Below are 57,671 nucleotides of genomic sequence, written 5' to 3'. Positions count from 1 at the left end.
CTAATTTCTAAAGAACTTGTAAAACCAGATTTTAATATTTCTGAATCACTTGCTATATCAGTTTTTCTCGTATGGGTGGGTATTTTATACTATCAGGAAGGAAATTTTTGGACGCCTGTGTATAAGATGTTACGATTGCCATCCCAACAGGTATCGTGGCAAAGACGATTGGGAGAAATTTTTTTAAAAACAGTTAAGAAATATAGACTACTAGATTTCAAAGATGAGCTACGTTATATCATGCCAATTTTAGCTCATGGATGTGTTCCTAATTTTTATCTTCATGACTACTTTTCAAATGTTATTTTTAGAATATATGAAGATAGGCAGGAATTAGAGTTATCCATAACTTTGGATGAAGTAAGGCATATAGTATCTGCTTGGAGAAAAGAATATCAATTATATATGGCAAAAGAAAAGAAGCTAAAAGAGTTAGATGAAAAAGAAAAAGAATTACAAATTGCATTTGATGTGTTAAAAAATAAAAATAGATTGCTAAGGCTTAGAGAATTGCTAAAGGGACTTAAGAGAGTTCCAGAACTAAAAGTGCTTTTATCAAAGCCAGAGGGCTGGTTGGATGAATCAAGGAAAGAAAAGGAAAAATTAAATACCCAATTAAATGAGATTCGCAATGTCTTGGAGAAAAAAGAAATTTTTGAAAAAGAATACAAAGAAGTAGAAAAGCGAGTAAGAGACATTGCTTACTCTTTTTTGAGTTATTGGAGTGATGATTTAGCAGAGGTTATATTACAACTTTCCATTGATGAAATTGAAAACAATTTCACAACTTACTGGAATTTTAAAAAAAGATACGGAGGCTTATTTGGAGTGTTAATGAGATTTATCATGCCAGCTGGATATTATAAGATGCTGAATAGTGGGAACAGGTTGAAAGCTAACTTAGAAAAATTGCCATTGAAAGAGAATTTATTGGAAAATTATTCTTTTGAAATAATAAGGTACATAAAAGAATTACAGGAATTATTACGCAGACGCAAAAATTTAATGAAGGAGATTGAGGAAGAAGCCGCAGCAACGACTTATGAAGAGATTTCCAAGGAAATTTTAGAGGACATAGAAAAAAGGTTAATTGAAATTGAGAGGGAAATCAATTTTTATGAACAGAATTTGAAAATAGTAGGAAAAGGTGATGTGGAAGAAGGACTAAAAATATTAGAAGAACAGAGAAGATTGCACTTAGAAATAAAAGAAGTTAAAAAAGAAATCGCAAGTAAGTATTCTTTAAAAATTTTATGGCAGAATTTATCATTAATTTGGAAGTACGCAGATGAAGAGAAAGTAAAAAATCTGCTTACTGAAGTACAGGATAAAAAGAAAGAATATACTGATGGACTGGGGAAGTTGAATAATCCCTTGTATTTTTTGAATGAATCTACGCGCCTTTTTATATTTCAAGGAGGGGAGATTGCTGAGGACTTTGTTTTCCAATCTTTAGTATATGTGGGGATGTTAGAGCGAGGAGAGGAAGCAGAGGATGTTCGTTTGCCTAAGAGGATTAAAAATGAAATGAAGAGATGGTGGGAAGAAGAAGGGAAAGAGAAGTTAACTGTAGAAAGAGAAAAAAACAGACGGACAAGGGATGAAAAGGATTTAATATTGCGCAAGCCTTTTATAAAACTGGATACTGTTGAAAGAGTTATAAAAGTAGAGATGCCAAAGCAAATTTTAAGTAATGGAAACCATCTAGTATTTAGAATTAAAGAGGATAATATGGAAGTTAAGGATATAAAAGTAACGATTAAAAAATTTGGCAATGAATATCAAACAGAAATAATATCGGAGGTTTTAGAAAAGCCAAGAGAATTTTACCATTTTGAGCTTAAACAGAAAGATAAAGTAGTTGAATGGGATATAACGGGAATCTGGCATAATAGATGTTTGCTTTTTTCAGTAGAAAAGAAGTTATTAGAAAGTTTATATCTTCCGGAAGAGGGAGTTTACATAGTTACCGCTTATGGAAGCAAGATAAGTCCTTCTTTAGCAGTTAGAGAAAGGGGAAGGCTAATAGGTGAATGGTCTGATTATGAATATATTTATGTTGATTTGAGTGATATTGAGATGTTTTCCATAGAAGTAGAAGGGGAGGAGTTCGTTTTTAGAAAACCTTCCAGTTTAAGGCCTCAATTAATTGGTGGAGATATAGTAGAAGAGGCAAGTGCTTGGGGGAAATCGGTTTATAATGGAAAATTACCACACCTAGTATTTTCAATAAATTCAATAGAAGATATAGAGTTTTATGGCATAAAGATGGAAGTTTCAGGAAGCAGTATTTTTAAGCCTCTAAAGGAAATTAGTAATATTATAAAAGGAGAGGATATTGTAGTTATTCCTTTAGATCTGCTTGCTTCAGGACTTTATGGAATGTATAAGGTGGCATTAGTTTATAAACAAGATATTATTTGGAGTGAAGAATTTGCACTTGTGCCAGATTTACAGTTGGAATTTGATAGGTATTTGTATCCGCCCGCTGAGAAAGGGAAAAGAAATTTTGGGAAAATTATATTGACTTCAAAATATGAGTTTGAAGTTAGGGAAGGTGAAGTTATAGAGAGTAGTTTTCATAAAAATATTGTAAAATTTGATACGAAATGTGATAGTGTTGAAATTATATTGACATATTTTTTAGAAGAAAAAGAGTTTAATATCAAACTTACAATAAATATTCCCAAAATTTACTGGCGACTAAGGGATGGTATTGAATGGTCGAGTGAGATAGAAGAGATTTGGTATGAAGATATAGGAGAACTGGAGGTTAAATTGCCTCACTTTTTACAGGGGATAGGAGCAAAACTTGTATTATCTTCAAATGGTTCAGCTATTATGCCCAAAAAAGCAAAAGATAATATTGTATTTAATTTGAGGCAGCTCAGCGATATCCTCTATGACATCAGAGAAAAAGACAAAAATCCAGTTTGGGATTTGATTTTATCCTTTGAGAATAACGACATGTTTTTATTGACAAGAATAAGAGTTCACTGGGAAGTTGTAAATCTTAGAATAGAACAAAAAAGAGAAAATGATAAAAGAAGGGTATTTATTCAATGGGAGGAGTTGGGCAAAGTTTCTGGTAGGGTTGTAAGGTTGTGGTATCTAGACGATGAAGCCATAGAGAAAGTTGAAATGAAAATTTCTGATGGTGAAAATGAAATAGAATTTATTGAGGATTTAGAGAGATTGCCATTAGGGAAATATAGATTGGAATTTAATATAGAAGATCCATGGTTTGATGAAGAAATTTCTTTGCCAAAAGAAGGGGAGAGAAATTGCTTTGATATTATAATCGGAGATAGAGAAGAGATCATAGAAGTATTGCAACAAAAAGGCCTAGATATTATTGAGTATGAAGTGGACGGCAGGAAAGTATTACTTGAAAGATATTACTGGATCCAGGATATTAAAGTGCTTATGAGTTTTGTAGAAGGGATAGAATTTGAAGGTTATGTATGTACTTTTAATGATAATGGTGAAGTTATTGAGCTTAAGTATAACCCCTGTAAGTTTTATTTTGGAATGAATCCAGATTATTTCAATAGATTACCTTATTTGATAGATAAAGACAATGATGGTTTTACGTACTGCAGAAGATGTAAGGTTATTTTTTCTGAAACTGATGGACATAGGGAATGCGGCGAAGAAGTTATACTGCCAGAGTATATATTTGTTAGAATAAGGAGAGGAGAAAATGGCAAGGTTAGATCCGATTAAAACCACAAATACTGTTGTTAGTAGATATTTAGACTATCTTGCTACTACTTTTTCTTTTAATGATGATAACTTAAAGGAACAGTTTAAAAAAGAGCTTGAAGAATTTGAGGGATTTGTAAAAGGTCCAATTTTAGAAGCTACTCCTCCTTTTGAAAGTGGTAGATCTATAAATAATTTGATAGAAGAAGGTATTTTATCTCGGGACTTTTATAGGCTTTCTACTGGTGAATTGCCTTTAGAGCGTAATTTATATGTGCATCAGGAAATTGCAATTAGAAAACTTGTCAGTAACAGGAGAAATTTGATTATTGCGACAGGTACAGGTAGTGGAAAGACAGAGTCTTTTTTGATTCCTATTTTAAATTATTTGTTCAGGCAAAAAGAAGAAGGGAAGTTAACTCCAGGAGTTAGAGCTTTGCTTTTATATCCAATGAATGCCCTGGCGAATGACCAACTTAAAAGATTACGTGGGTTATTAAAGAACTATCCTTATATTACTTTTGGCAGTTATACGGGTGAAACGGAGTATGAAGAGAAGAAGGCTGTAGAAAGATTTAAGAAGATGAATCCGGGCGATGAACCGCTGTCCAATGAGATACTGTCAAGAGAAAGAATGCACAAATCTCCTCCCCATATTCTCCTTACAAATTATGCTATGCTTGAGTACTTATTGCTGCGGCCTGAAGATAATGTATTTTTCGATGGGGAATATGCAAAAGATTGGAAATTTATTGTTATTGATGAAATACATATTTATACAGGTGCAAAAGGGATTGAGCTTGCTATTCTTTTAAGAAGGTTAAAAGATAGGATAGTAAAAAGTAGGAAAGGGATTTTACAATGTATAGGTACGAGTGCTACTTTGGTTGGAAATACCGATAAAGATTTCAAAAAGGTTACAGAATTTGCTCAGAAGCTTTTTGATGAAAAATTTGAGTGGGTTGAAAATGATCCTATGCGTCATGATGTGGTAATAGGCAAAAAGAAAAGTTTGGTAATTTCGAAGGAAAGCTGGGGAAAACCTAAAAGCCTTTTATATCAAAAATGGGCTGATATTATTGATGAAGGAGAAAAAGATAAGATTTCTTTATTAGTAAAAGAAGGAAAGAATTTTGGCATACCTACCGACGTTTTAAAAAATGCACTAAATAATTGTAACGGCAAGTGGGAAAAATTTCTGTATTTGATTCTTCAAAAGGATGAAAGACTTATAACTTTGCAAAATATGCTGGAAAATAGACCGTGCTATTTATCACAAGCTGCAGAAGAATTGTTTGGGGCGGAAGAAAATAGAGAGCAATATTTGGCTGCACTGGTGCATTTGGCTAATAATGCTAGAATGGGAATTAATGAACAGCCTTTACTGCCAGCTAGGTATCATTTGTTTGTAAGAGCTCTAGAAGGAGGATTTATTTCTTTATTTCCGAATAAGCGTATTTTCTTAAAAAGGAGGGAATGGGTGTCAGACAATAAGGGAAAGCATTATAGGGTTTTTGAGATTGCTACTTGTTCTAGATGTAATTCTATATATTTGGTTGGAGAATTAAAATTAAAAGATGGAAAGAAATTTTTATACCAACCTGGCAGCCGTTATTATGAGAATGAAGCAAATTTAGAATATTTTTTACTTCTCGAAGATAAGGATCCAGTACCAGATAATGAAGATGAAATTGTTCTTGCAGGAGGAGAAAGTGAAATTGCGCCTAAAGAGGAAGAATGGATTCTCTGTGGAAAATGTGGTGCTATTAGGCCTGCTGATGAAATAGGAAGTCTTTGTAATTGTGGTGATGAATATAAGGTTCGTGTGATAAAAAGTTCTAGCAAAAATGGCATGTTGCATAAATGTCCTGCTTGTGGTTCTATTAATACTACAGGATCTATTGCCAGACGTTTTCTTTTGGGGCATGATGCTGCAACAAGTGTTTTAGCGACAGCTTTATATCAGCAAATACCTGATAGAAAAGAAGAAAAAGTAAAAGAAGCAGATGATGAATGGAGTACAATTGATAGTAATGAAATATTTTCTGTAATAACAAATAATCGGAGGATGCTAATTTTTTCTGATAGTAGACAGGATGCTGCATTTTTCGCTACTTATCTACAATCTTCATATGATCAAATTTTCCAGAGGCGTTTAATTATAATGACTTTGGAAAAGTATAAAGAAAAAGTAATTAAAAATGAATGGCGCGTAGAGGATCTAGTAGAATATGTAAAGAAAATGCTAAAAGAATTAAATATTTTTCCTGAACTGAGTTTACAGCAACTAGAAGAAAAGGCATGGAAATGGGTATTGTATGAGTTTTTGGGGAGAGGTGGAGAAACAAATTTAGAGTCTTTGGGACTTTTAGGTTTTGAACCTGTATTACCTGAAAATTGGCGTCCTCCCAAAGCATTAACTGAAGGATATATGAATTTGACAGAAAGAGAAGCTACAGAACTTATTATGGTTCTGTTAGATAGTATGCGGAAGAATGGGGCTGTGTTATTTCCCGATAGTGTGAGTCCGCAAGATGAATTTTTTAAGCCTTTAAATAGAGAGTTTTATTTTAAGATGGAAGCAAAAGAGCCTAATAAATATAATTGGATTCCCTCTTCCAGAGGGAAAAGCAATTCGCGTTTAGATTTTATTAGGCGTCTTGCTGCTTCTAAAGGACAAGAAGTAGATGTTGAAAGATTAAAGACTTTTTTGGCAGAAATATGGAATAATTTAGTTATTTCACGCAATTCACCATTTAGAAAGCATTTTTCAGGAAACCCTATGGAAGGATTTCAGCTAAATTTAAATTATTGGAGAATAGTTCCAGGAATTATTGATAAATCTGTAAAGTGGTATAAGTGCAGTAAGTGCAACAGGCTTTCACTTCACAATGTAGGAGGAATTTGCCCCAATTATCGCTGTGATGGGCATTTAGTGGAATGTAATCCTGATGATGAGTTAAAAGACCATCATTACAGGAAGCTTTATTTAGATATTTTACCTTTGACATTAAAGACGAGTGAACACACTGCTCAGCTTACTACTGAAGAAGCAGGAAATGTCCAAAAGAGGTTTTATGAAGGAGAAATAAATGTTCTGAGCTGTTCTACTACTTTTGAATTAGGGGTAGATGTTGGGGAACTGGAAACAGTGTTTATGCGAAATGTTCCTCCTACTCCTGCCAATTATATTCAGAGGGCGGGGCGAGCAGGTAGAAGGACAAGTTCAACTGCTTTTGTACTTACTTTTGCGCAGAGGCGTTCTCACGATTTTACTTATTTTGTTAATCCTTTAGATATTGTAAATGGTAAAATCCAAACTCCGCATATTGAAATAACAAATGAGAAAATTGTAAAAAGACATGTTTATGCAGTAGCTTTGGCTTTATTCTGGAGGAATAATCCAGAATATTTTGGGAAAGTTAAAGAATTTTTCAGGAATAATGATTCAACTTCTGAAATTATAAGAAGTTTTCTTAGCGGGCGACCAGATGAATTAAAAGAAAGCCTTATGAGAATTGTGCCAGTAAATATGCATAAAGAGATTGGCATTGAAGATTGGAGCTGGGTGGAAGGATTGACAGGAAAAGAAGGAGTTTTAAGAAAAGCAGAGAACAGACTCAAGAAGGATATAGAAGAATTAGAAATAATAGAAAAACAATACAGCCAAGAGAAGAAGTATAATAAGGCTGATTTTATAAGGCGCGTGATTAATACTTTAGAGGGGCGCTATGTAATAGATTTTCTTTCTCAATCCAATGTTATACCAAAATATGGATTTCCTGTTGATGTAGTAGAGCTAGAGATACACCATCACGGGGAAGAAGCTAAGGGATTGGAACTTACAAGAGACTTAAAGATAGCTTTGTCTGAGTATGCCCCCGAAAGCCAAGTAGTAGCTGGTGGTAAGTTGTGGACAAGTCAATATATTAAAAAATTACCTGATAGAGAACCTATAAAATATAATTACGCGATTTGTGATTATTGTGGGCGTTATTACAGTGATATAGCAGAGAAGGAGACAAAATTTGATTTTTGCCCTTCATGTGGTAATAAAATTCGGCGCAGTGGCACATTTATAACGCCTGAATTTGGATTTATGGCTGGTCCTCCTCAAAAGCCGGGTTTAATAAGGCCAGAAAAAACTTATACTACGCGTAAATATTTCGCACAAGAAGAAAAGGTAGAAAAAGTATTGTCCATAAATTTAAGTGGAATAGCTATAGAGATAGAAGCCGGTAATGGGAAGTTGGCTGTTGTAAATAATGGTAAAGGAGCCGGGTTTGTCGTTTGTGAAAGCTGTGGATATGCAAAAGTTTATGATGGGAAGCCTATAGTTGAGCATAAGACGAGAATGGGCAAAGATTGTAAAGGAACTTTTTCCCGTTATTCCCTGGGGTATGAATTTTCAACTGACATACTTTCTTTAAAATTTATAGGATATAGTGACGAAAGAGAGGGATTCTGGGAATCGCTGCTTTATGGGTTGATAGAGGGAGCATGTAAAGCTCTAGAAATTGATAGGCAGGACGTTGATGGTACGTTATATTCTTATGCAGGGGATCCAAGAAGACCTGCTATAGTATTGTTTGATGATGTACCCGGTGGAGCAGGACAGGTTAAAAGAATTGCAGAAGAAGAAAATTTCATAAAAGTTCTTAAAAAAACATTAGAAGTAGTTTCAAGTTGCGAATGCGGAGGCAAGGAAGGAGATGCAAGCTGTTATAGTTGTTTAAGAAATTATACAAATCAGTACTGTCATGATATATTGAAGAGGAAGTATGTAATAGAGTTTGTTTCTGAGCTTTTGAAGGGTATGATGTAAAAGAGTTATAATATGAAAGTATTATTTTACAGTCGTTCTATTAAAAATTTTTAATGCTCATGCTAGTTTTTGAGAAATAGAAAGGTAAAATGAAGATAAGGTAAAAAAACATGTGATTTATGAAATATAATGATACTAAGAAGGAGCAAAATGCCATGGATGATGAAAATCTAAAGGAGGTGAAAATAATGATATCAAATCTTGAAAAAACCATATTACAAGAGATGAAAGAGCGTGAGAAAAAGGGTATTGAAAAAGGGATAAAAAAAGGAATAGAAAAAGGAATAGAAAAAGGCATGGAGAGGGGAATAGGAGTAACTGTTATTAAGTTATTAGAGAAGAAATTTGGAAATGTTTCTGAAGAATATATAAAGAAAATAGATGGTGCAAACAGGGAAACGTTGATGGATATTGTTGATAATATATTTGAGATAAATAAAATAGAGGATTTAGATAAGTTCTTGAAATAAGGGCACTATGAAAGGTAGTGTCTTTATTTTTTGGTAACAGAAGAGCAGATAAAATCCTGCTCCTTATCTAAAGTTTACAAATTCTTCCACAAAATAATCAATCGCATCAAGTTTTCTCTTTATATATAAACTAATTTTAGTTCTTTTACACAAATCAACCAATAAATGAAATAAATATTCATCTCTTACAAATATTTTCTTTGGTTTACCCACATTTAAAATATATGAAATTACCATATCCAGAACATATTGTACTTCATTATCTTCTGGAGAAAGAATATGTTGATCTATTATCATCCCTGATTTAGAATCAGCAAGAATACAAATCCTCCCTGCAATTGGTCTATCATATTCTTTATCTCTAATTGTGATATTTAAATATGCTATATCAACTTCTATTTCGGCAGAAGTAGTTGGCTGCTTTGTTATTCTTGATAAAAGAAGCTCATCTTTTAATACAGGAATTAAATATTTTCTTTGGGGCAACAAAAGGGGTGCTGCTAAAGTAACCCATTGATTTTTTTGCTCATCGTATTTATGAACTAAAGTTTCTCCCTCTTCAAAGTTAACTACAATATCTTCTTTAATGTAATTTTTTAGTGCTTGTAATAAATATTTCATTATTGCTGACAGTTTTAATACTTCTTCTTTATTCAAAATATAAGGAGCATATCCTTTCTTGAAAGACCTAAAATAGATCCAGTTATTCCTACCTCTAAACTTTAATCCCAGGTCTTTTACAATTTGCAATTCTTCTTTAAATAACTCTTCTCTATCCCCAAAATAGCATATAATTACATTATCTTCTTGAAATCTCTGAATTTGCTGTGGTGGCATATCAGTAGTCTCAATAATTTTGTAAAAATTGTCCAAAGCATCAAACCCAAAATAAAAACCTATACCGTAAAATTCTCCTCCTCTTCCCATTACACTGCAATAGACTGGTTCTTCATTTTCTGGCAAAATTAATGTTATTATATCTACATCCCAAAAATATTTCCAAGGATTTAATTCCTTTATTTTAACAGCTACCTCATATAATTCTTTCCACTCTTCTAAGGTCACTTTTTCTTTCATCACTATTTACCCTTTCCTTATAAATTTTTTTATGTACTTTTACATTGGAAGGCTTTTTAACCTCTTGGATTTTCTCTTCAATTTTCTTAAACCTTTCTTAGTTTCATTATATTATACCATCTGGTATACATGCAACAGAATGTAACTTTGGCGCAAGTTGGATTAAGATGGGAAAATGTTTTTGTGGAATAATGTAAGAGATAAGATAGGATTTAGTGATAAAACGGTTAGAAAAATTTTTGATGTATGTTATAATAAAAGCAAAAAGTTGAGAGGAATGTTATGAATTATATAGAAATTTATATAAAACTGCAGGTAAGATAGTTAATGTGAAAAAACTTGTAAAATTGTAAATTAGGAAGGTGTCTACCAAGATGAAAAAAGCTGTACTTATTTGTAAAGTTATAACTCCTATGTTTATGTATGGAATAAATAAAAAGAGACCGGAGCTTAGGACTTCGGAAATCAAAGGGATGATGCGTTTTTGGTGGAGAGCCATAAAAGCGTGTAACGATGTACAAACATTGAAAAAAGAAGAATCAGAAATTTTTGGAGATGTGAACAAAATAAGTTCAGTAAAAGTAAAAGTTTTTCCTCAACCTCCGGAAGAATATATTAGAGAGAATAATGAATTAATAAATGAAGATGCTGGTGTAAAATATTTATTTTATTCTGCTTTGCTGTCTGAAAACAAGGGGAAATATATAAAAGAAGGATTTACTTTTCATATAGTTTTGGAAGCGCAAAAAGAAAGATATCTAAAAGAGGCGCTGGCTTCTTTGTGGAGCGGTATTTATTTAGGAGGATTTGGTGGGCGGTCAAGAAGAGGGGGAGGAAATATTACGGCAACAGAAATAGAGGGGTTAATTCCGGAGATTGAATTTATACCAAGGGGTAGAAATTCCGGAGAGGTAGCAGAATGGCTGATAGAGAATTTTAAAAAAGCAAAAAAAATTATTAACGAATCCCAAAAAAGAGATTTTGCCTTTAGTCATAGTAATTTAAGCATCTCGCGTTTTATTATAAGTGATAAGTCGTTTGATAGGTGGGAAAAAGCTCTTGCTGATATTGGAAACAAATTTAGTGAGTTTAGAAAAGAACCTGAAGCTAAAATACTTGGAAGAGCCGTTTTTGGATTACCTGTTTCTCACAAAAAAAGGCCTGTTAAAGGTATAAAAAGAATTGATACTGTGGAAAAAGCTTTTGACCGAAGAATGTCTCCTTTAATATTTAAAATACTTAACGTGGAAAATAAGTATTATTGGGCAGTCATACGTTTGGCAGGCGAGTTTTTACCTGAAGGAACCATATTAAAATCTGGGGAAACCACACAAAAGCCTGATTACTCTCTTATTGAGAAATTTTGGGGAAAACTAAAGGTTCAAAATAAAGAGTATGTACTTTCTTTGCCTGAGACATTGAATGATGTGTTAGACAAAATAAAGAGTAGAGTTGAACCTGAAAAAATTTACTTGTATGGTTCAAGGGCAAGAGGAGATTTTGGTAAAAAATCTGACATTGATATAGCTGTAGAAACGGATAAAAGCATAGAAAATATTGATTTAATTGGGCTTTTTGATATTGTGAATTTAAATAAAGTGGGTAGCGATTTGAGAGAGAAAATATTAAAAGAAGGGATATTGCTTTATGAGAGAAAAAGTTAGGAAGTTCTTTGAAGATTTTGAAAAAGCCTTTGTAAATCTAAAAAACGCTGTAGAAAAGGCAAGAGATGATTTAGACGTAGATGGAACTATTAAAAGATTTGAAATTTGTTATGAACTGTCGTGGAAGTTAATGAAAGAGTATCTTGCTGATGTGGGTGTAATTGTAAAAAACCCTCGTAATACTTTTAAAGAGGCTTTTAATAACGACCTTATTGAGGATATAGAGACGTGGATGCAGATAATAGAAGACAGGAATTTACTTGTTCATACGTATACCCTTGAGGAATCGAGAGAGGTATTTAATAGGATAAAAGAAAAATATATTATCGAGCTAGAAAAATTTTATTTAGCAATACAAAAAAAGATACAGCGAGAAGATACGTAGTGATTAAAGTTTACATAAGAGGTGAGTTTCTAATGTATGAAAATATTTCAGAAGGTTTTGGTATGTCATCTCTTTTTCTGTTTACAATAGGACCTGTTCAACAATTTATTTCGCAGGCGAGAAAAACACAAGATTTGTATGCTGGGAGCTTCTTATTATCATATCTTACTTTTATCGGCTTAGAAGAAATAATAGAAAAATATGGTGTTAGTAATGTGATTTATCCGGATTTGGAGAATCAGCCTTTTTTAGAGTGGCATAATTTAAAAGTTTATGGAAGCAAAGATGGAGCTGTCTTTAATATCGATTTACCTACTATTCCTAATAGATTTGTAGCTTTAATTCCGGAAATCGAAGAAAAAAACATTGCTGAGTTAGCAGAAGGTATAAAGAGAAAAATAAAAAATGAATGGAATAATATGGTTAAAAAGATTTTACACGAGTTTAGCTTGATAGATAATTTGTATTCTTCAAAAGGCAAGACAAACTTCCAAGAATTAGTAACTAATCAGACAAAAGATTTTCCTGAAATTTATTGGGTGGCAATACCTTTAAAAAAAGATGGAAAAGAAATTTATATAGAAGATTTTTATGAGTTTTTTGAAAAAAGTTTGATTGATGAAGAAGTAAAAAAATATGGAGAAAAAAATGTCAAAAGTTTGCTTTATCACTTTGCTTACTCAGCTCTGGAAAGGGCGATGGGAGTAAGAAAAAATGTGAGGGAATTTGAACAAACAGAGGAATATGGATATAAATGTAAGGTTTGTGGAGTGAAGGAAGGGGTCATTAAAGCTGGAATTGGGGGTTTAGAGGTAGGGAAATACATATCAAAAAAAGAGAACATTTGTATCAGATGTTTTACAAAAAGAGCCATTGACAAATATCTAAGTAAAGAAATAAGTGAAATATTTAAGGATTACACTTTTCCATCTACTGCCGAGATAGCTGCTTTGAGTTTTAAGAAGAGAATGCTAAATTCAGAGAAAGGCAAGAGGATATATGAAGCGTATTTAGACAAATTAAAGGAAGTTATTAAGGAAGAGAGAGTATTTAAAACGGTTCTGGTTAAGCCTCTGAAAAATTTGGAGAAATATTTTACTGACAATCTTTTCAATATTGAAGGTGAGTGGCTCTTTGAAGAGAATTTAACTGTAAAGAATTTTGAAGAAGAATTAGGAGTAAAGGTGAATGATAGAGAAGTAGAAATTTTGAAGCGGAGGTTGAAGGAGCTTACAGGGTTACAGGAAGTAGGTGAACCTAATCCTTATTATGGGATTATTTTATTTGATGGGGATAATATGGGTAAGTGGTTATCGGGGCATTTCCTTCCTCATATGATGCACGCCATGAAATATGAAAAAATAAAGATAAACAAAGAGATAAGAAAAGAGTTTGAGATGAGCTTAAAAAATGGCATCCTTTCTCCTATCTCTCATTTCCTTATTTCCCAAGCACTTAAGAACTATAGTATAAAATTTGTAAGGAAAATAGTTGAAGAGGAGCATTTAGGAAAAGTAGTTTATGCAGGCGGAGATGATATTTTGGCATTTGTAAATGTGGAAGAGTTGTTTGATGTTATGAGGAAATTGAGAGCATCTTTTTCTGGAAATGTAAGAGTTGAAAATGATGAAATAGAAGTAGATTGGGAAAATACAAGTGGTTTTGTGAGGTATAATGGGGAGGATGTCTTTACACTGGGAGAAAAAGCAACGGCCTCTTGTGGGGTGGTAATAGCCCATTACAAAGATCCTCTCCAGAAAGTATTGGGGAAATTAAGGGCTGTAGAAAAGAAAGCAAAAGAGCATAATGGTAAGGATAGTTTTGCCATTTCTCTCTTAAGGCGTTCAGGAGAAGAAAGAATAGCTGTGAGTAAGTGGAGGATAAACGGGGGTGATATACTAGAAAAATTAAAAGAATTATCTATTGTTTTTTCAGGGAATGATGAAATATCTGTCTCAGATAAGGTTATATATGTTTTAAAAGAGGAATTTAAGCAGTTAAAGGATACGGATAATCTAGTTCCTTTTGACCTTGCGAGGGAAGAAATTAAAAGAGTTATTAGGAGGTCTATAGGTGAAAAAGATGATAAAGAGAAGAAAGAAAAAGTGGAAAGAGTAGTTAATTCTTTTATAGAAGTTTTTGAAAGTTATGGTGGGGATATAGATAATTTTTTGAATTTGATTTCCATTTCTGCCTTTGTAGGAAAGGGTGTGAAGTGATGCTTATTAAACTAAAACCTTTTGATACATTATTTTTCAGGAATTCTAGACCTTTTACAAAAGGAGAAGATACATGGACGGATTTTGTTTTTCCGCCATATCCTTCAACTGTTTACGGTGCTATAAGAAGCTATCTGATTTTTAAAATGGGTAGTTTGCGAGATTTTAGAGAAGGTAAGTTTAGAGATATTTTAGGCGTTCCCGGCGAACCTGCTAAATTCACAATAAAAGGACCTTTTTTGATGAAAGAAGACAAGCTTGTTTTTAAAATGCCATATGATTTGGTCAAATTAAAAGATGAAGATGGAAAAGTATTTTTACTTGATTTCACAGAGAAGCCATCGTTGCTTGTGAGTGATTTCCCCTTTGATTATGGGCTTTTGTGGAAAAGGGAGGAAAATGTAGATGATGCTGCAGGATGGATGGAGGAGCTTAATTTTGAGGATTATTTAAAAGGGGAAAAACAAGAGTTTGGTGTCGAAAAAGATGAGATATTTTACAAAATAGAAGATAAAGTAGGGATAAGTATTAATAAAGCTAAAGGGACATCGGAAGAAGGGCATTTATACAGATTTTCTATGGTGAGACTTATGGAAGATACTGGCATGGTAATAAAAATTGAGGGCATAGAAGAGTTTGATGATGAAGGGGTCTTACAGTTGGGAGGTGAAAGAAAGGCAGTTGCTTTTGAGAAGATGGTAAAAAATTCTTTTGAAGATTTAGAAAATTTAGCTCTTACTTTAGAAACTGGTATATTTAAGATTTACTTAGCCACGCCTGCAATTTTTAAAAAGGGCTGGTTGCCTGATTGGATAGATGAAAAAACTTTGGAAGGAGAATTTAAGGGGATAAGGGTAAAACTTTTAACTTGTGCAATTGGAAAATATATCACGATTGGCGGCTGGGATATGGCAGAAGGAGAATCTAAGCCTTTAAAAAAAGCCGTTCCTGCGGGCAGTGTATATTATTTTAAAATTTTGAATGAGGTTGATAAAGAAAAGGTAAAAGAGACTTTTCACTTTAAAAATATCTCAGACGAAAAAGCAGAAGAAGGTTTTGGGCTATCTATTATGGGGGAGGTTAAGAGATTATGAGGAAAGTAATAACAATGGTGGGGACCTCAATTTTTGATAATTATAGGGAAGAAAACACTGGTGATACTTTCTTTAAAAGATATGTAGAAGATTTGAAAGACAAGGGGGGATCGGAGTATAATAAAGAAATAAGAAGAATAGCAGATATAAAAAAGAAAATAACAGAGTGGATAAATAAGAAAAAATTAGAAGAAAAAGAAAATATTTCAGCTAAAGTAAAAAGTTTGGTTAAGTTAAAAGAAGAATTGGAAGAAGAATTGGAGATATATCTTTTGTGCTCTGATACGCTAGAGAACTTATAAGTGAGAATTATATACACAATTGAAAAATGGAAGACGAGTTATGGAAGTGAGGAATGGAGCGTCTATATCGGAGATATTGCAATAGGTAGTGAGGTACATAATGCTGAAAGCGAATATATAAAACAGTTTGCTAATAATTTGTCTAAAATCGAAAACTTAAGTAGTTACGAAATTTACCGAATAGATAAAATTGTGCTAAAGGAGGAATATTAATTATGTTTTTAAAATTCCAACCTTTCTTTTTAATTGTGGAAACACCACTTCATCCAGGAAGTGGTAGTGAATTAGGGCTTGTAGATTTGCCTATACAAAGGGAAAGACATACTAATTTTCCTAAAATTGAGGGGTCGGGGTTAAAAGGGAGTATCAGGGAGGCATTTGAAAATTCAGAAAAAGCAATAGTGATGCCAAACAAAGGGGAACAGGCGAAGAAGATAAAAGTAAAAGATTACGTGCCACTGATTTTTGGGCCTGAAAGTGGAAATGAACATGCAGCTGCGCTTGCTTTTATGGATGCAAAAATTTTATTCTTTCCTGTAAAGTCATTGAGAGGGATTTTTGCTTGGATTACATGTCCTCAAGTAATAGAGAGGTTTAAAGAGGATATGAGAATGATCAAGTTTAATAATGATGTAGAGAGTTTTAAAGCAAAAGAAGGAACTATTCCAAAGGATTCGAATTTAATAGTTTCTTCGAGAATTGTATTAGAGGAATATACATTTGAGGTTGTGCCAGATGATGAAACAACAAAAATTGCTAAATGGTTTGCTGAAAAAATATTTCCTTCAAAAGAACCTGATATATATAAATACTGGAGAGAGAAATTTATGAAAGATCTTGTGATCCTTTCAGACGATGAGTTTAAAGAGTTTGTTTCTACGTCTACCGAGGTCATTGCAAGAACAGTTATTGATGATAATAAGGGTACAGCTAAAAATTTATGGTATGAGGAATACCTACCTCAAGATACGATTTTATATTCAATAGCTATGGCAACTGCAATAATGGAGGATGAACAAAGGAAGGGGGCTTTTGCTGACGAAACTTCTGAAAAAGAAGCCGAGAAAGTTATCAGTTATTTTAAAGAAGGACTCCATGAGGTTATACAAATTGGAGGGAATAAGACTATCGGTAAAGGTATCACAAGGATTCAGCTTCTAGAGGGGGTTAGAACATGAGTAATGGGCTATCTAACATGCGCAAATTGGAAAGAGGTAGAGCAGAATTTGCGTATGAATGTGTTAGACAAGCTATAGAAAAAGTATTTAAAGGTGAGGATAAAAAAGAAAGGAGAAAAGAATATAGATCATATGCTCGAAAAATTCCTACAATGATATTGACAAATGGACTTGGACAGGCGCTTGCTTTTTTAAAAGCAAAGGCAGGATCTGATGAGGAAGAAAGCGAAGCAGAAAAAGGGAAAAGTGAAGTATACCGATTGTTATATAAACAAATTACCGACTACATGAAAAGTGAGACTACATTGCGAATTTCTATGCCTCCACAAAAAGAAGACTTAGTGGAATGGGTAATTTCCTGTGATTCAGTAGAATATAGATATATAACTCAAGAAATATTGGCTTTCTTGACGTGGCTTTCAAGATTTGCGGAGGGAATGATAGAAAAATGACAAAATCTAGAGAAAAACGTAAGGATGAAAGGTACATTTTTTATAACCCTGCTGACACAAGAAGTTTGTTATTCAAGGAAATTGAAAAATATTCTACGTTTAAATGGAATGCTCATACAGGAAAAGAAGAGGAAAAGTCATTTGAATACAGCTCTTCATCATATGTTAAGAACCCAGTGCTTATTTTTAGTAAATTAATTCCCTATTCCTTTGATGAAAACGGTCTTGTGAGAAAAGATAATAAGGTTGAGTATTTAAAATTGGTAATCAATGAAATGAATAAAGTGGCAGATGAAGTATCTTATATAAGTACTCGGCTTGAGAGTGTGATAAACAGTTTTAAAAATAACGGATATAAAGTTAAAAGTTTCAAAGGAAAACCTTTATGGAGATTCGTAGTTGGTTTAGGAGCATCACATCCTCAAGAGACTTCTATGACGCTTCATCACATCTATGGTGTGCCTTATATTCCAGCAAGTGCAATTAAGGGAATTATTAAGCAGTGGGCTGTTTTAAAATTTGCTGAAGAGTATGCAAAAATTAAGAAAGGCGAAGAGCTTGATTTTGACATTGCAATAGAAGAGATTTCAGAAAAATTAAGAGAAGGGGAAAATTTATCCATAACAATAGATAATGTGTCTTTTTATGATTTGATTAGAATTTTTGGTACACAGGAAAGGGAAGGCGAAATAATTTTCTTTGATGCATATCCTTGTGATAAGATAACATTGAAAATTGATGTGATGAATCCCCATTATAAGAATTATTATTTTAGTACACAACCTCCTGCTGATTGGGATCAGCCACGACCTTTGCCTTTTTTAACTGTAGAAAATACTAAATTTGCGTTTTATGTTGCGGGGAAAGATGAAACTTTAACTTTAAAAGCTGTAAAATGCGCCAAAGATGCATTAAAGGAACATGGAGTTGGTGCGAAAACTTCTCTTGGGTATGGGATATTTACTGATTTCTAAATTTGATTCATGCAGAGATCTATTTACAGAGGAATATTCTCTTTTTTTAAAGGCACATGGGTGATTGCTTTTACGTTTGTGCTATTAATCATTGCTGTTATAGTGCTGGTTGTAGACTATTTTCTAAACTCCTTGTAATTTTATACTAAGACTGCTCTTTTAAAAGTTTTATAATTATGTGTCGTCTAAAAAATTTTCTTAATTTCATTGCATTATATCTGATACCGTCTTACGACAGAATATCTTTATTCTTCCAATAAGGTAGAAATTTTTAGTATTTACATTAGTTTTTGAAAAGCAAAATACGAAAATAATGATAGGGTGAAAAATTATTATTCAAAACTTATCATTTGAAAAAGGAAGAGAAAATAGTGATAAAAATTCATGGAGGTAGAGAGAATGAAAGTGCTTGTTACGGCTTTTGATCCCTTTGGAGGGGAGAGTGTCAATCCTTCTTATGAGGTGTTAAAGAATTTGAAAGATAACATAGAAGGAGCGGGAATAATAAAACTTCAGGTTCCCACTGCTTTTTATGTTTCTGTGGAAAAAGCAATAGAAAAGATAAAGGAAGTTAATCCTGATGCGGTTTTAAGCATTGGGCAGGCGGGTGGACGATATGATATAAGTGTTGAGAGGGTAGCTATCAATATTGATGATGCTAGGATTCCTGATAATATAGGGCAGCAGCCAATTGACACCCCAATTGACCCTGAAGGAGAGCCAGCTTATTTTGCCACTATTCCAATAAAGGAAATAGTAGAAGCGATAAAAAAAGAAAATATACCGGCATCTGTTTCTAACTCCGCGGGTACCTATGTGTGCAATCATCTAATGTACGGAATTCTAAATTACATCCATAAAAACAAATTGAACATTAAAGCAGGGTTTATTCATATACCTTATTTACCAGAACAAGTTCTAGAAAAGCCCAATACTCCTTTTATGTCTTTGAATGACATGGTAAAAGCTATAGAAACAGCAATAAAAGTGATTGTAAAAGCAATCTCATAAAAATTTTGTTTTACGGCTAAGACCTGTTAAAATAGAGTTAAATAAAAAAGAAAGAATGAGGGGAGAGGAATGGGGGCTCTTGTCCTTCTCGTGGGGCTTCCGGGTGCTGGCAAGTCAACTTTTGCAGCAGAGCTCAAGAAAAAACGTCCTGATATAGTTGTAGTAAGTTCTGATGAAGTTCGAAAAAATTTTTTTGGAGTTACGTTTGACCCAAGGGTGGAAAAACAGGTGTGGTCTATAGTGCATTCGGCTGTTATAGGTAATTTAAAGCTTGGAAAGACAGTAGTCTTAGATGCGACAAATCTTACGAGAAGCGCAAGGTACAAATGGATAAGGTGGGCTGGATGGTTTAAAAAGCCTGTTATGGCTGTTTTTATCAATCCTCCTCTGGAAGTAGTTTTCAAGCAAAATGCCATGAGAGAAAAGGAGTGGGTGGTGCCCGAGGAGGAAATGAGAAAGAAGGTAATGATTTTAAAGGTTCCTCAGATGGAGGAAGGTTTTTGTTCTGTTGTAAATATTGAAAAAATAGATGAAGAATCGGTAAAAAGGGTTATTGAAGAACTGGAAAAAGTAAAAGTTGAGACATTTGAAAAGAGAAAAATTGTTCAAGTTAAGCAGTAAATTAAAATTATTTTTTGCCGAAAATAATTAAGGATAATACATTACTGGGGAGTGAGAAAATGAAGGGGACAATCGTCGGAACATGGATAAAAACTCTGAGGAACCTTTATGGAAATGATGTAGTGGATGAAGCTTTAAAAAGTGTAGGTTGGGAGGTAGACAGGGTAATTACGCCATTGGAAGACATTGAGGATGATGAAGTTAAAAGGATTTTTGCAAAAGTAAGTGAGATTACAGGCAAAAGTGTTAACGAGATATGGAGAGAGGTAGGAAGGCAGAACATAAAAACTTTCAGCGAATGGTTTCCCTCCTATTTTGCAGGGAGAAGGCTAGTGAATTTTTTAATGATGATGGATGAGGTACACCTGCAGCTTACCAAGATGATAAAAGGAGCCACTCCTCCAAGGCTTATTGCAAAGCCTGTTGCAAAAGACGCCATTGAAATGGAGTACGTTTCTAAAAGAAAGATGTACGATTACTTTTTAGGGCTTATAGAGGGTAGTTCTAAATTCTTCAAGGAAGAAATTTCAGTGGAAGAGGTCGAAAGAGGCGAAAAAGATGGCTTTTCAAGGCTGAAAGTGAGGATAAAATTTAAAAACCCCGTTTTTGAGTATAAGAAAAATGTCTGGGGGAAGATACTTGGTTTTGGCTTTATAAGGAGCAACTCTTTTAAACTTGCTTTATGGAGCTTTATCATAGGCTTTTTGGTGGTAGGGTTTGTATCTTCATGGGACCTTCTAAAAGGTTTTTCTGGCGGATTTGTAATAGGAGTATTTACGTACATATTTTCTTATGTTTTGAATATGCCTGCTAAGAATCTTCATGAATTTGTAAAAATCATGGGAAGCAGAAATTTAGAAGAGGAGTTTAAACTAGAAAGCGGTGACGTTTTTGAAGCTATTGCAGAGGAGTTAAACAGCGTAAAAGATACTATTAAGAAGGACATGCTGTTTTTAAAAGGCGGCACAGACGACATGCACAATTTTGTTCACAGGTTTAATGAGATTGCAGAGAACATGAAAAAGGTGTCTGAAGATATATCTTCTGTGGTGAATGATGTCGCTTCTTCTACAGTTCATCAGGCAGAAGAGATAGAAAGGGCTGTCGGAATACTGGATGAAAATATAAAAAAGATAAATGAGATTGCAGGAACTAGCAAAAAGAGCAATGAAAAACTGGAAAATTCTATAGGAAATATAAAAAGGGCAAATACCGATGTAACGGACGTTGCCAAGGAATTATCACAGGTAGAAGTGGATTTTTCTAGTATATACGAAATGGGCAAGGTGCTTTCAGATAGCGCTAAAGATATCATGGCAATAGTTACTACTGTAGAGGAGATTTCAGATCAGACTAATTTGCTGGCGCTAAATGCGGCTATTGAGGCGGCAAGGGCAGGAGAGGCAGGAAGAGGCTTTGCTGTAGTAGCAGAAGAAGTGAGGAATTTAGCTGAAAATTCGAAAAACGCGGTAAAGACCATAACAGAAAGCTTAGTCAATTTTACAGGTCAAGTGGAGAATCTAGCAGAAAAAATAAGGGCCCAGTTTGAAAGGCTTAAAAATAGCATTTCCACTCTGGAAAAAGTGGTAGAGAAAAATACAATGGCTACAGAAGAGGTTGCAGGGATATCGAGTGTGATAGTCGAATCTGCAAACAGGCTTTATGAAGAGGCAGGAAAACTTTCGGAAGTCTTTAGGCATCTTGAAAATCTAGCAGCCATTTCAGAAGAGAATTCGGCTTCTTCTGAGGAAATGAGTGCCAATGTTACAGAGTATTCAAACAGAATAAAGGAATTTATAGATCAGATAAAGCAGATGGAGACACTTGTCATAAACTTTAAAAAGGAGCTTGATAAGTATAAAGTCTAAAGAAGGTGATGTTTGTGAAAATAGGAGTTGTAAGTGATACTCACGGGGATTATGAGTCCTGGGAGAAGGCGTCTAGGTTTTTGAAAGATTGTGATATTATACTGCATGCTGGGGATGTGCTTTACCATGGACCCAGAAATCCCCTGCCCAAGGGGTACAACCCTAAAAAGCTGGCAGAGGCGATAAATTCCTGCGAGATTCCTATCCTCATAGCAGAGGGAAACTGTGATGCCTATGTAGACCAGATGGTTATTGATGTGCCTATTACCCCCTATGTTTTTGCTGTAATTGAAGGGAAAAGGATTATGGTAAATCACGGGCATCTGCTGACTGATGAGGAGATAGAAAAGCTTATTCTAAGATACAGTTTAGACTACTTTATTGTAGGCCATACTCACATTCCTGTTGTGAAAAAGATAGGCAAATGTACTCTGATAAATCCCGGTTCGACTTCTCTCAGCAAGAGAGAGGATAATGTAAATTCTATTGGTTTTATTGAAATTGGGAAAGATAAAGTTTATGTGATTAATTTGGAAAATGGAGAAAAGATTATTGAGTAAAATTAAAAGAAGAAGGTGTAAAAGGTGAAATATTTAAATATTGGCGGAGAAATAAAGGCTTCCTCCATAGCTTTAGGGTGCATGAGAATAAGTGATAAACCTATAAAGCAGGTAGAAGAACTGATTGATACGGCTTTAGAGGGAGGCATAAACTTTTTTGACCACGCTGATATATATGGAGGAGGAAAGTCAGAAGAAGTATTTGGCAAAGTTTTAAAAAAGAAAAAAGGCTTAAGGGAAAAAATTATTATACAGACGAAATGCGGAATAAGAAACGGCTATTACGATTTTTCAAAGGAACACATATTAAAATCTGTAGAGGGAAGTTTGAAAAGGCTTGGAACTGACTACATAGATATTTTATTATTACATAGGCCTGATACTTTGATGGAACCCGAAGAGATTGCAGAGGCATTTTCGATATTACATAGCAGTGGAAAAGTTAGGAATTTTGGTGTAAGCAATTTTAACCCTATGCAGGTTGAGCTTTTGAGTAAATATTTAAATCAAAAACTTATTGTAAATCAGTTGCAGTTTAGTATTGCTCATACTGGGATGATTGATTTTGGCTTCAATGTAAATATGAAGGTAGAGCAAGCGATAAATAGGGATGGAAGTGTCCTGGAGTATTGCAGATTGAAAGGAATTACTATACAAGCATGGTCTCCTTTCCAGTATGGATTTTTTGAAGGGACTTTCTTGGGAAATGAAAAGTTTAAGGAATTGAATGAAAAGATCGATGAAATAGCTGTACAAAAGGGAGTACCCAGTATTGCTATACCTATTGCGTGGATTTTAAGACATCCTGCAAAAATACAGGCTATTGTTGGTACAACGAACCCAGCTCGATTAAAAGATATCTGTAAGGCAGCAGATATTGAACTTACAAGAGGGGAATGGTATGCCTTATATAGGTCTGCTGGCAATAAGTTGCCTTAACTTGAAAAGCCCTGTCAAGGGCTTTTTTTGTTGATCGTTAGGAAAAAAATTATTATTTAATAAAAACTATTGACAATTTTATAGCGAGTATTATATAATAAAATTAGGTAATTTTCTAAAAATGAGGAAAGAGGTGTAACAAACATGAGTAAACTTACGATGGCTGAACAGTTTACTTTAAGGGCAATGACGGGAAGAGTAGTAGGAGAGGCGTTGGCAAATTTTTATGAGGTAAAAGGCGGATTAGGCATTGTGACTAATAAAACTTTTATATGTGCCAGTCTTGTAGGTGCGGTGGAAGCTACATTTTTAAGCCTTAGGAGGGGCCTTGCAAAAATATCTACTGCTATGATGGAAAAACCTGAGGAAGCCAAAGAAGCCGTTAAACTTCTCAAGGATATGGAAATGGTTATGCTTGGATACGGTGGTGAATTGGGAGGAGAGGAAAATTACGCCTTAACAAAGGCCTTTTTAAAGGCAGCGGCAGAAGAAGGGCTTACAAGTGACCTTTTCTTCCATGTTAGGATTTGGCTTCCAGCATTTGTTCAAAGAGCGATGGAGGAGGACGAAAAGATTGCTTCTTATCTAAAAGGGAAAAAGCTAGGCACCTTTACTTTTGACCTGGACAGAGGAGTATTTTTATTCTACAATGTAAAAGTGGATGAAGAAGGAAAGGTTACCTTGAAGTTGATAAGCGAAGTGCCAATAAGCTTAGAGCATCTGGACCTTTTAAAAAGAAGTTTGTAATGGGTTTTTATAAGGGAGATTAGGCGTTTTTTCAGGCTCTTACTGAGCCTATTTTTTTATGATTTATTTCCGGGATTGTGATATAATGAGATTACAGGAAATAGGGAGGTGAAAATATGGCCGTTGAGATTATTCAGGGGTACACTTTAGTAAAAGATGGGATAAATAAGTGGAGAATTCCTAAGTTCGGGAAGATGAGGGTTGATGCTGTAGTTTATGTAAACGACACCTTGAAGGAGCTTTTAAAAGACGACCAGTCTTTAAGACAGCTTGTAAATGCTGCAAGCCTCCCTGGAGTAGTGGAACCGGTGATTGGGATGCCGGATATTCACGAAGGTTTTGGACTTCCGATAGGGGGAGTCATGGCTATAGAAGAAAAAGGGGTGATTTCGGCTGGAGCAGTAGGGTATGATATAAATTGCGGTGTGAGACTTATAAGGTCTGACCTTGAGGCAGACTATTTTACAAAAGATATACTTTATAAGTTGATAGAGAGGATTGAACATTACGTTCCGACAGGGATAGGCAAAAAAGGAAGGCATAAGGGTATTACCCGGGTAATTTTTGACGATGTTGTGCACAATGGAGTAGAGGCAGTGATTAAGGCAGGTTTTGGCAAAATGTCTGATTTGGAGTATATTGAAGAGGGAGGAAAACTTGAAGGAGCCGATATTTCGGCGGTATCAGAAGAAGCTCAGGAAAGAGGAGAAGAACAGCTTGGAACTCTTGGAGGAGGCAACCATTTTATAGAAATTCAAAAGGTAGAGGATATCTTAGATGAAAGGCTGGCAGAGAAATTTGGACTTTTTAAAGGACAGCTTGCTGTGATGATTCACACGGGGAGCAGAGGGTTTGGACATCAGATCGCTACGGATTATACAAAGATTCTGTGGGAAGCGGCTAAGAGGTATGGGGTTGAGGTACCGGAAAAAGGGCTTGCAGCAGCTCCTATAAAGTCAAAGGAAGGGCAGAATTACTATAAAGCAATGGCGGCTGCGGTGAATTTTGCTTTTTCAAACAGGCAGATAATCATGTTTGATGTGATAAGGGCTTTTGAGGATGTTTTAAAAAAATCGGAAGAAGAAATGGGATTTAAACTTGTGTATGACGTTGCTCACAATATCGCCAAGTGGGAAATACATGGGGGAAAAAGGGTACTTGTTCACAGGAAAGGAGCTACAAGGGCTTTGCCGGCAGGACATCCGCAAAATCCGCCTTCCTATAGAGATACAGGACATCCTGCTCTAATTCCTGGCAGTATGGGTACAGGTTCCTATGTGGTAGTGGGAACAGAAAAAGCGGCAGAGACATTTTATTCTGTAAATCACGGAGCAGGACGAAGACTTTCTAGAAATCAGGCTAAGAAGATAAGCAAAGAGGAATTTGAAAGGTCTATGGGAGATGTGGTTTATAATGTCCGCTCTTATAAAGACATTGTAGATGAATCTCCTCTTGCGTATAAAGATGTGGAAGCAGTAGTTTCTGTCCTTGAAGAAAGAGGCATTACTATACCTGTTGCAAAGCTTATTCCTCTTGCAGTTGTGAAAGGGGCTGATTAAGACTAATTTTTGTGGGATGATGGGGGTGAGTATACCTTTAATGAAGAGGTGTATGTGGTGGTTCAAAAGGATTTAAAGGGAGTAGAAGAAATATTTAAGAGAAATTTGCCGTATTTAAAAGAAAAATATAACATAAAATTGGCATATGTTTTTGGTTCTTATGCTAAGGGAACTAATGAAAAAAACAGTGACCTTGATATTGCAGTGCTTTTGGATGGAGATTATGCACCGTTTAAAAAATTGGAACTTATTGGCGACCTAGTGGAGATATTTAAAAGAGACGACGTAGATTTAGTGATATTAAATGAGGCAAACTCAGTATTAAGGCATCAGGTTATAAAGTATGGGAAGGTCATCTTTGAAGAAAGTAAAGACGTTAGAGTTGATTTTGAGGTGAAAACTTTAAGAGAATATATGGACATGGAATATTTTAGAAAAGTACAAATGGACATTGTTAAAGAGTGGATTAAAGAAAATGTGAGGGAGAAGGATGACCAAAAATATAATGGAATTGATAAATTCTAAAATAAATGAGTTACAAAAAAACTTAATATTGTTGAAAAAAATAGCTCAGGAAGCGAATGAGAAAAACATAAAGGAAGATATGTTGAAATATTGGGGGATAGAGAGAGGAATTCAGATATGTATAGAGAATGTAATTGATATCGCTAATATAATAATTTCTTCTCTGGGATTGGAAAAGCCTGATACCTATAGAGAAGCAATTTTGCTCTTGGATAAGGCAGGTGTTTTGCCAGAAAACTTTGCAAAAAATGTTGCTAATATGATTTCTTTCAGAAATATATTGGTCCATGACTACACTAGGATTGATGAAAAAGTGATTGTAGATATACTAAAAAATCGACTAGAAAATTTTGTAATGTATATATCTTATATAAGCAAATGGCTTGAAGATAACTACAATTTCTAAAAGGAAAGGAGATTTACTGTGAAAATAACTTTTTTGGGTGCTGCTAAGGAAGTTACAGGTTCATGCTACCTTGTAGAGACAGAAAATGCCAGGTTTTTAGTGGACTGTGGCATGTTTCAGGGAGGAGAAGTAGAAGATGAGCTAAACTATCAGGAATTCATTTTTGACATAAAAGATATCGATTTCATGCTTTTAACCCATGCTCACATAGATCACAGCGGAAGGATTCCTGTACTTTACAAAAGAGGTTACAGAAAGAGGATTTACGCAACTCACGCTACAGTTGACCTGTGCAGGTACATGCTGCCGGATAGCGGGCACATCCAGGAAATGGAAAGTGAGTGGAAGAACAGAAAGAGGAAAAGGGCTGGAAAGCCTTTGAGGGATCCACTTTATACGGCTGAAGAGGCAGAAGAATCTATAAGCATATTTTATGGTGTTGACTACGGGGAAGTGATAGAGCCTGCACCTCATATAAAAGTGAGATTTAATGATGCTGGGCACATGCTTGGCTCATCTATAATTGAGGTGTGGGTAAATGAAAAGGGAAAAGAGACTAAAATAGTGTTTTCAGGAGATCTAGGGAATAAAAAGGTGCCTCTTTTGAGAGATGTGACTTTAATAAATGAGGCTGATTATGTTCTCTGTGAGTCTACATACGGCAATAGGATTCATGAGGAGGTCTCTGATAGGGCGAAAAGGTTGATGGAGATTATAACACGCACTGTTAAAAGAGGGGGAAATGTGATTATTCCTTCTTTTGCAGTGGGGAGGACACAAGAGATATTATATGAGCTTCACAAGGAGAGAGATTTGTACAAAGATGAGATAGAATTTTTGAACAACATCCCTGTGTATGTAGACAGTCCTCTTGCCACCTCAATAACAGATGTTTTTGCAAAGCATCCAGAGTGCTTGGATGATGAGGCAAGGGAATATATCAAAAGAGGAGAATTACCGCTTGATTTTCCTAATCTTCATTTTACACACAGTGTTGAGGAATCTAAGGCTTTGAATGAAGTTAAAACGCCAATGATAATTATTTCGGCCAGCGGCATGTGTGAGGCGGGCAGGATAAAACACCATCTGAAGCACAATCTTTGGAGACCAGAATGTACAATCCTTTTTGTCGGATATCAAGCAAAAGGAACTTTGGGAAGAAAACTTTTAGATGGAGAAAAAGATGTAAAGATATTTGGAGAGGAAATAAATGTTAAAGCAGAAATCCAGTATATTGAGAGTTTTTCAGGTCATGCTGATCAAAAAGGTTTGCTTGAATGGATTTCGGGTTTTGAAAAAAAGCCCAAAAAGATATTTATAGTACATGGTGAGGATGATGCACAGGAAGAGCTGGCTGATAAAATAGAAGCACAATTCGGTATAGAAACCATGATTCCCTCGAGGTATGACGTTTATGATTTTGACAAGGAAGAGCTGATAAAGGGGGAAGTTGAAGATAAAGAAAAGTTTAAACTGGAACTTAATAATAAGCTGGAAGAACTTAGGCTAAGAAGTGAAAAGGCTTTTAACAAACTGGAGGAAATTTTAGAAAAGAAAGAGAATAAAGATTTAGCCGATATAATGTTAAAGGTAAACGATATAAATGAAAGCCTTATGAAGCTTTATAGAGAACTTTTGGATTGAAACTGCCTGAGTTATTGCTCTTGCTTTTAAAATATGATATAATATAATTACGCATTGATAAGCTTTACATCAAAAGAGATATATTTTAATAGCGCATAAATAGAGGAGCAGCCAGGCATGTATTCAGTGGGGTGTTAAGGAGAAGAACCTCCGATACTCGCTGAGGAAGGTTTGGCTGCCGAAAGGGTGAGTTAGTTCTTTAACTCATCCTTGGTGGTAAACACAAAGTTTACCACTGTCATGGGACCTCCCATGAAGCGCTATTTATGCAGTGAAAATATTTTCATTGCATAAATAGCGCTTTTTTATCCCTAATCTTTTCACAGGGGGAGTGAAGATGACCTTGAGGTTAAAAGTATTACCTCAAGAATTTTATCAGAAAGCCTTAGAGGTATTGCTTGAAAACATTGACTGGGGTGTGCAGATTACAGATAAAGAGGGTTACACTATTTACTACAACAAGGCTTCTTCTCAAATTGATGGAATTCCCATAGATGAAGCGATTGGAAAGCACGTTTTAGCTATGTTTCCATCTCTTTCTAATAGAGAAAGTACAATTTTAAAAGTTTTAAGGACAGGGGAACCTGTTGTCGGACATGAGCAGGAAATTACAAATTGCTATGGACAAAAAGTCAGCCTTTTTACTATTACTCTCCCCATTGTAATCGATGGAGAAATATGTGGGGCTATTGATATTTCTAAAAACCTTTCCGAAATAAAAAATCTTATGACAAAAGTGATTGATTTGCGAGAAGAAGTGCGAAATAACAGAAAGAAAAGTGCTGTAAAAGAAAACGAGGAAGCTTATTATACTTTTGATGATATTATTGGAGAATCCAGAGCAATTACAGAACTGAAGTGCAAGGCTCAAAAAATTGCAAAAAGCAATTCGCCAGTGTTTGTGTATGGTGAGACAGGTACGGGCAAAGAGCTTTTAGTACAGGCAATTCATAATGCTAGTCCAAGGAAGAATGGACCTTTTATTGCTCAAAATTGTGCAGCCCTCCCCGAAAATCTGATGGAGTCAATACTTTTTGGAACAGTAAAGGGAAGCTTTACTGGTGCAGAAAATCGCCCTGGTTTGGTAGAGCTGGCTGACGGAGGGACATTATTTTTGGATGAGATTACTTCTTTAAGTCTTGACCTTCAGGCAAAGCTTTTACGCTTTTTGCAGGAAGGGTATATAAGGAGAATAGGAGATAGTAAGGTTCGGAAAGTAGATGTGAGAGTTATTGCTGCTTCTAACATTTCTCCTTATGAAGCTTTGGAGAAGAAAATTTTAAGACCTGACCTTTTTTATCGATTAAGTACAATTGTTTTGTATGTGCCACCTCTTAGGGAGAGAAAAAGTGATATTCCTCTTTTGGTTAAGCACTTTATCAGGGAATTTAATTGGCAATTGGGGAAGGATATAAAAGGGATAAGCGAAGAGGTGGAAAGAGCGCTTTTAAGTTTGTCCTGGCCGGGAAATGTGCGGGAATTAAAGGGAGTTATAGAGTATGCGGCTAATTTTTGCGAAGGTGAAATAATTCAGTTGCATGACCTTCCTGACCACATTTTAAGAAATGCCTTTATAGAGGGAGAAAAAGAGATAGCAGTAGATACTATCGGGATAGAAGGGGATCTCAGAAGCTTTTTAGCAAAAGTCGAATATGAGCTTATTACTAAAACTTTAAAAAAGACAAATGGTAATATAAGTAGAGCAGCAGAAATTTTAGGTATTCCGAGACAGACTTTACAGTACAAAATAAAAATGTTAAAAATAAATATTTAATTTTGTGTCTAATGCTTAATTTTCAGCATAAGATGGGTTTTTATCAGAACGAGCTGTGAATCTTTTATAGGAAAAGGCCGAAAAATGGCCTTTTTTCTTTTTACTCAATGCTTGGTATGGATTTTGCATAAAAGTTTGAGAAGAGGTTTTCAAGGAATTTGAGAAGGGAGGGGATACATGTTGAAAGCCACAATAAGAGTCAGGATGAGCCTTCATGATGCTCACTATGGAGGAAATTTAGTAGATGGAGCGAGAATTTTACAGCTTTTTGGGGATGTGGCGACAGAGCTTTTGATAAGGCACGATGGAGATGAGGGGCTTTTTAGAGCTTATGACAGTGTAGAATTTTTGGCGCCAGTGTATGCGGGGGATTTTATAGAAGCCACAGGAGAAATAGTGGAGGTTGGAAATACGTCGAGAAAGATGGTCTTTGAGGCGAAAAAGGTGATAGCAGCAAGGCCTGATATCAGTGATTCTGCGGCAGAAGTGCTGGAAGAACCTATTGTAGTGTGCAGGGCGAGTGGCACCTGTGTTGTGCCAAAAGAAAAGCAGAGGTACAAAAAAGAAGGGTAGGTGAGTGAAGGGTGGAGAAATTGATAATTACTGCGGCTATATGCGGAGCTGAGGTCACAAAGAAGCATAATCCTAATGTACCTTATACTGTTGAGGAGATGGTGAGAGAGGCTTTATCTGCATATAACGCAGGAGCTAGCATAATTCACTTGCACGTAAGGTATGATGATGGTACCCCTACACAGGACAAAGAAAGGTTCAGAGAAGTGATTGAAGCGATTAAAGCAAAATGCCCTGATGTCATAATCCAGCCTTCAACTGGTGGAGCTGTTGGTATGACTCCAGAAGAAAGGCTACAGCCGGTTTACTTAAAGCCAGAGATGGCATCACTAGACTGTGGCACAATGAATTTTGGCGGAGATGAAATATTTGTAAATACAGAAAACATGATAATAGAATTTGCCACCAAGATGAATGAACTGGGAGTGAAGCCGGAACTTGAAGTATTTGACAAAGGAATGATAGATACAGCGATAAGGCTTCACAAAAAAGGGTATATAAAGGCTCCGATGCACTTCAATTTTGTGATGGGAGTAAATGGCGGAATTTCAGCTGAGATGAGGGATTTTGTATTTCTTAAAGAAAGCATTCCTCCAGGAAGCACGTTTACTGCTACAGGAATAGGACGCCATGAATTCCCTGTAGCTACTATGGCTATACTTGCAGGAGGGCATGTGAGAGTTGGCTTTGAGGATAACGTATACCTCGAAAAAGGGGTTCTGGCAAAGTCCAATGGTGAACTTGTAGAAAAAGTAGTGAGAATTGCTAGAGAGTTAGGTAGAGAAATTGCAACCCCTGATGAGGCCAGAAAAATATTAGGGTTAGAGGTGAAGCCATGAGGAAGGTTGTTACTTTTGAAGAATTGAAACCTTTATTTAAAGATGGAATGACCTTGATGATCGGTGGGTTTCTTGCAAATGGCACACCTGAGAAATTAATTGACCTTCTCATAGAATTAAACGTTAAAGACCTTACTATAATTGCCAATGATACCAGTTTTCCAGACAGGGGTATAGGGCGTTTGGTTGTGGCCGGCCTTGTGAAGAAAGTTATAACTTCTCATATAGGTACTAACCCTGTTACAGGAAAATTGATGAATGAAGGAAAAATTGAAGTAGAGCTCGTTCCACAGGGGACACTTGCAGAAAGGATAAGAGCTTATGGAGCAGGTTTGGGAGGTATCTTGACTCCTACAGGAGTCGGCACAATGGTGGAAGAAGGGAAACAAAAAATAACTGTGAATGGAAAAGAGTATCTCCTTGAACTTCCACTGGGAGCAGATATAGCGCTTATTAGAGGAAGTATTGTAGATGAGTTTGGAAATATCTATTACAAAGGGACAACGAGAAATTTCAATCCTATAATGGCTCTTGCAGCCAAAACTGTTATAGTTGAGGCAGAAAAAATAGTCAAAGTAGGAGAAATAAAGCCAGAAGATGTCATGACACCAGGAGTATTGGTAGATTACATTGTAAAAGGAGGGGAAGGAGATGATAACTGATCAGGAATTGGCGAAAACAATAATAGCAAAAAGAATTGCAAAAGAGCTCAAAGATGGACAGCTGGTGAATTTAGGAATTGGGCTTCCTACTTTGGTTGCCAATTACATTCCCGAGGGAGTACATGTAATATTCCAGTCGGAGAATGGAATTACAGGTATGGGACCTATGCCAGAGCCCGGAAAAGAGGATGTAAATATAATCAATGCCGGCGGGCAGTATGTGACAGTTCTGCCTGGCGCAGCGTTTTTTGACAGTGCATTTTCCTTTGCACTCATAAGAGGAGGACATGTGGACGTTACCGTGCTCGGGGCATTAGAGGTAGATGAAGAGGGAAATTTAGCTAATTGGATAATACCTGGAAAGTTAGTTCCTGGCATGGGTGGGGCAATGGACCTTGCCACAGGAGCCAAAAGAGTAATCGTGGCGATGCAGCATACTGCTAAAGGGCAGCCAAAGATTTTGAAAAAGTGCCGCCTTCCTCTCACGGCTAAAGGCAAAGTGAGTCTTATAGTTACAGAGCTTGCAGTGATAGAGGTGACAAAAGAAGGACTGCTTCTCAAAGAAATTCACAGGGATACATCTATTGAAGAGGTCAAGTCTTTGACAGAGGCAAATTTAATTATTCCAGATGATGTAAAATATATGGACGTGTAAAGTTCGAAGGAGGAGGATATGCTTATGATGGGATGCAAATACGGTTCTCATAGAGTGATTGAGCCAAAAGGGGTTTTGCCTCAAGCCGCTTATAAAATTTCTAATGATATGAGTGTGCTTTATGATAATGAGATATTGATTGATGTTATAGCTTTGAACATAGATTCTGCAAGTTTTACCCAGTTAAAAGAGGAAGCAGGGGGAGATCCTGAGAAGATAAAGAAGAAGATCCTCGAGATAGTAAATGAGAGAGGGAAAATGCAAAACCCTGTCACAGGTTCTGGGGGAATGCTGATAGGCAGAGTAGAAAAAATAGGAGAAGCTCTGGTCGGGAAAAGGGACCTCAAAGTAGGAGATAAGATTGCGACGCTCGTTTCATTAACTCTTACACCTCTTAGAATAGATGAGATTTTGGATATAAAGATGGATATAGAAAGAGTTGAAATAAAGGGAAAGGCAATACTTTTTGAGAGCGGGATTTATGCGAAGCTTCCTGAGGATATGGAAGAGACCCTGGCACTGGCTGCTTTAGACGTTGCTGGAGCTCCTGCTCAGACTGCTAAATTGGTAAAGCCCGGTCAGAGCGTCATGGTGCTGGGAGCAAACGGGAAATCCGGTATGCTGTGCTGCTATGAAGCTAAAAAGAGAGTAGGTCCTACTGGAAAGGTTATAGGTGTGGTGAGAAGAGAAGAGGCCAAGAAGATGGTAGAAGAACTGGATATATGCCACGAGGTAGTTATAGCGGATGCTCAAAAGCCTTTGGAAGTTCTGGATAAAGTTCTAAATGCCAACGGAGGAAAAGAAGTAGATATCGCTATAAACTGTGTAAATACACCTAACACAGAAATGTCGACGATTTTACCTGTGAGAGATGAAGGAATTGCCTACTTCTTCTCCATGGCAACAAGTTTTACAAAAGCAGCCTTAGGAGCAGAAGGGGTTGGGAAAGATATAACAATGATCATAGGAAACGGATATACAAAAGACCATGCAGAAATTACACTGCAAGAGCTCAGAGAAAATGAAAAATTGAGAAAAGTTTTTGAAGAAATGTATGCTAAATGAGGACAGCTGTAATAAATTTAAGGGGGAGATGTATAAAATGAGAGTTAACAGAAGACATGAACTTTTTGGACATGTACCAGACAGTGACTGGTACAACTGGAAGTGGCAGATTGCAAATAGAATAGAGACAGTGGAAGAGTTGAAAAAGTACCTTCCCTTGTCGGAAGAAGAGGAAGAAGCTATTTCTAAGGCATTGACAAAGCTCAGAATGGCAATTACGCCTTATTACCTCTCTTTGATAGATCCCAATGACCCTAATGACCCGATAAGAAAAAGAGCAGTGCCCACGATCCATGAGCTTTATCAGGCACCGGAGGATTTAGTGGACCCGCTTTATGAGGATGTAGATTCACCTGTACCTGGACTTACCCACAGGTATCCTGACAGGGTATTGATGCTTGTTACAGACCAATGCTCCATGTACTGCAGACACTGCACAAGGAGAAGATTTGCTGGAGAAACTGATGCTCCCATGCCGATGGATAAAATAGAAAAGCAGATTGAGTATATAAGGAATACCCCACAGATAAGAGATGTGCTGATCTCGGGTGGAGATCCTTTAACTTTATCTGATTCAAGGCTTGAAGAAATTATAAAGAGGTTAAGAGAAATTCCTCATGTGGAGATAATAAGAATTGGTTCATCAGTGCCTGTGGTACTCCCCATGAGGGTGACTCCAGAGCTTGTGAATATGCTTAAGAAATATCACCCAATATGGCTAAACACCCACTTCAATCATCCCCATGAGATCACAGAGGATTCAAAGAGAGCATGTGAAATGTTGGCAGATGCGGGAATACCATTAGGGAACCAGACGGTACTTTTAAGAGGAGTAAATGACTGTGTCCATGTTATGAAAAAACTGGTGCATGAACTTTGTAAGATAAGGGTAAGGCCTTACTACATCTATCAGTGCGATTTGTCATTTGGGCTTTCTCATTTTAGAACTCCCGTTTCCAAAGGTATTGAAATTATAGAAGGTTTAAGAGGGCACACTTCTGGTTACTGCGTACCAACATTTGTGGTTGATGCCCCGGGAGGAGGAGGAAAGATTCCGGTTGGACCAAACTACGTGATTTCTCAGTCCCATGATAAAATAGTTTTGAGAAATTATGAAGGTGTTATTGTGACGTATGTTGAGCCAAAAGATTACACTCCAGGTCCTTGTGTATGCGATGAAGAAGTTCCAAAATCAGAAGGTGTTGCAGGATTGATGCAAAAAGATACTATTGGAGTATTAGAGCCAGAGAATTTAGAAAGGAAAAAGAGAAGGAGAAAAGATGAGAAGTGATATTCTTGAACTCATAAAAAATTACAGAACTATCTCAATAATAGGAATGGCAAAGAATGTAGGGAAAACTACCGTATTGAATTATCTCATCGGTAAGGCCAGGGGTATTTATGCCCTTGGTCTTACCTCTATAGGAAGAGATGGAGAAGAATACGACCAGGTCTCTTTTTTCCCAAAGCCGCGAATCTACGTTGAAATGGGCACTTTAATTGCAACGGCAAAAGAAGCCCTTTTTCGAAGCGATATAACTAAGGAGATAATCATGACTACAGACGTATATACGCCAATGGGGGAAGTAGTCATAGCAAGGGCATTAAGTGATGGATATGTAGATCTTGCTGGGCCTTCTATAAATAAGGAGGTAAAAAAGATAAGTGAATTTTTACTTTCTCTTGGTGCAGATAAGGTATTAGTGGACGGGGCCTTGAGCAGGAAAACGCAGGCATCCCCTGCTATATCTGAAGCGACCATCTTGGTAACAGGAGCTATTTTGTCTCCAGATATGGAGAGAACCATAAATGAAACCGCCTTTATGGTAAGGCTTTTGACATTACAAAAAGAAAGCAATAGGGATGTAATTGCAAAGGTTAATAAAATTCTTGAAAGGTCCAATTTAGGTTTTATATATGAAAACGGAGAGTACAAATGTGCAAATGTTTTAACTGCTATTGATGCCTCAAAGGAGATTGTTGAAAATTTATACGGGGCAAAATATGTGGTGATAAAAGGCGTTATTACGGATAAGCTTCTTAACGATATAATGAATTCTACAGAGGCGTACAAAGGGATAGTGTTTTTAGCAGAGGATGGTACAAAGTTTTTTATAACAGAAGAGACTTTCCTGAAATTTCAAAAAGCAGGTGGCATTTTGCGCGTGATTTACCCTATAAATTTAGTCGGTGTAGCTGTAAACCCTGTGTCTCCCACAGGATATAGATATGACAGAAAAGAATTCTTAAATAGATTGATGGAGAAATTAAATCTTCCTGTATTTGATGTGATGGGTGGTGATCGATATTAAGTTTTTGACTGAAAAAGAAAGAGAACAAGTAGGTTTTGAATATGTGATATCGAAGCTTCAGGTTGTAACTCCATATGGGAAGGAAGAACTCAAAAATGTAAGACCTTATAAAAGGGAAGAGAAGGAAAGGCTCAGGCAAGAATACGAGTATATCGACCTTATAGGAAATAGCCTTAAAGAAAATGAAAAGATATTCTTTGAGATTTTAAAGCCCCTGCTCAAAATAAAAGACATAAGGAATAGCTTGAGAAGATGCAGAGAAGGACAGGTTTTAGATGAAGTTGAATTTTTTGAAATAAAGGTTTTTGCTATGCTTAGTGAAGAGTTAAAGCCTTTGATTGAAAAACTGGGTTTAGATATTGAAGATATAAAGCTTGTCTCTTTACACCCTGTTTTAGACCTGCTAGACCCTCAGAAAAAGAGGGTTGCTACTTTTCACGTGTACGATGAGTATTCGTGCAAATTAAGAGAAATAAGAGAGAAGAAAAGGGAAATTGAGAGGAAAATATTTACAGAAACTGATAAAAATAAAATAGAGAGCTTAAAGCAGAAAAGACTTGAGATAGTTGCACTCGAGCAAAAAGAAGAATTTGAGGTAAAAAGAAACTTGTCTGAAAAACTCTCCAATTATGTCGATATCCTTGAGAAGAATATAAAAGCCATAGGCAGACTGGATTTTTTGATGGCAAAGGCAAAGTTGGCGATCGAGTATGGAGGAGTAAAACCTGTTATAGGCGAAGAAATAAAAGTCATTTTTGAAGATGCGATAAATCCTCAGGTTGCGGATATTCTGAAAAGGCAGGGTAAGAAGTTTACTCCCTTGACTGTAGAGCTAAAAAGGGGTACGACTGTCATTACTGGAGCCAATATGGGCGGAAAAACTGTGGCTTTAAGAACTTTTACGCTCAATCTTTTACTCGCCACTATGGGATTTTTCCCTTTTGCTAAAAAAGTATCTTTTCCTATGCTGGATTTCATTCATTTTGTCTCAGAAGACCTTCAGTCGGTTGCAAGAGGACTTAGCAGCTTTGGGGCAGAAGTTATGAAATTAAAGGAGATAATGGAAGATGTCAAGAGAGGGACGGGGTTTGTAGCTCTGGATGAGATAGCGAGGGGAACGAATCCAGAAGAAGGTCTTTACATTGTAAAGGCTGTATCTAAATATTTAAATGGTTTTTCATCTATAACCGTATTGGCCACCCACTATGAAGGGGTGGTGGAGGAGGATATGATTCACTATCAGGTTGTGGGGCTTAAAAATGTTAATTTTGAAGAGTTAAGTGAAAAAATTATGAGGGATGAAAAAAATTCGGTAAAGATTCTCCAGGACTACATGGATTATAGGTTAGAAAGAGTTGACCCTTCCTGTGAAATTCCAAAAGATGCTCTAAATATATGCAAATTACTGGGGCTTGAAAAAGAAGTCATAGATTTAGCTGAGACCTATTATAAAAGGAGGAGAGGGTATGAGAGAGAGCAAGCTTAATCTTGATTGGGAATTAGTGGATAAAGCCAGAGAAGCTGCAAGAAATATTGTTAAAGATACGCAGAAATTTATAGATGCCCATACGACTGTGTCAGTTGAAAGGACGGTGTGCAGACTTTTAGGAATAGACGGTGTAAATGACCTAGGAATTCCACTGCCTAATGTGGTAGTTGACCATATAAAAAGCAAGGGAAATCTTTCTTTAGGGGCTGCAACTTATATCGGCAATGCCATGATTTACACAGGGCTTAGCCCTCAAGAAATTGCCGAAAGAGTAGCAAAAGGAGAACTAGATCTGACTTCGATTCCTATGGCAGACCTTTTTGAGATAAAATTGGCTGTTCAAGACATAGCAGTAAAAGCTGTTGAAAAGATAAGAGAGAACAGGAGGAAAAGAGAGGAGCTTTTAAAGAAATATGGGGATAAGGAAGGGCCACTTCTTTACGTTATAGTTGCGACAGGAAACATATACGAAGATGTGGTTCAGGCGCAGGCTGCTGCCAGACAGGGAGCTGATGTCATTGCAGTGATTAGGGCTACAGCTCAAAGCCTTTTAGATTACGTTCCTTATGGACCTACTACCGAGGGGTTTGGTGGTACTTATGCTACTCAGGAAAATTTCCGGATAATGAGAAAAGCTTTAGATGAGGTATCTGAAGAGCTGGGAAGGTATATAAGGCTTTGCAACTACGCATCTGGGCTTTGTATGCCTGAGATTGCTGCTATGGGCGCACTGGAGAGGCTTGATGTGATGCTAAACGATGCCCTTTATGGGATTTTATTCCGGGATATAAATATGAAGAGGACGCTTGTAGATCAGTTTTTCTCAAGAGTGATAAATGGTTTTGCAGGAATTATCATAAACACGGGAGAGGACAATTATCTTACGACAGCAGATGCATATGAAAAAGCCCACACTGTACTGGCATCTCAATTGATAAATGAACAGTTTGCACTAATTGCAGGTATACCTGAGGAACAGATGGGTTTAGGGCATGCTTTTGAAATGAATCCTGACCTCAGGAATGGCTTCTTATATGAGCTCGCTCAGGCTCAAATGGCGAGAGAGATATTTCCTAAAGCGCCTCTTAAATACATGCCTCCTACAAAATATATGACAGGTAATATATTCAAAGGACATGTACAGGATGCCATGTTTAATGTTGTAACCATAATGACAAAGCAAAGGATACATCTTTTAGGAATGCTGACAGAAGCTATTCATACGCCTTTTATGTCAGATAGAGCCTTGTCTATTGAAAGCGCCAAATACATCTTCAACAACATGGCAGATATAGCCGATGAAATTTACTTTAAAGAAGGCGGAATAATTCAAAGAAGAGCTAATGAAGTTTTGAAAAAGGCCTATGAGCTTTTGAAAGAAATTGAGCAAGAGGGTTTATTTAAAGCATTAGAGCAGGGTAAATTTGCGGATATAAAGAGGCCGATAGATGGAGGAAAGGGATTAGAAGGTGTAGTGGAGAAAGACATCAATTATTTTAATCCTTTCATTGATCTTATGCTAAGAGGTGATAGAGGATGAGCAGCGGCCTTTACTCTACAGAGAAAAAGCAGTATGATACCACCCTGGATTTAACCAGAGTCAAGCCCTATGGAGATACGATGAATGACGGAAAGGTGCAGCTTAGCTTTACCCTGCCTGTGCCTGATGGAGCTAGAGCTGTAGAGGCGGCAAAACAACTGGCAAAAAAGATGGGACTGGAGAATCCGATGGTCGTCTACCATGCTCCTTTGGATAAAAACTTTACTTTTTTCATAATATATGGAAGCTTGATTCACACTGTGGATTATACCTCCATACAGGTACAGGAACTTGAGATAAAGGCCATGAGCATGGAAGAGACTAATGAGTACATTAAAAAACATATCGGCAGGAAAGTAGTGGTAATTGGAGCGACCACTGGAACAGACGCTCATACAGTGGGCTTGGATGCTATAATGAACATGAAAGGGTATGCAGGACATTATGGATTGGAAAGGTATGAAATGATAGAAGCGTACAATCTGGGGAGTCAGGTGCCCAATGAAGAATTTGTTAAGAAGGCAATAGAGGTTGGGGCAGATGCTTTGCTTGTTTCCCAGACGGTTACGCAAAAGGACGCCCACATAAAAAATCTTACGCATCTTGTAGAACTTTTGGAAGCAGAGGGAATAAGAGATAAAGTGCTTTTGATATGCGGCGGACCGAGGATCACGCATGAGCTCGCAAAAGAATTGGGATATGATGCAGGATTTGGCCCTGGCACATTTGCAGACCATGTAGCGACTTTTATAGTCACAGAAATGGTAAAAAGAAAAATTCCAGGGCTTAAAGGGTATAAAAAATAAAGGGAGCCGATTAGCTCCCTTTATTTTTGCACATTTAAAACGCTATGATATCTTCCGTAGGCAAAGTAAATGATAAGGCCAACCAGCATCCATATGCCAAATCTTAGCCATGTCACCCATGGAAGGCTTGCCATTAAATAGAGGCTAAAAGCTGCTGTAAGAGGTGCGACTAACCATACCGCAGGAACTCTGAACTTTCTCTCTACATTAGGCATTTTAACCCTTAGGACAAGTATTCCTATTGAGACAATTACAAAAACAGATAGAGTTCCTATGTTGCAGAGCTCAATTATGACATCTAAAGGCAGGAAGCCAGCAATTATAGCTGCTACCAAACTCGTTATTACGGTATTTATATGGGGTGTCCTGTATTTTGGATGAATGTGGGAAAACACCTCAGGCAAAAGTCCATCTCTTGCCATAACCATGAATATTCGTATCTGTCCGTAAAGTGTTATCAGTAAAGTTGAAATCATTCCGACAGCAGCGCCTGTTGCAACTAAAGCAGAACCCCAGTTGATTCCTATGCTCATTAAAGCTCCGGGGAGAGCGTTGTCGGGTATTATAGTTTTATAGGGCACCATTCCAACCAGTACAAATGCCACAGAAATATAAAGAGCCAGTATCACTACCATTGCCATTACAAGGCCCAAAGGTACATCTCTGGTAGGGTTTTTGGTTTCTTCTGCAGCAGTTGATACTGCGTCAAATCCTATATATGCAAAAAAGATTATTGCAGCGGCAGACATTATTCCTTTCCAGCCATAGGGGGCAAAGGGTGTAAGATTTGAAAGCTTCACATGGCTAAACCCAAGGAACAGGAAGAGCAGTATGACCCCTATTTTTACAAGAACTATTATGTTGTTTGTAGTTGCGCTTTCCCTTACTCCAATGTACAAAATCCAGGCAACAAATGCGGTGATTAAAATTGCAGGTAAATCCATTACTCCTCCCCATATAGGGGGTTTAGTTATGACTTCTGGCAAAGTTATGCCAAAAGATTTCAAAAGTCCTACAAAAGTTCCTGACCATCCAGATGCAACGGCGCTTGCTGACACGAGGTACTCCAAAAGCAAGTCCCATCCAATTATCCAGGCTATTAATTCTCCAAAAGCTACATAAGAATAGGTGTAAGTACTACCAGCAACAGGGAACAGCGTTACAAGTTCTGCAAATATGAAAGCAGCCAGAGCAGCAGTTATACCGCCAATTATATAGGAGACTATTACTCCAGGCCCTGCTCTTAATGCACCTTCACCTGTTGCCACAAAGATTCCAGTTCCGACGACAGAGCCTATTGCTAAAGCTGCCAGGTCTATTGCGGTTAGCTTTTTATTAAGTCCTGTTTTTTCGGCGGCTTCCAGGAGTTGATCGGCAGATTTTTTTCGGAATAGATCCATTATCTTAATCCCCCTATTATTGATTTTTATTCACACAAGCGAATATTTTATCAAAAAATTTCTCCCTTGTCTACCCCCTTTCTCTTTCCTTTTGAAAGGAAATGAATTAAAATACACTTAAAAATTCTTTCCCATAAAAAAGAAAAGGTATACAATTATCTAGTATACCTAAATTATAATACGTCTTTGAAGACCTTTGCAAGAATGATTTTGTGGAACTCCTACAAATTTTTTATAAAAAATTATACAGGATTCATAATTCAGTCTGACCAATTTCCACTAATTAGAATACGTGCGGGACCTCCTACCAAAACCCTTATTCCTTCTTCTCTTTTTGTAAGTTTCACATATATTTTAGAAGGTCTTTTCATACTTTCTCCTTGATGAATTAGATATGTTTTTTCTAAATCGATTACCTTATTTAAGTAAAGATAATAGGTTAAAGCGCCATTTGCCGTTCCTGTTGCAGCTTCCTCATTTATCCCGTATAATGGAGCGAAATCTCTGCAATTAGCGATAGCTTCTTTCTCATCAAGCGTAAAGACATGAAGGCTTACAGCATTTTTCTGATTTGTTATTTCTGAAATTGCTATAAAGTCCGGTATTATCTTAAAAAGAGTTTCTTTTGATTTCACAGGTACTATGATATCCCATAGTCCAGTAGATATTAATTGAGGTACGAGGTCATAATTTTTATCACCAATTTCTTCAACAGAGATGTTTAGGGCTTTCGCAAGTTTTGAAAGGTCATCCTCATTTAATTTTTCTCCCGCCTGCGGAGCAGCCTGCTCCATCATTATTTTATCCTCTTCTATATAAATTGGAAGTTTTCCAGCTAGCGAATGCATTGTTACAACATCACCGGCTTTTACAAAGCCCAGTCTTTTTAAAACAGTGAAGGAAGCAATTGTGGCGTGACCGCACAGGTCTACCTCGGAAGTTGGAGTGAAAAAGCGCACTTTAAAGTCTTTTTCACCGACCATTTCTATAAACGCCGTTTCTGAATGTTTAAGTTCAGCTGCCAGGTTTTGCATAAAAGTTTCATCTATTTTCTCGCCATGTTCAAGAAGGGCTACACCTGCTGGATTGCCTGAAAAAGGTTTCTCAGTAAAGGCATCCACAATAAATATTTTCATCCCTTTTTCTCCCCCTTTTGAGTTTGTTTTTACTTTTAATATAACACATTAGCTGTTTTTTTCAAAAACTACATTTTTGCCCCCAGTGTTGTTAAAGATATGTTGAAATTTGTCAGAATAGAAGGTACAATTTATATGTGGGGGCAGAAGTATGAAAAAGTGGTATGTGCTGTTTACTAAAAGTGGTTGTGAGGAAAAAGTAGGGAAAATCATTAAGAAAATATGGGAAAACGAGATAGAGGTTCTTATTCCCCGGAGGAAGATAATAGAAAGAATAAAAGGAGAAGAAAGGGAAAAAATCAAACTTTTGTTTCCGGGATACGTTTTTGTAAAGACTGAAATGACAGAAGCCAAGTATCACGAGATTACTTCTGTATTAAAGCAAGGAGTTTTTCTGAAGGAAGACAAAATGCCTGCTTCTGTAAAAGAAGAGGAAATGAGAGTTATTTTGAACCTCACTGGAGATTCTGACCTTATAGATGTTTCAAGGGGAGTAAAAGAAGGCGATAGAGTAAAGATAATTGAGGGGCCTCTGTTAGGATATGAGGGTTTTATACAGAAGGTTGACAAGAGGAAGAAAAGAGCTAAAGTTATATTTAAAGTAGCAGGAGAAGTGAAGAGCGTAGACTTGGGGCTTGAAATTGTTGAGAAAATAGTTTTAGTTTGAAAATAACAATAAACAAAGGAGGGGTGCCAAATGAGATTAAATGAGAACATGTTTAGAATGTACGACATAAGAGGCATATGGGGAGAAGACCTGACTGAAGAGACTGCAGAGGTCATAGGTAAAGCTTTTGGAACTTATGTAAAACAAAAGGGAATTAATAGTGTGCTGGTTGGTAGAGACAACAGGATTTCTTCAAAGCCCATAAGAGATGCTCTAATAAAAGGACTTACTTCTACTGGTTGTGACGTTTTGGATGTAGGGGTTTTAACGACTCCAGCCTTTTATTATTCCAATATTTTATACAATTCCCAGGCAGGTATGATGATAACAGCAAGCCACAACCCGCCGCAGTTTAACGGCTTTAAAGTTATGGTGGGACCTTCTACCATCTATGGTGAAGAGCTTAAGAAAATTTATTACATAGCAGAAAAGGGGGAATTTGAAAAAGGCTCTGGAGAGGTAAAATACGCTTATCCGATAAATTCTTACATCAATATGATAAAGGAAAAAGTTAAACTGGGAGATAGAAAATTAAAAGTTGTTGTGGACTGTGGGAATGGCACTGCTTCGCTTTTCTATCCAGATGTCATATACAATTTGGGCTGTGAGGTATATCCCCTCTACTGCGAATCAGACCCAACTTTTCCCAATCATTTCCCTGACCCTGTAAAAGAAGAGAATTTGAAGGATTTGATAGAGGAAGTAAAGAGAGTAAAGGCAGATTTGGGGATAGCTTTTGATGGAGATGGAGACAGGATTGGAGTGGTGGATGAAAAGGGCAATATAATCTGGGGAGACATGTTGATGATTCTCTACTGGAGAGAAATAATGAAGAAACACCCAGGCGCTGAAGCAATTGTGGAAGTGAAGTGTTCTCAGGCTTTGGTTGAAGAAGTTGAGAGGCTGGGTGGGAAACCTGTATTTTACAAAACAGGTCATTCCCTCATAAAAGCTAAGATGAAAGAAATGAATGCGGTCTTCACAGGAGAGATGTCAGGACACATGTTCTTTGCAGATGAGTACTATGGGTTTGACGATGCAGCATATGCGGCTGCAAGGCTTTTGAGAATACTTTCTAATACGGATAAAAGTCTATCTGAGCTTTTAGCTGATGTTCCAAAATATCCATCAACTCCTGAAATAAGACTTGAGTGCAGTGATGAGAGGAAATTTGATGTAGTAAAAGGGGTAACGGAGTACTTTAGAGAAAAAGGTTATAACATAATTGATGTTGATGGAGCGAGAGTGCTCTTTGATGGAGGATGGGGATTGGTCAGAGCTTCTAATACTGGGCCAGAGCTTATTGTGAGATGTGAAGCTAGAACTTCAGAAAAGCTTGAGGAAATTAAAAAAGAACTTTCAGAGGCTTTAGCCAAGTTTGGCGTGAAGTTTGAATAACGGAAGAGGGGAAAGTTAATGAAAATAAAGAAAGCGATAATTCCAGCAGCGGGCCTTGGTACCAGGTTTTTACCTGCTACCAAGGCTCAGCCTAAGGAAATGCTTCCAATTGTAGACAAGCCTACTATACAGTACATAGTGGAAGAAGCGGTACAGTCAGGAATAGAGGATATACTTATAATAACTGGAAGAAATAAAAGAGCCATAGAAGACCATTTTGACAAATCTGTAGAATTGGAGCTAGAATTAAAGAAAAAGAACCAAGAAAGTTTACTAAGCCTTGTAGAAGATATTAGCAATATGGTCAACATTCACTACATAAGGCAAAAAGAACCCAAAGGTTTGGGGCATGCCATTTACTGTGCTAAATCTTTTGTTGGCAATGAGCCTTTCGCAGTGCTTTTAGGAGATGACGTGGTGGATGCTGAAGTACCTGTTTTAAAGCAGATGATAGAACAGTTTGAGAGGTATAATTGCACCATAATTGGAGTGCAGGAAGTGCCTGAAGAGGATGTACATAAATATGGAATTGTAAGCGGTACTTTTATTGAGGATAGGCTATATAAAGTCAATGATTTGATAGAAAAGCCAAGAAGAGAAGAAGCACCTTCTAATATAGCTATTTTGGGAAGGTATATAATTACACCGCGAATATTTGAGATTTTGGAACATACGCCTCCTGGAAGAGGAGGAGAAATACAATTGACAGACGCTTTAAAAACTCTTTTAAATTATGAGGCCATTTACGCCTATAATTTTATAGGCAAAAGGTATGATGTGGGGGATAAACTGGGCTATCTCATGGCGACTGTGGAATATGCTTTGAAAAGGGAAGATTTGAGAGAGCCTTTTAAAAGGTATTTGATAACAATTGTCCAGGATTTACTTGGTATGGAAGAAGCCGCAGTGACTGAAAGAGATGTGTAATAATGTAGAGTAGGGTGGAGAGGGGAATAAGGGTATGATGGAAGAGGAACTTGACCTCAGAGAAGTTTTTTTGATTCTTAGAAAAAGAATAAAGATTATACTGTTGATTACTGTTTTGGCGATGTTGGTAAGTGGATTGATTTCTTATTATGTTCTCTCGCCTGTATACAAAGCAAGCACTTCTTTGATAATTAGCAGGACTCAAAATATTACAATTAATAATCAGATACAACTTCAAGATATACAAACAAGTAGAATGTTAGCTGCTACTTATAGTGAGATCGTTAAAAGCAGAAGAGTTTTGCAACCAGTAGTTACCAAGCTTAATCTGCCGATGAGTGTGGAGGACCTAAAAGGGAAAATAGATGTAACTTCTAAGGATAATACGGAGATTATTGAAATAAGTGTTAGAGATAATAATCCTGAAAGAGCAGCCGAAATAGCCAATGCTATTGCTAGCTCTTTTATGGATAATATTGTAAAAATAATGAAAATTGATAATGTCCAAGTGATTGATAGAGCAGTTCCTCCTACTTCAAAAGTAAGCCCTAAAACGTCACTAAACGTAGTAATTGCTGGTGTGTTAGGATTGATGATAAGCATTTTCCTGGTATTTTTGCTAGAATACATGGATAGGACAGTAAAAACTCCTGATGATATAAAGAAATATCTAAACTTGCCTGTATTAGGGATTATTCCCGAAGTGAAAAACAAATGAGGGATGTGGGAATATGGTAATGGCAAGGAATTTAATTTTATCGGATCCTAAATCGCCTTTCGCTGAAGCTTTTCGCGCTTTGAGGACAAATTTGCAATTTACTAGTATAGATAAAAAAGTAAAAAGCATATTAATTACTAGTTCTCTGCCTAACGAAGGGAAAAGCACTGTTGTCAAAAATTTAGCTTATTCTGTAGCGTTAACTGGGAATAAGGTTGTGGTAATAGATGGGGATTTGAGAAACCCTACAGTTCATAAAAGTTTTAATTTGCCCAATAACAGGGGTTTGACGAATTTACTTATAGATGAAGGAGATTATGAGGCTTATTTGAATGTAGATAATAGTTATGATAACTTACATATATTAACTTCCGGACCTCTTCCTCCAAATCCAACAGAATTATTAGGGTCTAATAAAATGAAGAAGTTGATTAGCCTTATCAGAGAGAATTATGATTACCTTTTTATAGATAGTCCACCTGTTGTGACTGTCACAGATGCTGTAGTATTAGCACCAGTGGTTGATGGAGTAATCCTCGTAGTACATGCTGGCAAAACTGAAATTGAGGCAGCTAGTCGGGCAAAAGAGATTTTAGAAAGTGTAAAAGCTAACATTCTTGGAGTGGTGTTAAATAGAGTAAAAGAAAGTCGAAATGGGTATTATTACTATTATTACTATTATGGTGACCATAAATCACAAAGTAAGAAAAGAAGGAAGAGATGATGGTAGACATACATTGTCATATATTGCCAAATATTGATGATGGTTCTAACTCGATGGAGACTTCTATTGAAATGGCACGTATTGCTTTGGAAGATGGAATAAAATTTATCATTGCAACTCCTCATTATATAGAATATGAGCATGAAATACCGCGAGAAGCCATTTTGAAAAATTGTCAAGAACTAAATCAATTTCTAATTCAAAAAGGTATAGAGTTAAAAATATTGCCAGGGGCAGAAGTTTTTATTTCTCCCACTATAGTAGAAAGTTATAAAAATGGGAAAATTATCTCGCTAAATGATGGAAGAAAGTACATTTTAATAGAATTACCAGTAGCGAGTTTCCCAGAATATACCGAGGACATAATTTTTGAATTTAAAGTGATGGGTATAACTCCCATCATTGCTCATATCGAGAGGTATTTCTACGTAAAAGATGATTTTGAATTAGTATTTCGATTAATTAATAAAGGAGCTCTTATCCAAGTAAATTCGACGAGCGTGATGGGATTATTTGGAAAAGAAGTGAAAAATAAATCAATAGATTTAATAAAGCACAGATTAGTACATTTTATAGCCTCTGATGCACACACGACGAGAGGTAGAGTACCTAAAATATCAGAGGCATTGGAAATTTTAAGAAAAGAAAGAGTTGATGAGTCATATATAGATTATATACTTATTAACAGTCAAAAAGTTGTTCGGGGGGAAGAGATTGAAATATTGGATCCCATAAAGAAAAAAGTAAAATGGTTTTACAGACTAAAAAGACGCTTTTGACAGCGTCTTTTTAGTCTGTAAAATTTTTAAGTACTTCATCTAGTTTTTGCATATCAGGTTTCCAATAACTAATGCCATTTAAATTGTAGAATTCTCCTGGAACCATGAATTTTTCAATGGAATCTGGCGATATATCCTTTACGACATAAATTAAAGCTAGTATCTGTTCGTAATTAAGATTGGTATAAAGCTTGCCCTTAAAAGCATTATAAAGGTCTAAGTAGTCAGATAAACTTTTAGTTTTATTTTTTAATTGATTAGCAAAAGCGATTATGAACTTTTGTTGTCTTTTAACGCGGTTTATATCCCCCATGGGGTCATATCGCCATCGCACATATTGATAAGCTTTTTGGCCATCTAAAATTTGATATCCTTTATCTAGATTTGCTCCGTGAGTATGCATATTTATTTCTACATCTAAAGGTATCCCACCAATTGCGTCTACAATTTCAGGTATTGTTTGCATATCCATGGAAATGTAATAAGGCACATTAATTCCTAAAAATTCGCTTATAGTTTTCAAACTGAGGGCGTATCCTTTTTCTCCCATTCCACCATATACATATGCAGCATTAATTTTGTCTTTTCCAAAACCAGGAATATCCACGTAAGTATCTCTCGGTATGGAAAGTACTTTTATTATTTTATCATCCAAGTCAACACAAAATATCATTATAGTATCTGTTCTAAAGCTTCCTAAAGTATGTACCCTTTCATCAGTTTTATCTAAGCCTAAGAAAGCAATAAAGGTTTTGTCTGGAGAAGAAGGCTTTATCGATGTATTTTCAGTTTCAGAAGAATTGTCTTTAATAAAAAGATTTTCGGGGTGCCGAGTGATGTTTATGTATTTTTGGTATCCAATAACTGCTACTAGAATAAAAAGAAGCAGAAAGAGTAGAAGAAATTTCTTTTTCATATATTATACTTTTCCCCCTTTTGCTGTGGAAAAGTTCTCTCTATCACATTTTAATATGTTCTGACAAAAAAAGCAAATAAGTTAAAAAGGGAGGCAATTTATTTTTATGGATAAAAGCCGATATACTATATGGAAACTAAAACAGTAAAAAGACATAGCAAACGAAGGAGGATAAAAATGGAAGAAGAAATCACGCTGAGGGAATTGATTGAAGTACTGTTAAAAAGAAAGTGGCTTATTTTTATTATTACTGTTTCCATAACGTTAGTGGCAGCTGTTTTTAGCTTTTTTATTGTTAGGCCTACATATGAAGCTAGTACAACTATAGCGGTTACTGATGTGACGCCTGCCACAGGTTTTTTTGGTTCAAACACTACAGTCATTTTTTCTGACAAAGATTCAGAAATTCCGATTTTTCAGAGTGATACGATAGAAAAGGATATTTCTTTATTGCTTTCTTCTCTTTTAAGATATCCTGATATGTCAGTAGATGCTTTTAAAGAAGAAGTTACAAATCCGGTTGTGCTTACAAATACTATAAAGCAGTTGAAATTAGATCCCAAGAGATATACTTTGGATAATTTTAAAAAGCAAATTTCTGTTTCTGTGCTAAACAATACCAATCTTATACAAGTTACAGTAAAAGAAAATGATCCTCAACTTGCGGCAGAAATTGCTAATAGTATAGCGCAAAATTTCCGGAACTATGTAATTGAGAGAAATACTAAACAGACTGATAAATTAATGCAGACTTTGCTTAAGCTTATAGACCTTCAAAATGAGAAGATTAGAAAAGCACAAGAAGACCTTGCTAATTTTCTAAATAATGCTTCAAACAAATTAGAGATTGAACAAAAACAAAAAGAACTATCTCTCTTAAAAAATACAAGGGATATAATGCTTGAAAAGTACAATATGCTTGAACTAGTCAAAGAGTCAGACCTTGGTAAGCAAAGCATTCTTATCACCAGCAAAGCTTTAGTTCCTGAAAAACCTGTGGCTCCTAAAAAAATGCTGAACGTATTGATTGCCTTTATATTGGGAGGGATGATTGGAGTATTTGTTGCATTTTTTATGGAGTATTGGGAGAAGACAGAACCTACTGATAAGCATTTTGCGAAAAGTGAAGAATAATTTCTTTTGCCCGCCTAATATATTAGTAAAGGAAAGGCGGGATTTTTTTGAGAAAAAATAGCATATCTTCTTATAAAATTGCTGCCACTTACATAGGGACAGTTGTAGGAGCAGGGTTTGCATCAGGACAGGAGATACTGCAGTTTTTTGTGTATCACGGCAAAAAGGGAATATTGGGACTTTTGATTGTTACTCTCCTTTTTGTATTTTATGGCAATGCTATTTTGTTTTTGGGGAATTGCTTTAGAGCTTCTTCTTACAAAAGAGTAGTTTTTGAAATTGCAGGGCCTATCATTGGAAAAGTTATTGACATTGTCATAGCTTTTTTCCTTTTTGGGGCCTTGTCTGCAATGATAGCGGGGGCTGGAGCGATATTTAAGGAGCAATACTGCCTTCCTTATTTTCTTGGGAGTTTGATAATGGCAGTACTGGCTGTTCTTACAGTTATAAAGGGAATGGAAGGTGTGATTTCTGCGATTTCTTCTGTTGTGCCCTTGCTTTTGACAGCAGTCATTGTTTTAAGTATTTTAGCAGTATTTTATCTTCCAGGAGGAATTTATGAAAATTTCTTTACTCCAGAAATTAAGCCACCTGTAAAAAATTTTATTTTGTCTGCAATTTTATACGCTTCCTATAATTTCCTTACGGCAGCAGCCGTGCTTATCCCTCTTGGTAGTGAAGTAGAAAATATCGAAGGCATTAGAAAAGGGGCTTTATTAGGCGGGATAGGACTTGGCATGATGAGCTTTTTGATGTTTTTTGCTCTCATAAAAGTCCCTGTTTCTTTTTTCTTCGAAGTACCTATGCTTTACATAGCCAGCAGAATTTCACCTTTTTTTAAGTTTGTGTATACTTTAATTTTGATTGGAGAAATATATACAACAGCTGTTGGGAATCTTTATGGCTTTGTTGTAAGATTTGTAACATCGGATTCAAAAAGATTTCATACTTTTACAATAATTGCAGGGGGAATTGCACTGATTTCAAGTAGAGTTGGCTTTGCCAATCTTGTTCACTATCTTTATCCTATCGCTGGGTACGGGGGAATTATACTGCTTTTGAGCATAACGTGTAAGATAAATAACTGTCGAAAAATGTAGACAATTGTGCTAAAATATTTGTTGAGAGAAAAAAGAGCGGAGGGGTGAAATTGGCTAATAAATATTTATACGACAAAAAAACGGTATGCCCAGTCTGCAAGCAGGAATTTACATATACCAGGGTGAGAACTTCTCAGCTAAAAGTGGAAGAAAGAGGGAGGGATTTTTACACAAAGTATAAAGATGACATCAATCCTTTTTTCTATGAAGTAATTGTATGTCCAAATTGCGGCTACGCTGCTTTGGAGTCGGAGTTTGAAAAAATAACTAATGACAAGAGAGAAAAAATTTTATCTTTAGTTAGTGAAAAATGGGTGAAAAGAGAATTTTCGGGAGAAAGAACTCCACAGAAAGCTTTAGAGGCATATCTTTTGTCCTTGTATTGTTCTCAAATAAAAGAGGACAAGCCCATAGTATTTGCAAAGACGTGTCTTAGAATTGCGTGGATATATAGAATTTTAGGGGATAAGGCTAATGAGGAAAAGTATTTGAAACACGCACTGGATTCCTATGTAAAAGCCTACAGCGGTTCAGATGTATATGAGGAAGAAATACTTCTAATATACATGATTGGCGAGCTTAACAGGATGTTAGGGAACAAGGAAGAAGCCTTGAAATGGTATAATAAGGTTATACATCACCCTGAAAGGTCAAGGCATACCATGATAGTGGAGCTTGCGCGGGATGGATGGCACAGCTTGAAGGAAGAATGAGGGCATGTTTTTTAACTTGCCCTCATATTTTATTTAAGGAGTGAGAAGTTTTGAAGAAGGGGGATTGGGATGGCAAAAGGTACTTCGCAACAGACAATCTATTATTTAGACAAGATAAATTTTAAAGGGCTGACTTCTCAAGAAGCGCAGAAAAGGCTTTTAAAGTACGGTCCAAATGTTTTAGAGGAAGGTCGCAGAGTAAGTCCTATTCAAATTTTTTTAAACCAGTTTCAGGACTTTATGGTGATGGTGCTTTTGGCTGCAACTTTGATTTCGGCCCTTATGGGAGAGCTGGCAGATGCCTTGACTATAACTGTAATTGTCATCTTGAATGCGATTTTGGGTTTTGTTCAGGAGTATAAGACAGAAAAGTCGCTAGAAGCCCTAAAAAAACTTGCTGCTCCTTCAGCAAAAGTTTTAAGAGATGGGGAGGAGAAAGAGGTAGAAGCTTCACAGATTGTCATAGACGATGTAATACTTCTGGGAGCAGGAGATAAGGTTCCGGCTGATGCTCTTTTAATAGAAGCTCATAATTTAGAAGTTGATGAATCAATTCTGACAGGGGAATCAGTGCCTGTCCATAAAGAAGCACCTTTGAATCTGAATAGGACAGCAGTTGAAAGCCGCAACATAGTATATATGGGCACAGTGGTGACAAAAGGCAAGGGGAAAGCAATTGTCACTGCAACTGGCATGCAGACAGAGATGGGTAAAATCGCTGGGATGATGAAGGAGATTGAAGGGGAAGAAACTCCTTTACAAAAAAGGCTTAACAAGCTAGGAAAAGTGTTGGTAGTTTTAGCGCTTTTTATATGCGGCGTTGTCACGGTGATGGGGATAATAAGAGGGGAACCTATTTACTACATGTTTTTGTCAGGAGTGAGCCTTGCGGTAGCGGCAATACCGGAAGGGCTTCCTGCTGTTGTTACAATTTCTCTGGCGATTGGCGTGCAGAGGATGCTTAAGAGAAATGCTTTGATAAGAAAACTGCCAGCGGTGGAAACTCTGGGTTGCACAAATGTGATTTGCACAGATAAAACCGGCACTTTGACAGAGAATAAAATGACTGTTACAAAGGTGTTTTGCGATGAAGAAGTTTTTGATGTGAGAGGGAAAGAAAATGAGGAGTTAATTAAAAAGAAAAATATATCTAGAAGTGCTTTAAGAAAGATGTTAGAAATAGGAGCTTTGTGCAACAATGTAAAGGTCAAAAAAGAAAGCATAAAGATAGGAAGAGAAGTGTTAGAAGAGGATAAGTACATAGGAGACCCTACTGAGGCTGCTATTTTTTCTTTTTCGTTAAAATCAGGCATTTCACAGGATTTTTTGAATAAGATAAAGAGAATTGAGGAAATTCCTTTTGATTCGGAGAGAAAGAGAATGACTGTAATTGTGGAAATAGATGGGGAGAAATACGCTTATACAAAAGGGGCTCCAGATGTCATATTGGAACTTTGCAGTTTCAAATATGTAAACGGAAAGGAAGTTCCTTTGACGCCTTTTGACAAAAAGAAGGTGCTGGATGTTAATGAATCTTTTGGGAAAGAGGCTTTGAGAGTTTTAGCTTTTGCCTATAAGAAACTTCCTCCTAAATCTCCGATTATTGCTGAATTTGTAGAAAGGGATCTGGTTTTTGTAGGGCTAGAAGGTATGATAGACCCTCCAAGAAAAGAGGTATACGATGCGGTTTTAAAGTGTAAGATGGCAGGGATAAAACCTGTCATGATAACGGGAGACCATAAAGTTACAGCGACTGCTATAGCGAAAGAACTTAACATACTGGGAGAAGGGGAAAGAGTTATTACAGGCAAAGATTTAGATGAGATGACTGACAAGGAGTTAGAGAAAACCTGCACAAATGTAAGTGTTTATGCTAGGGTGACTCCTAAGCATAAGTACAGAATTGTAAGGGCTCTTAAAAATAGAGGGTTTACTGTTGCTATGACAGGGGATGGGGTCAATGACGCTCCGGCTCTGAAAGAGGCGGATATTGGAATTGCTATGGGCAAAGGAGGGACAGAGGTTGCAAAGGAAGCTTCTTCTATGATTTTATTGGATGATAATTTTGCCACTATTGTTGCAGCTGTTGAAGAAGGAAGAATAATTTATGACAATATAAAAAAATTTATACGCTTTTTGCTTTCATGCAATTTCGGAGAAGTTTTGACAATGTTTTTTGCAGCCCTTATGTCTCTGAAACTGCCTCTTGTACCCATACAGATATTGATGGTAAATCTTGTTACAGATGGGCTTCCTGCTCTGGCTTTAGGTCTTGACCCGCCTGAAAAGGACATAATGAGGATGAAGCCAAGAGATGCAAATGAGAGCGTTTTTTCAAGGGGATTGGGATTGAGGATATTCATAGTTGGGGTTTTAATAGGAATAAGCACTGTAGGGGCATATGTGTTTGCACTGGGATACGCTGGCCTTGAAAAAGCCAGGACTATTGCTTTTGCTACACTGGTTACTGTTGAGATGATACACGCTTTTGAATGTAGGTCTGAAAGACATTTGATTTTTGAACTAGGTTTTTTCACCAATCCCTATCTGGTGCTGGCAGTGTTAAGCTCTTTCTTGATTTTTTTATCCACGGTTTACATAAAGCCTCTGGGTGTGATTTTCAAAACAGTGCCTCTTGATGCTTATGATTGGCTGGTCGTGGTATTTTTCTCATCTATAGAATTTGTCTTCAACAATCTTTACACAGCCTACATAATCCCTCATTTGAGAAAAGAAGAGTAAATTAAAAGCTGTGGCAGGAAGAAAAAATTTGCCACAGCTTTTAATTTTAAAGGATGAGTTCAGGAAACCATAATGCTATTTCTCTTTTTGCAGATTCCACACTGTCTGAACCGTGCACCACATTGTAAGTGGTGCTGGAAGCAAAGTCTCCTCGTATAGTGCCAGGGAGAGCATCTTCTACTTTTGTCGCTCCGTTTATCATTCTCACCAGTTTTACAGCATTCTCTCCTTCAAGGACCATAGCAAAAACAGGGCCTGAAGACATGTACTCTATCAAAGGCTTAAAAAAAGGCTTTCCTTTGTGCTCCTCATAGTGTTTTTCCAGAAGTTCAATTGAAGGTGTGACTACTTTTGCGGCTTTAAGCCTTAACCCCTTGTTTTCATATCTTTTCAGTATTTCCCCTATAAGACCCCTCTTTACTCCATCCGGCTTTACAATAGCCAAAGTCAATTCCATAAAAATCAATCCTTTCTTTGTATTTTGATATTGTCTCTGACAAGAGAAGTAAAGGCGCAGATTACAGAAAAAATTCCTGCAACTATGTATGCTTCTTTAATTGCCCTCATAAATGAAATGTTATAGGGCAAGTTAAAAGCTTGATAGGCTTTTAACCTGTTGGTGAAAATTGCACCGGCTACAGCGATTCCAATTACCATTCCTACATTTCTCATCGTGGCAAGGGAGGCAGAAGCTATACCTAGTCTATTTTTAGGAGCGCTTCCCATTACCGCGCTGTTGTTAGGAGTTTGGAAAATGGCATTTCCTATTCCAAATATAGCAAGACGCCACATGATATCAAACATGGACGATTTTTCTGTGAGAGTAGCCATTAAAAAGAGAGCCAGAGCCGAAATTAATGCGCCGATAGTTGAGAGGATTTGGGCTCCATACATATCGGCTAGAATTCCGCTTAAAGGAGCTACAATAAACATCATTGCAGGGAAGGAGGTCATAATTATGCCTGCTTTTTCAGTAGAGTAGCCCAGATGTTTCAGAAGAAAAGGGGTTAAAAAGGTCATCGTGTACTGGGCCATAAAGTTTAAAAGGGTACTTGTGATTCCAAAGGTGAAAGACCTTATTTTAAAAAGTGAGAAATCAAACATAGGGAATTCAACCTTGTTTTCTGTACGGATGAAGAGTATGAGAAATACTAAAAAAGCTGCGAAAGAAAAAATGCTTGGCACTGAATACCAGCCCCATGTTCCACCTTCTGATATAAAAAGCAAAAGGCTTGCTAAAAACATAAAAAAGTAGGTGGAACCATATGGGTCAAATTTTTCTGGCACTCCTTTGTTTTCAGGTACAACTGTATGGGCCCAAATGTAGCCAATTACACCAATAGGTACGTTTATGTAAAATATAGAAGGCCAACCCAAATATTTTAAGAGAAAACCTCCCAGAGTAGGTCCAATTGCAAGGCCTATTGAAATTGACATGGCGTTAATGCCTAATGCCTTACCCCTTTCATTTGGTGGAAATACAGAGGTGATTATTGCAGAAGACATTGACATGAGCATAGCTGCGCCTACTGCTTGAATAGCTCTCATTATTATCAGCATATATATGTTTGCAGAAAGACTCAGTATTAAAGAAGAGATAGAAAATGTCAAAAGGCCATATTCATATAATTTTTTGTAACCTAGTATGTCTCCAAGCCTTCCAAATGTCATCATTAAACTGCTTACAACAAGGAGATATATCATGGAAACCCAGCTTACTGTAGTTATGTTTGTGTGAAAAATCTTTGTGAATTCGGGCATTGCAAGATTTACAACACTTCCATCAATTGGGCCCATTATGCTTCCTATGACTACTGCAGATAGTATAATCCATTTGTTGTATTGTTTTTGTGCCATTTGTACCCCTCCATCGAAATAAATTATATCACAAAGTTTGGCAAAAGATAAATGTTGAAAAAAAAGGCATTGTAAACTATAATTATAGGGGAATTTGAATAGAGAATGGATGGGGATAGATGATAGATATAAAAAGGCTTTTGATAGTTGCTTTTTTTACGATGATAATTCATTTTATTGACACCCTTTCTTATTCTATCAGGCCCTCAGGTGTCAGGACAAAAAAGCTTGCAGTTGCTTTATCGCTTTTTAATATAATGGCTGTAATATCTAGGCTTTCTAACATGATTCAGGCACCTTTTCTTGGAAGCATTGTGGACATGGCGATAAAGATGGAAAAGGTTGACCTTTTGCAAAATGACATGAGAGTGGTGCTTTTTTCTGCAACATTGGGTGCTCTGATGGCAGCTCCTTTAATGCCGACTTTTGTTTCCATATTTACCGTTGCAATAAACGGAATGGAAGGAGCAGGTACGGTTCCAAGGTTAATATTGCGGGGCTTTAGGTGGAGCAACCTCAAAAAAATTAAGAAAAAAATTGTAATTCCAAGGCTTTCTATGTTAAAAGGTGTTTTTAAAGCGGACATACCAAAAACTTTTTTAATATACAACGTGATAATTACGTCTATATACACAACAGGAGTAATTTCTTCCCTTTACGCTGGAGCTATAATTCCAGAGTACAGGATTACGGCAAGTCAGCTCTCTGGCATTATAAACGGTTTTGCAACAATTTTGTTTACTGTAGTTGTAGACCCGGTAGCAGCTTTGATTACTGACATGGCTATGAATGGTAAAAAGACTTTGAAAGATGTGGACAGCATGGTTGTCCTGCTCGTTTTTGGGAAAATTTTGGGTACATTGATTGCGCAGCTTATTTTCCTGCCTGCAGCGGAGTTGGTGCTTTTTGTGACGAAATTGATCGTTTAACGAGATTTAATATATTACTTCCTTAAGCATTAAGAAGAGAATGGGTGATAAAAGTGAAGACTTTAACTGAAATAATTAAAATTCTAAAAGAACACAAGGAAGAGCTAAAAGAAAGGCACAAAATTAAACAAATAAGAGTTTTTGGTTCGTATGTGAGAGGAGAGCAAAAAGAGACAAGCGACATAGACATAATAGTGGATTTTGAAGAGATTCCTACTTTTATTGAATTCATAAAAATTCAGGAGGAATTGGAAAAACTCTTAGGTGTAAGGGTGGATCTTCTTACTGAGGAAAGCATAAGTCCATTTATAAAACAGTATATAAAAGAGGTTGTGATTGTATGAAAACACCAAGACCATATCTTGAACATATTTTACAGGAATGTGAATTTCTTATAGAAAGGGTCAAAGGAATAAGCTTTGAAGACTTTGTTAAAGACCCTGTTCTTACAAGAGCTTTTGTAAGAAGCCTTGAGATAATAGGCGAAGCAGTTAAAAATTTGCCAAAGGAATTTAGAGAAAAACATTCTAAAGTGCCATGGAAGGAAATAGCGGGTATGAGGGATAAACTCATCCACGAATATTTTGGCGT

At 36.4% G+C, this 57,671-nt stretch carries 52 protein-coding genes, 1 pseudogene and 1 riboswitch (1 of these 54 running past the window's edge); of the genes and pseudogenes, 47 read left to right on the top strand and 6 right to left on the bottom strand.

Annotated elements, in window-relative coordinates; all coding sequences use genetic code 11:
• The 3 genes and pseudogenes from ACPLVE_RS04745 to ACPLVE_RS04735 all read left to right on the top strand — a co-directional run.
• A protein-coding gene (locus ACPLVE_RS04745; RefSeq protein ID WP_424610286.1) for a hypothetical protein crosses the window boundary here: on the top strand, positions 1 to 3,726 show its 3' portion. The gene continues 132 nt to the left of window position 1, outside the view; 3,726 of the gene's 3,858 nt are visible here — the last part of the coding sequence; its start codon lies off the left edge, out of view; it ends in the stop codon at positions 3,724 to 3,726.
• Positions 3,704 to 8,530 carry a DEAD/DEAH box helicase gene (locus tag ACPLVE_RS04740; RefSeq protein ID WP_424610285.1) on the top strand — a complete coding sequence of 1,609 codons (4,827 nt, stop codon included), beginning with the start codon at positions 3,704 to 3,706 and terminating at the stop codon, positions 8,528 to 8,530. The genes ACPLVE_RS04745 and ACPLVE_RS04740 overlap by 23 nt, the downstream gene beginning before the upstream one ends.
• A 161-nt stretch (positions 8,531 to 8,691) precedes the next feature.
• A pseudogene (locus tag ACPLVE_RS04735) lies at positions 8,692 to 9,000 on the top strand (DUF4351 domain-containing protein); the annotation flags it as partial.
• Positions 9,001 to 9,063: 63 nt separating this feature from the next.
• On the opposite strand, the gene ACPLVE_RS04730 reads toward ACPLVE_RS04735, so the two are convergent.
• Positions 9,064 to 10,077, bottom strand: a complete 1,014-nt coding sequence (locus ACPLVE_RS04730) for a DUF7309 domain-containing protein (protein ID WP_424610284.1) — start codon at positions 10,075 to 10,077, stop codon at positions 9,064 to 9,066.
• Between the two features lie 374 nt (positions 10,078 to 10,451).
• On the opposite strand from ACPLVE_RS04730, the gene cmr1 reads away from it, so the two are divergent.
• The 31 genes from cmr1 to ACPLVE_RS04575 all read left to right on the top strand — a co-directional run bounded on the left by cmr1 (position 10,452) and on the right by ACPLVE_RS04575 (position 39,940).
• The gene (gene cmr1 / locus ACPLVE_RS04725; RefSeq protein WP_424610282.1) at positions 10,452 to 11,741 is read left to right on the top strand and encodes a type III-B CRISPR module RAMP protein Cmr1; all 1,290 of its coding nucleotides are present in this window, start codon (positions 10,452 to 10,454) and stop codon (positions 11,739 to 11,741) included.
• Positions 11,725 to 12,126: an HI0074 family nucleotidyltransferase substrate-binding subunit gene (locus tag ACPLVE_RS04720; RefSeq protein ID WP_072969632.1), complete on the top strand. Its 402-nt coding sequence runs from the start codon at positions 11,725 to 11,727 to the stop codon at positions 12,124 to 12,126. The genes cmr1 and ACPLVE_RS04720 overlap by 17 nt, the downstream gene beginning before the upstream one ends.
• A gap of 32 nt (positions 12,127 to 12,158) precedes the next feature.
• Complete coding sequence (cas10, locus tag ACPLVE_RS04715; RefSeq protein WP_424610280.1) at positions 12,159 to 14,345, top strand: type III-B CRISPR-associated protein Cas10/Cmr2; 2,187 nt, start codon at positions 12,159 to 12,161, stop codon at positions 14,343 to 14,345.
• The gene (gene cmr3 / locus ACPLVE_RS04710) at positions 14,345 to 15,439 is read left to right on the top strand and encodes a type III-B CRISPR module-associated protein Cmr3 (RefSeq protein WP_424610278.1); all 1,095 of its coding nucleotides are present in this window, start codon (positions 14,345 to 14,347) and stop codon (positions 15,437 to 15,439) included. The genes cas10 and cmr3 overlap by 1 nt, the downstream gene beginning before the upstream one ends.
• Positions 15,436 to 15,741, top strand: a complete 306-nt coding sequence (locus ACPLVE_RS04705; protein ID WP_424610276.1) for a hypothetical protein — start codon at positions 15,436 to 15,438, stop codon at positions 15,739 to 15,741. The genes cmr3 and ACPLVE_RS04705 overlap by 4 nt, the downstream gene beginning before the upstream one ends.
• Entirely contained in the window at positions 15,742 to 15,954 is a 213-nt protein-coding gene (locus tag ACPLVE_RS04700) for a hypothetical protein (protein ID WP_072968929.1), read from the top strand.
• A 2-nt stretch (positions 15,955 to 15,956) separates the two neighbouring features.
• The gene (gene cmr4, locus ACPLVE_RS04695) at positions 15,957 to 16,919 is read left to right on the top strand and encodes a type III-B CRISPR module RAMP protein Cmr4 (RefSeq protein ID WP_424610274.1); all 963 of its coding nucleotides are present in this window, start codon (positions 15,957 to 15,959) and stop codon (positions 16,917 to 16,919) included.
• The gene (gene cmr5 / locus ACPLVE_RS04690; protein WP_424610273.1) at positions 16,916 to 17,371 is read left to right on the top strand and encodes a type III-B CRISPR module-associated protein Cmr5; all 456 of its coding nucleotides are present in this window, start codon (positions 16,916 to 16,918) and stop codon (positions 17,369 to 17,371) included. The genes cmr4 and cmr5 overlap by 4 nt, the downstream gene beginning before the upstream one ends.
• The gene (gene cmr6 / locus ACPLVE_RS04685) at positions 17,368 to 18,345 is read left to right on the top strand and encodes a type III-B CRISPR module RAMP protein Cmr6 (protein ID WP_424610271.1); all 978 of its coding nucleotides are present in this window, start codon (positions 17,368 to 17,370) and stop codon (positions 18,343 to 18,345) included. The genes cmr5 and cmr6 overlap by 4 nt, the downstream gene beginning before the upstream one ends.
• Before the next feature lie 9 nt (positions 18,346 to 18,354).
• The gene (locus tag ACPLVE_RS04680) at positions 18,355 to 18,483 is read left to right on the top strand and encodes a hypothetical protein (protein ID WP_424610269.1); all 129 of its coding nucleotides are present in this window, start codon (positions 18,355 to 18,357) and stop codon (positions 18,481 to 18,483) included.
• 261 nt (positions 18,484 to 18,744) lie between these two features.
• On the top strand, positions 18,745 to 19,356 hold the full coding sequence (pcp, locus tag ACPLVE_RS04675) for a pyroglutamyl-peptidase I (RefSeq protein WP_424610268.1): 612 nt from the start codon (positions 18,745 to 18,747) through the stop codon (positions 19,354 to 19,356).
• Between the two features lie 69 nt (positions 19,357 to 19,425).
• Entirely contained in the window at positions 19,426 to 19,977 is a 552-nt protein-coding gene (locus ACPLVE_RS04670) for an AAA family ATPase (protein WP_424610266.1), read from the top strand.
• 59 nt (positions 19,978 to 20,036) lie between these two features.
• A complete protein-coding gene (locus ACPLVE_RS04665; protein WP_424610264.1) occupies positions 20,037 to 21,845 on the top strand; it encodes a heme NO-binding domain-containing protein in 1,809 nt (602 codons plus the stop codon).
• 14 nt (positions 21,846 to 21,859) lie between these two features.
• The gene (yfcE, locus tag ACPLVE_RS04660; RefSeq protein WP_424610263.1) at positions 21,860 to 22,405 is read left to right on the top strand and encodes a phosphodiesterase; all 546 of its coding nucleotides are present in this window, start codon (positions 21,860 to 21,862) and stop codon (positions 22,403 to 22,405) included.
• Positions 22,406 to 22,429: 24 nt separating this feature from the next.
• On the top strand, positions 22,430 to 23,344 hold the full coding sequence (locus tag ACPLVE_RS04655) for an aldo/keto reductase (protein WP_424610261.1): 915 nt from the start codon (positions 22,430 to 22,432) through the stop codon (positions 23,342 to 23,344).
• A gap of 144 nt (positions 23,345 to 23,488) precedes the next feature.
• The gene (locus tag ACPLVE_RS04650; RefSeq protein ID WP_424610259.1) at positions 23,489 to 24,091 is read left to right on the top strand and encodes a hypothetical protein; all 603 of its coding nucleotides are present in this window, start codon (positions 23,489 to 23,491) and stop codon (positions 24,089 to 24,091) included.
• 116 nt (positions 24,092 to 24,207) lie between these two features.
• The gene (locus ACPLVE_RS04645) at positions 24,208 to 25,650 is read left to right on the top strand and encodes an RtcB family protein (protein ID WP_424610258.1); all 1,443 of its coding nucleotides are present in this window, start codon (positions 24,208 to 24,210) and stop codon (positions 25,648 to 25,650) included.
• Between the two features lie 57 nt (positions 25,651 to 25,707).
• Positions 25,708 to 26,175 (top strand): type VII toxin-antitoxin system MntA family adenylyltransferase antitoxin, encoded by a 468-nt coding sequence (gene mntA / locus ACPLVE_RS04640; RefSeq protein WP_424610288.1) that lies wholly within the window; start codon positions 25,708 to 25,710, stop codon positions 26,173 to 26,175.
• Positions 26,141 to 26,581, top strand: a complete 441-nt coding sequence (gene hepT, locus ACPLVE_RS04635; RefSeq protein ID WP_424610256.1) for a type VII toxin-antitoxin system HepT family RNase toxin — start codon at positions 26,141 to 26,143, stop codon at positions 26,579 to 26,581. The genes mntA and hepT overlap by 35 nt, the downstream gene beginning before the upstream one ends.
• Positions 26,582 to 26,599: 18 nt before the next feature.
• Positions 26,600 to 28,225, top strand: coding sequence for an MBL fold metallo-hydrolase RNA specificity domain-containing protein (locus tag ACPLVE_RS04630; RefSeq protein WP_424610254.1), 1,626 nt, complete (start codon positions 26,600 to 26,602; stop codon positions 28,223 to 28,225).
• A gap of 92 nt (positions 28,226 to 28,317) precedes the next feature.
• Positions 28,318 to 28,496: riboswitch (Lysine riboswitch) on the top strand.
• A gap of 66 nt (positions 28,497 to 28,562) precedes the next feature.
• Positions 28,563 to 29,999 (top strand): sigma-54 interaction domain-containing protein, encoded by a 1,437-nt coding sequence (locus tag ACPLVE_RS04625; RefSeq protein ID WP_424610252.1) that lies wholly within the window; start codon positions 28,563 to 28,565, stop codon positions 29,997 to 29,999.
• Positions 30,000 to 30,179: 180 nt separating this feature from the next.
• Positions 30,180 to 30,572 carry a hotdog domain-containing protein gene (locus ACPLVE_RS04620; RefSeq protein ID WP_031314244.1) on the top strand — a complete coding sequence of 131 codons (393 nt, stop codon included), beginning with the start codon at positions 30,180 to 30,182 and terminating at the stop codon, positions 30,570 to 30,572.
• Between the two features lie 11 nt (positions 30,573 to 30,583).
• Complete coding sequence (locus tag ACPLVE_RS04615) at positions 30,584 to 31,411, top strand: 3-keto-5-aminohexanoate cleavage protein (protein ID WP_424610251.1); 828 nt, start codon at positions 30,584 to 30,586, stop codon at positions 31,409 to 31,411.
• Positions 31,408 to 32,073, top strand: a complete 666-nt coding sequence (locus tag ACPLVE_RS04610) for a CoA transferase subunit A (RefSeq protein ID WP_009610465.1) — start codon at positions 31,408 to 31,410, stop codon at positions 32,071 to 32,073. The genes ACPLVE_RS04615 and ACPLVE_RS04610 overlap by 4 nt, the downstream gene beginning before the upstream one ends.
• On the top strand, positions 32,063 to 32,728 hold the full coding sequence (locus tag ACPLVE_RS04605) for a CoA transferase subunit B (RefSeq protein WP_424610249.1): 666 nt from the start codon (positions 32,063 to 32,065) through the stop codon (positions 32,726 to 32,728). Before ACPLVE_RS04610 ends, ACPLVE_RS04605 begins: the two co-directional genes overlap by 11 nt.
• 24 nt (positions 32,729 to 32,752) lie before the next feature.
• Positions 32,753 to 33,793 carry an L-erythro-3,5-diaminohexanoate dehydrogenase gene (locus ACPLVE_RS04600; protein WP_424610247.1) on the top strand — a complete coding sequence of 347 codons (1,041 nt, stop codon included), beginning with the start codon at positions 32,753 to 32,755 and terminating at the stop codon, positions 33,791 to 33,793.
• A gap of 37 nt (positions 33,794 to 33,830) precedes the next feature.
• Positions 33,831 to 35,084 carry a lysine 2,3-aminomutase gene (gene ablA / locus ACPLVE_RS04595; RefSeq protein ID WP_424610245.1) on the top strand — a complete coding sequence of 418 codons (1,254 nt, stop codon included), beginning with the start codon at positions 33,831 to 33,833 and terminating at the stop codon, positions 35,082 to 35,084.
• Positions 35,074 to 36,105, top strand: a complete 1,032-nt coding sequence (locus ACPLVE_RS04590; RefSeq protein WP_424610244.1) for a hypothetical protein — start codon at positions 35,074 to 35,076, stop codon at positions 36,103 to 36,105. The genes ablA and ACPLVE_RS04590 overlap by 11 nt, the downstream gene beginning before the upstream one ends.
• Entirely contained in the window at positions 36,089 to 37,591 is a 1,503-nt protein-coding gene (locus ACPLVE_RS04585) for a MutS-related protein (RefSeq protein ID WP_424610242.1), read from the top strand. Before ACPLVE_RS04590 ends, ACPLVE_RS04585 begins: the two co-directional genes overlap by 17 nt.
• Positions 37,572 to 39,134 carry a lysine 5,6-aminomutase subunit alpha gene (locus ACPLVE_RS04580; RefSeq protein WP_424610240.1) on the top strand — a complete coding sequence of 521 codons (1,563 nt, stop codon included), beginning with the start codon at positions 37,572 to 37,574 and terminating at the stop codon, positions 39,132 to 39,134. The genes ACPLVE_RS04585 and ACPLVE_RS04580 overlap by 20 nt, the downstream gene beginning before the upstream one ends.
• Positions 39,131 to 39,940 (top strand): OAM dimerization domain-containing protein, encoded by an 810-nt coding sequence (locus tag ACPLVE_RS04575; RefSeq protein WP_424610238.1) that lies wholly within the window; start codon positions 39,131 to 39,133, stop codon positions 39,938 to 39,940. The genes ACPLVE_RS04580 and ACPLVE_RS04575 overlap by 4 nt, the downstream gene beginning before the upstream one ends.
• Positions 39,941 to 39,960: 20 nt before the next feature.
• Here ACPLVE_RS04575 and ACPLVE_RS04570 read toward each other — a convergent pair whose 3' ends face one another.
• Both ACPLVE_RS04570 and ACPLVE_RS04565 read right to left on the bottom strand, forming a co-directional pair.
• Complete coding sequence (locus ACPLVE_RS04570) at positions 39,961 to 41,340, bottom strand: amino acid permease (protein WP_424610236.1); 1,380 nt, start codon at positions 41,338 to 41,340, stop codon at positions 39,961 to 39,963.
• Between the two features lie 260 nt (positions 41,341 to 41,600).
• Positions 41,601 to 42,476: a PhzF family phenazine biosynthesis protein gene (locus tag ACPLVE_RS04565; RefSeq protein WP_424610234.1), complete on the bottom strand. Its 876-nt coding sequence runs from the start codon at positions 42,474 to 42,476 to the stop codon at positions 41,601 to 41,603.
• 151 nt (positions 42,477 to 42,627) lie between these two features.
• On the opposite strand from ACPLVE_RS04565, the gene loaP reads away from it, so the two are divergent.
• The 6 genes from loaP to ACPLVE_RS04535 are packed head-to-tail and all read left to right on the top strand — an operon-like array spanning position 42,628 to position 47,689.
• A complete protein-coding gene (gene loaP / locus ACPLVE_RS04560; RefSeq protein WP_011025131.1) occupies positions 42,628 to 43,143 on the top strand; it encodes an antiterminator LoaP in 516 nt (171 codons plus the stop codon).
• Positions 43,144 to 43,173: 30 nt separating this feature from the next.
• Positions 43,174 to 44,541: a phosphoglucosamine mutase gene (glmM, locus tag ACPLVE_RS04555; RefSeq protein WP_170271019.1), complete on the top strand. Its 1,368-nt coding sequence runs from the start codon at positions 43,174 to 43,176 to the stop codon at positions 44,539 to 44,541.
• Positions 44,542 to 44,559: 18 nt separating this feature from the next.
• Positions 44,560 to 45,468: a UTP--glucose-1-phosphate uridylyltransferase GalU gene (gene galU, locus ACPLVE_RS04550; protein WP_011025133.1), complete on the top strand. Its 909-nt coding sequence runs from the start codon at positions 44,560 to 44,562 to the stop codon at positions 45,466 to 45,468.
• 34 nt (positions 45,469 to 45,502) lie between these two features.
• Positions 45,503 to 46,186, top strand: a complete 684-nt coding sequence (locus ACPLVE_RS04545) for a YveK family protein (RefSeq protein WP_022588562.1) — start codon at positions 45,503 to 45,505, stop codon at positions 46,184 to 46,186.
• 13 nt (positions 46,187 to 46,199) lie between these two features.
• Complete coding sequence (locus ACPLVE_RS04540; protein ID WP_022588563.1) at positions 46,200 to 46,910, top strand: CpsD/CapB family tyrosine-protein kinase; 711 nt, start codon at positions 46,200 to 46,202, stop codon at positions 46,908 to 46,910.
• Positions 46,910 to 47,689: a tyrosine-protein phosphatase gene (locus tag ACPLVE_RS04535; protein WP_424610230.1), complete on the top strand. Its 780-nt coding sequence runs from the start codon at positions 46,910 to 46,912 to the stop codon at positions 47,687 to 47,689. Before ACPLVE_RS04540 ends, ACPLVE_RS04535 begins: the two co-directional genes overlap by 1 nt.
• 10 nt (positions 47,690 to 47,699) lie before the next feature.
• On the opposite strand, the gene ACPLVE_RS04530 is transcribed toward ACPLVE_RS04535, so the two are convergent.
• On the bottom strand, positions 47,700 to 48,605 hold the full coding sequence (locus ACPLVE_RS04530) for an LCP family protein (protein ID WP_424610229.1): 906 nt from the start codon (positions 48,603 to 48,605) through the stop codon (positions 47,700 to 47,702).
• 177 nt (positions 48,606 to 48,782) lie between these two features.
• Here ACPLVE_RS04530 and ACPLVE_RS04525 point away from each other — a divergent pair, with 177 nt between their 5' ends.
• From ACPLVE_RS04525 to ACPLVE_RS04510, 4 genes are all read left to right on the top strand, one after another.
• Positions 48,783 to 49,739, top strand: a complete 957-nt coding sequence (locus ACPLVE_RS04525) for a YveK family protein (RefSeq protein ID WP_424610228.1) — start codon at positions 48,783 to 48,785, stop codon at positions 49,737 to 49,739.
• A 47-nt stretch (positions 49,740 to 49,786) separates the two neighbouring features.
• Entirely contained in the window at positions 49,787 to 50,839 is a 1,053-nt protein-coding gene (locus ACPLVE_RS04520) for a hypothetical protein (RefSeq protein ID WP_424610226.1), read from the top strand.
• A 50-nt stretch (positions 50,840 to 50,889) separates the two neighbouring features.
• Positions 50,890 to 51,552, top strand: a complete 663-nt coding sequence (locus ACPLVE_RS04515) for a DUF2225 domain-containing protein (protein ID WP_009611115.1) — start codon at positions 50,890 to 50,892, stop codon at positions 51,550 to 51,552.
• Between the two features lie 69 nt (positions 51,553 to 51,621).
• Positions 51,622 to 54,294 carry a calcium-translocating P-type ATPase, SERCA-type gene (locus ACPLVE_RS04510; protein WP_022588655.1) on the top strand — a complete coding sequence of 891 codons (2,673 nt, stop codon included), beginning with the start codon at positions 51,622 to 51,624 and terminating at the stop codon, positions 54,292 to 54,294.
• A gap of 46 nt (positions 54,295 to 54,340) precedes the next feature.
• Here the strand turns inward: ACPLVE_RS04510 and ndk are convergent, their stop codons facing one another.
• Complete coding sequence (ndk, locus tag ACPLVE_RS04505; RefSeq protein WP_031314265.1) at positions 54,341 to 54,751, bottom strand: nucleoside-diphosphate kinase; 411 nt, start codon at positions 54,749 to 54,751, stop codon at positions 54,341 to 54,343.
• Positions 54,752 to 54,756: 5 nt separating this feature from the next.
• Positions 54,757 to 56,151: an MFS transporter gene (locus tag ACPLVE_RS04500; RefSeq protein ID WP_022588657.1), complete on the bottom strand. Its 1,395-nt coding sequence runs from the start codon at positions 56,149 to 56,151 to the stop codon at positions 54,757 to 54,759.
• Between the two features lie 119 nt (positions 56,152 to 56,270).
• Between ACPLVE_RS04500 and ACPLVE_RS04495 the strand changes: the two genes are divergently transcribed.
• The 3 genes from ACPLVE_RS04495 to ACPLVE_RS04485 form a co-directional block, all read left to right on the top strand.
• Complete coding sequence (locus ACPLVE_RS04495) at positions 56,271 to 57,080, top strand: lipid II flippase Amj family protein (protein WP_022588658.1); 810 nt, start codon at positions 56,271 to 56,273, stop codon at positions 57,078 to 57,080.
• A gap of 44 nt (positions 57,081 to 57,124) precedes the next feature.
• Complete coding sequence (locus tag ACPLVE_RS04490; RefSeq protein WP_022588659.1) at positions 57,125 to 57,424, top strand: nucleotidyltransferase family protein; 300 nt, start codon at positions 57,125 to 57,127, stop codon at positions 57,422 to 57,424.
• Positions 57,421 to 57,671: DUF86 domain-containing protein (locus tag ACPLVE_RS04485; protein ID WP_424610222.1), on the top strand; the 251-nt coding region annotated here is incomplete at its 3' end. The genes ACPLVE_RS04490 and ACPLVE_RS04485, both read left to right, overlap by 4 nt.

Origin of the sequence: Caldanaerobacter sp. (assembly GCF_049701115.1) — a bacterium.
GTDB lineage: Bacteria > Bacillota > Thermoanaerobacteria > Thermoanaerobacterales > Thermoanaerobacteraceae > Thermoanaerobacter.
This window is presented reverse-complemented; position numbering and strand designations above follow the sequence as displayed.

Bases quoted from the DNA above. Each gene is read 5' to 3' on its own strand.
- ACPLVE_RS04590 (WP_424610244.1), top strand. From the start codon at position 35,074: ATGAGAAGTGATATTCTTGAACTCATAAAAAATTACAGAACTATCTCA.
- ACPLVE_RS04605 (WP_424610249.1), top strand. From the start codon at position 32,063: ATGATAACTGATCAGGAATTGGCGAAAACAATAATAGCAAAAAGAATT.
- ACPLVE_RS04540 (WP_022588563.1), top strand. From the start codon at position 46,200: ATGGTAATGGCAAGGAATTTAATTTTATCGGATCCTAAATCGCCTTTC.
- cmr3 (WP_424610278.1), top strand. From the start codon at position 14,345: ATGCTTATTAAACTAAAACCTTTTGATACATTATTTTTCAGGAATTCT.
- ACPLVE_RS04720 (WP_072969632.1), top strand. From the start codon at position 11,725: ATGAGAGAAAAAGTTAGGAAGTTCTTTGAAGATTTTGAAAAAGCCTTT.
- ACPLVE_RS04530 (WP_424610229.1), bottom strand. From the start codon at position 48,605: ATGAAAAAGAAATTTCTTCTACTCTTTCTGCTTCTTTTTATTCTAGTA.
- galU (WP_011025133.1), top strand. From the start codon at position 44,560: ATGAAAATAAAGAAAGCGATAATTCCAGCAGCGGGCCTTGGTACCAGG.
- cmr5 (WP_424610273.1), top strand. From the start codon at position 16,916: ATGAGTAATGGGCTATCTAACATGCGCAAATTGGAAAGAGGTAGAGCA.
- ACPLVE_RS04575 (WP_424610238.1), top strand. From the start codon at position 39,131: ATGAGCAGCGGCCTTTACTCTACAGAGAAAAAGCAGTATGATACCACC.
- ACPLVE_RS04740 (WP_424610285.1), top strand. From the start codon at position 3,704: ATGGCAAGGTTAGATCCGATTAAAACCACAAATACTGTTGTTAGTAGA.
- loaP (WP_011025131.1), top strand. From the start codon at position 42,628: ATGAAAAAGTGGTATGTGCTGTTTACTAAAAGTGGTTGTGAGGAAAAA.
- ACPLVE_RS04625 (WP_424610252.1), top strand. From the start codon at position 28,563: ATGACCTTGAGGTTAAAAGTATTACCTCAAGAATTTTATCAGAAAGCC.
- ACPLVE_RS04510 (WP_022588655.1), top strand. From the start codon at position 51,622: ATGGCAAAAGGTACTTCGCAACAGACAATCTATTATTTAGACAAGATA.
- cmr4 (WP_424610274.1), top strand. From the start codon at position 15,957: ATGTTTTTAAAATTCCAACCTTTCTTTTTAATTGTGGAAACACCACTT.
- ACPLVE_RS04570 (WP_424610236.1), bottom strand. From the start codon at position 41,340: ATGGATCTATTCCGAAAAAAATCTGCCGATCAACTCCTGGAAGCCGCC.
- pcp (WP_424610268.1), top strand. From the start codon at position 18,745: ATGAAAGTGCTTGTTACGGCTTTTGATCCCTTTGGAGGGGAGAGTGTC.
- ACPLVE_RS04610 (WP_009610465.1), top strand. From the start codon at position 31,408: ATGAGGAAGGTTGTTACTTTTGAAGAATTGAAACCTTTATTTAAAGAT.
- cmr6 (WP_424610271.1), top strand. From the start codon at position 17,368: ATGACAAAATCTAGAGAAAAACGTAAGGATGAAAGGTACATTTTTTAT.
- ablA (WP_424610245.1), top strand. From the start codon at position 33,831: ATGAGAGTTAACAGAAGACATGAACTTTTTGGACATGTACCAGACAGT.
- hepT (WP_424610256.1), top strand. From the start codon at position 26,141: ATGACCAAAAATATAATGGAATTGATAAATTCTAAAATAAATGAGTTA.
- ACPLVE_RS04580 (WP_424610240.1), top strand. From the start codon at position 37,572: ATGAGAGAGAGCAAGCTTAATCTTGATTGGGAATTAGTGGATAAAGCC.
- cmr1 (WP_424610282.1), top strand. From the start codon at position 10,452: ATGAAAAAAGCTGTACTTATTTGTAAAGTTATAACTCCTATGTTTATG.
- glmM (WP_170271019.1), top strand. From the start codon at position 43,174: ATGAGATTAAATGAGAACATGTTTAGAATGTACGACATAAGAGGCATA.
- ACPLVE_RS04500 (WP_022588657.1), bottom strand. From the start codon at position 56,151: ATGGCACAAAAACAATACAACAAATGGATTATACTATCTGCAGTAGTC.
- ACPLVE_RS04525 (WP_424610228.1), top strand. From the start codon at position 48,783: ATGGAAGAAGAAATCACGCTGAGGGAATTGATTGAAGTACTGTTAAAA.
- ACPLVE_RS04565 (WP_424610234.1), bottom strand. From the start codon at position 42,476: ATGAAAATATTTATTGTGGATGCCTTTACTGAGAAACCTTTTTCAGGC.
- cas10 (WP_424610280.1), top strand. From the start codon at position 12,159: ATGTATGAAAATATTTCAGAAGGTTTTGGTATGTCATCTCTTTTTCTG.
- ACPLVE_RS04545 (WP_022588562.1), top strand. From the start codon at position 45,503: ATGATGGAAGAGGAACTTGACCTCAGAGAAGTTTTTTTGATTCTTAGA.
- ACPLVE_RS04535 (WP_424610230.1), top strand. From the start codon at position 46,910: ATGGTAGACATACATTGTCATATATTGCCAAATATTGATGATGGTTCT.
- ACPLVE_RS04730 (WP_424610284.1), bottom strand. From the start codon at position 10,077: ATGAAAGAAAAAGTGACCTTAGAAGAGTGGAAAGAATTATATGAGGTA.
- ACPLVE_RS04600 (WP_424610247.1), top strand. From the start codon at position 32,753: ATGATGGGATGCAAATACGGTTCTCATAGAGTGATTGAGCCAAAAGGG.
- ACPLVE_RS04705 (WP_424610276.1), top strand. From the start codon at position 15,436: ATGAGGAAAGTAATAACAATGGTGGGGACCTCAATTTTTGATAATTAT.
- ACPLVE_RS04680 (WP_424610269.1), top strand. From the start codon at position 18,355: ATGCAGAGATCTATTTACAGAGGAATATTCTCTTTTTTTAAAGGCACA.
- ndk (WP_031314265.1), bottom strand. From the start codon at position 54,751: ATGGAATTGACTTTGGCTATTGTAAAGCCGGATGGAGTAAAGAGGGGT.
- ACPLVE_RS04495 (WP_022588658.1), top strand. From the start codon at position 56,271: ATGATAGATATAAAAAGGCTTTTGATAGTTGCTTTTTTTACGATGATA.
- ACPLVE_RS04650 (WP_424610259.1), top strand. From the start codon at position 23,489: ATGAGTAAACTTACGATGGCTGAACAGTTTACTTTAAGGGCAATGACG.
- ACPLVE_RS04645 (WP_424610258.1), top strand. From the start codon at position 24,208: ATGGCCGTTGAGATTATTCAGGGGTACACTTTAGTAAAAGATGGGATA.
- ACPLVE_RS04665 (WP_424610264.1), top strand. From the start codon at position 20,037: ATGAAGGGGACAATCGTCGGAACATGGATAAAAACTCTGAGGAACCTT.
- ACPLVE_RS04670 (WP_424610266.1), top strand. From the start codon at position 19,426: ATGGGGGCTCTTGTCCTTCTCGTGGGGCTTCCGGGTGCTGGCAAGTCA.